Genomic DNA, 55,460 nt, shown 5'->3' on the forward strand with positions numbered 1-55,460 from the left:
CACGGTGAAGCTGGGCGACCTGTTCAAGCGCGTCACCGGCTCGGACGACGGCAAGAAGCCCGAGAAGCAGGAAGCGGGCAACGAGGGCCACTGAGGCCCTCGCTGGGGCTTCGGCAGGCCCCGCGGCTCATGCCGGTGCGCGCGCGGGCTGCTGCGGCACCGGTGGGCAGGCTCAGGGGTTGATCAGTTCTTCGGCGCTGGAGCGCAGCGGTGCCGAGCGCGGCATCAGCATGGTCATGCGCGAGCCCTGGCCGGGCGTCGATTGCACCTCGATCTGCCCGCCCAGCACATTGGTGACGATGTTGTGCACGATGTGCATGCCCAGGCCCGATCCGCCCTTGCCCAGCTTGGTGGTGAAGAAGGGATCGAAGATCTTGCGCACGACGGAGGCATCCATGCCGCGACCGTCGTCCTCGACGACCAGCTCGACCTGATCACTGCCATGCGGTCGGCAGGACACGCGCACCAGGCCTTCGTCCCGTCCTTCGAAGCCGTGCACCAGGGCGTTCATCAGCAGGTTGGTGAGCACCTGGCCCAGCGCGCCGGGGTAGCTGCTCATCTCCAGCTCCCGGGTGAGGTCGGTCACGATCTTGAAGGGCGTGTGCTTGAAGCTGGGCTCGACCATCACCAGCACGTCCTCGACCACCTGTGAGAGGTCGAAGTCGCGGCGGGAGTCGGTGGTCTGGTCGATGGCGACCTGCTTGAAGTCCCGGACCAGATCGGCCGCCTTCTGCACATTGCGCTGCAGGATGTCCTGGCCGCGACGGGTGTCCTTGACCAGCTCTTCCAGCTGGCTGCGGCGCATGGGGGTGTTGTCGGCCAGCATCTGGTCCAGCTTGGCCCAGCGGTCGCCCAGCGCCGAGACCACGGTCATGGCATTGCCCAGCGGCGTGTTGAGCTCATGCGCCACGCCGGCCACCAGGCGGCCCAGGGAGGCCAGCTTCTCGGACTCCACCAGCTCGCGCTGCGCGGTCTTGAGGTTGGCCAGGGCCATGGTGAGCTCGTTGTTGGCGGAGGTCAGCTCGGCGGTGCGCTGGGCCACCTGGTCTTCCAGCGTCGATGCATGGCCGCGCAGGTCCTCGAAGGCGCGCAGCAGGGCCTGGCGCATGCGCTCCATGGCGATGCCCACGCGGGCGATCTCGTCCTCGCCCAGCAGCTCCAGGGGCTGGTCCAGGCGGCCGGCGGCCAGCTCCTCGGCGGCGCGGCTGAGCTTGTCCATGGGATGCAGCACGCGGCGCTGCATCACGCCCAGGATCAGCACCAGGGACAGCGTCAGGATACCGACCGAGCGGGCCAGGGCGCGCCAGGCCTCGTTCTGCTTGGCCTCCAGCAGGGGCGCGGCGCTCATGGCCACCGTCAGCTGGGCGATCTCGCGGCCATCACGGGTGACAGGGCGGGTGAGGGTGAGGGTCAGGTCCGGATCGGGGTCCGGGCGCTGCATCTGGATGAAGGGCTGGGCGTTGTTGGGCTCGATCACCAGCACGCGCACGAAGCGGGGGTCACTGGTCTGGGCGTCGATCATGGGCTGAGCCAGCTCGGCCGACACCTGCCAGATCGGCTCGGACAGCGACAGCGCCAGCACCTCGACCGTGCGGCCCAGGTCACGCCGCAGGTCCTCCATCGCGGTGTGCCGCGAGGCCTGCCAGTCATACATCAGCACAAGGCTGGTGGGCACGAGCAGACCAACCCCCAGTGCGAGGATGACTGCATTGCGCAAGGAGCTCTGGAACAGTCTCAAGGACAGGCTCTCCCCCTGTGTCCAACGACTCCGCCCACGTCGGGGCGGCCTGCAGGACGGGGTACGTCGCCCTCGCCGTGCTGGGCGGATTATGTCGCTGATTGACCGGGCCTGTCTCGAGGATTGCGGCGTGGGCGTGACAGGCTGCCCAAGGCGCCGGGGGCCAGGTCTTGCGTGCTTGCGAGGCGCCTGCTGCCGGCCTGGCGCCGGGCCAGCCCACGCTGTACTTGCTGCTGTACTTGCTGCGGGGAAACCCGCAGCTGCCTGCGCTCGAGGCGGGCGGGAAAGCGGGGGAAACATGATACGTATCAAGGTGGGGCAGGGGGGCAGGCCCTACGCTGCGCCAGCCCGTGTCCCTGCGCGTCCGGCCGGACGGCGCAGGGTCGCCCAAGTCCAAAGCGAGACATCATGAGTTCTGCCCACATCGACGCCCAACTGATCCCGGCCCTGCAATCCAGCGGTCTCAAGCCCCTCACGCTTGGCGGCCGCGAGCTGCTGCCCATCGTGCAGGGCGGCATGGGCGTGGGCGTGAGCGCCCAGAAGCTGGCCGGCACCGTGGCCGCCCTCGGTGGCGTGGGCACGCTCAGCTCGGTGGACTTGCGCCGCCACCACCCGGATCTGATGGCCCGCACTGAAGGGCTGAATGCCGGTGAGGAAGCCAAGCGGCAGATCAACGAAGCCAACCTCGAGGCGCTGGACCGCGAGATCGCCGGCGCCCGTGAGCGCGCGCAGGGCCGCGGCCTGGTGGCCCTCAATGTGATGCGTGCCGTGAGCGAATACGCCACCTCGGTCAAGCGCGCCCTGGAGGCCGGCATCGACGCCGTGGTGGTGGGCGCCGGCCTGCCCCTGGACCTGCCGGACCTGGCCCAGGACCATCCCAGGGCCCTGCTGATCCCCATCCTCAGCGACTCGCGCGGCGTGCAGCTGATCGTCAAGAAATGGGAGCGCAAGAAGCGCCTGCCCGATGCCATCGTGATCGAGCACCCGCGCCTGGCCGGCGGCCACCTGGGCGCCGCCCGCATCAGCGACCTGGACGACAAGCGCTTCGACTTCGACCGCGTGATCCCCGAATGCCTGGAGTTCTTCCGCAAGGCCGGCATCGAGCGCGAGATCCCGCTGATTGCCGCTGGTGGCATCCGCACCCATGAAGACATCCAGCGCCTGCAGGGCCTGGGCGCGGCCGCGGTGCAGCTGGGTACGCCCTTCGCGGTGACCCAGGAAGGCGACGCCTCCGACGAATTCAAGCGCGTCCTGGCCGAGGCCCGCGACGAGGACATGGTCGAGTTCACCAGCGTCGCCGGCCTGCCGGCCCGTGCGGTGGGCACGCCCTGGCTCAAGGCCTATCTCAAGATCGAGCACAAGCTGCAGGCGGTGGCGCATGTGAAGAGCCGCTGCACCAAGGCCTTCGACTGCCTGGCCCAATGCGGCCTGCGCGACGGTCTGAAGGACTGGGGCCAGTTCTGCATCGACAACCAGCTGGCCGCCGCCCTGCGCGGTGACATCAAGAAGGGCCTGTTCTTCCGCGGTGCGGGCTCGCTGCCCTTCGGCGACCAGATCAAGAGCGTGCGCGAGCTGATGGAGCGCCTGCTGACCAGCGGTCCCGCCACGCAGCCGGCCGCCTGAGGCGGGGGCTGTCGGGCGCTTCGCCGCAGCGGGGCCCTGGCTCGGCCACTCGCGAAGCCCCCTCGGGCACGCGCTCGCCAGGCCTTTCCTAGAATGGCCTGATGCAGTCTTCAACGCCGCATCCGGCGCCCCCACGACGCGCCTGGATCGGCCTGCTGATGGCCAGCCTTGGCGCCCTGGGCTTCTCGGGCAAGGCCATCATCGTCAAGCTCGGCTACCGCCACGGTGCCGATGCCATTACCCTGCTGGGCCTGCGCATGCTGTTCGCGCTGCCCCTGTTCCTGGGCCTGGCCTGGTGGGCCGGGCGGGGCCGGGCGGCACTGACCCGCCGGGACAGGTGGGCCGTCCTCGGCCTGGGCTTCAGCGGCTACTACCTCGCCAGCTTCCTCGACTTCGCCGGCCTGGCCTACATCAGCGCCAGCTTCGAGCGCCTCATCCTCTACCTCAACCCCACCCTGGTCCTGCTGCTGGGCTGGCTGCTGCTGGGCCGCCGCGTGGGCGCCCGCCAGGTGGCAGCGCTGGGCATCAGCTATGCGGGCGTGCTGTGGGTCTTCGCCCAGGAGCTGCAGTGGCAGGGCGAGCATGTCTGGCTGGGCGCGCTGCTGGTGCTGGGCTCGGCGATCAGCTATGCCCTGTACCTGCTCTACAGCGGCGAGGAGGTGCACCGCCTGGGCGCCATGCGCCTGACCGGCCTGGCGACCTCGGTGGCCTGCCTGCTGTGCGTGGGCCAGTACCTGCTGCTGCGCGGGCCCGAGGCCATCGCCCAGGTGCCGGTGGCGGTGCTGCAGCTGTCGGTGCTCAATGCGGTGCTGAGCACCTTCGCGCCGGTGCTGCTGGTGATGCTGGCCATCGAGCGCCTGGGCGCGGCGGTGGCTGCGCAGACGGGCATGCTGGGCCCCATGGCGACCATCGCCCTGGGCGCCTGGTTGCTGGATGAGCCCTTGACGACGGGCGTGCTGGGCGGGACCGTGCTGGTGCTGGGCGGCATCCTGCTGCTGAATCGATGGAGGTGACGGTATGGATCTGGGACTGACGGGCCGCTGGGCCCTGGTGTGTGCCTCGAGCAAGGGCCTGGGGCGCGGCTGCGCCGAGGCCCTGGCGGCCGAGGGTGTGAACCTGGTGCTCAACGCACGCGGCGCCGAGGCGCTGGAAGCCACCGCAGCGGCGCTGCGGCAGGCGCATCCGGGGCTGGAGGTCCGCTGCGTGGCGGGCGACATCAGCCAGCCCGGCGTGCAGGCCGCGGCGCTGGCGGCGGCTCCGCAGATCGACATCCTGGTCAACAACGCCGGCGGCCCGCCGCCCGGCGATTTTCGCGACTGGGAGCGGGAGCACTGGCTGGCCGCGCTGGAGGCCAACATGCTGACGCCCATCGCCCTGATCAAGGCGGTGGTGGACGGCATGGCGGCCCGCGGCTTCGGCCGGGTGGTCAACATCACCTCGGGGGCGGTCAAGGCGCCCATCGACGTGCTGGGCCTGTCCAACGGCGCGCGCTCGGGCCTGACCGGCTTCGTGGCGGGGCTGGCCCGCCAGCCCCGCCTGGCAGGCGCCAACGTGACGATCAACAACCTGCTCCCGGGCGCCTTCGACACCGAGCGCCTGGGCAAGACCATGGCCGCGAGCGCGGAGCGCAGCGGGCAGGCGCTGGAGCAGGCGCTGGAGCAGGTGCGCCAGCAGCGCGCCCAGGGCATCCCCGCCCGGCGCTTCGGCACGGCGGCGGAGTTCGGCGCGGTCTGCGCCATGCTCTGCAGCGCGCAGGCGGGCTACCTCACCGGACAGAACATCCTGCTGGATGGCGGTGCCTACCCGGGCACGTTCTGAGACCAGGCCTGCCTGGGCCCGCGGCGGGCAGTACGTTCTGATACCAACTCGTCCCTTTGTCCCCACGGATTGGGGAGATCGTTACTGCCCGTAACGCCTTCACAATGGCCGCTTCGCGCAAGCCCGGGTGGCTTGGCGACAATGCGCCGCCCCTGATCCGTCTGCGACACGGGCACCACTTGTGGAGGTACGGGATTCCCATGAAATCGAAGATCGCCCTGGCCCTGTCGGGCCTCCTGGCAGGCCTGCATCTGGCGCCTGCCTTTGCCGAAGAAACCAGCTCGCAGGTCGAGAAGTGCAACCAGAAGCTGGGCGTGATGGCCGTGGTGGAGCCGCAGGCCGGCTGGAGCCACCTGTCGCAGTACGGCCTGGGCTCGCCCTCGGCGCTGCTGCGCATGATGGTCCAGCAGTCGGGCTGCTTCGACGTCGTCGAGCGCGGCGTGGCCATGCAGAACCTGCAGCAGGAACGTGCGCTGGCCCAGGGCGGTGACCTGCGCCAGGAGTCCAATGTGGGCAAGGGCCAGATGCAGGCGGCCGACTTCGTGATGACGCCCAATGTGCAGGTCGGCGCCTCCACCACGGGCGGCATCGGTGGCGCGCTGCTGGGCCGGGTGGGTGGCGTGTTCGGCGCCATCGCCGGCAACCTCAAGTTCCGCGAGGCTTCGACCAGCCTGCTGATCGCCGACGTGCGCTCCAGCATCCAGGTGGCCGCCGCCGAGGGCAAGGCCACCAAGACGGACTTCGGCATCGGCGGCTGGGGCTATGGCGGCGCCCTGGTGGGCCTGGGCGGCTACACCAGCACGCCCGAGGGCAAGATGGTGGCGGCCAGCTTCCTGGACAACTACAACACCATCGTCAGGACCATCCGCGACCAGCCCAACCTGATCCGCACCAGCAGCGCCGCCGGCGACGCCAATGCCGCCGCCTCCACCAAGGCCGAGGCGCCGCAGCCGGCCGGCCAGACCCTGTGCCCCAAGATCGGCAACGTGAAGGCCTATGCCAACGCGGCCAAGGACGCCAAGGTCGTGGCCTCCATTCCCAAGGGTGAGGAGCTGATCGCCTCGGGCGAGGTCAAGAACGGCTTCGTCTACGTGGACGCCGCCAACTTCAGCGGCTGGGTGCAGCGCACGCTGGTCGGTGCCTGCGGCGGCCATGCCTCGGCCGCTCCCCTGCCGGTCAACAACACGCCGCCCGCGGCGGCGGGCATCTTCGGCAGCTTTGCCGGCTCCTTCGCGGGCCCCGAGCAGGGCACCTTCAATGTGGTGGTCACGCCCGGTGCCGGTGGCATGGGCGTGGTCAGTGGCGGCGGCGTCTCCAACCAGACCGGGGCCTTCAGCGTGAGCGGCACCGTGGCCGCCAGCGGCCGCATGAACATGACAGCCTCCGGCTCCGCCGGCTCGGCCGTCTACCAGGGCTTCCTGGACGGCAACACCGGCGCCCTCAGCGGCACCTGGCACTACGCCCACCGCTCGACGCCCTCTGGCAGCTTCGGCGGCCAGCGCCAGTAAGCGGCAATCCCCACTCGACCCTTGCCCGGCGCCCGGCTCAGCGGCGCCAGATCCACACCGTGCCACACCGTGCCACAGCGCGCGGGCGCCGGAAGTCCCTTCAGCGGCGCGCGGACACCACGATGCCCGCAGCAATCAGCACAAAGGCCGCCCCGTGGAACCACTGGGGCCATTCGCCCAGCAGGGCCGCCGACATCAGCGCCGCGAACACCGGTGTGAGGTTGCCGAAGAAGGCGGCCACGGCGGGGCCGGCCTGTGTCACCCCCAATCCCCAGCAGCGGTACGCCAGCAGCGAGGGGCCCAGGGCCACGTAGACCAGGGCCAGGGCAAGACCTGACCCCCAGGCCACCGGCTGCGTCGAAAGCAGCTGCTCGGCGCCTGCCGACACGCCGGCAAACCCCAGCCCGAAGACCAGCTGCGCCATCAGCAGCATCGCCCAGTCCCAGGGCGGCCGTTGCGCGCCCTGCATGTGGGCGGGCGGCCGCGCCAGCAGCCAGCTGTAGACGGCCCAGCTGAAGACGGCCAGCAGCATCAGCAGGTCCCCCTCGACGAAGTGCACGGCGCGCAGGGTCTGCAGCTGGCCGCGGCTCAGCACGAGGGCCACGCCCAGCAGCGACAGCAGGGCGCCCAGCAGCTGGCGCCGGTCCGGCCGCACGCCGTGCAGAAGCATGCCCACGCCCAGCATCCACAGCGGCAGGCTGGCCGCGATCAGGGTCACGTTGAGCGGCGTGGAGCTGTGCAGGGCCTGGTACTGCAGGGCGTTGTAGCAGCCCATGCCCAGGAAGCCGGTCAGGGCGAAGTAGTGCCAGCGCTGACGCAGGGCGGCCCGCTGTGCCCACAGCGGGCGGGCCAGGGGCAGCAGCACCAGGAAGGCCAGCAGCCAGCGCAGGAAGTTCAGGGTCAGCGGCGGGATGGCCGCGGCGGCCCAGCGGCCCACCACCGCATTGCCGGCCCACAGCAAGGGCGGCAGGGTCAGCAGCAGGGCGAGTTTCGGACTGAGCTTCATGGGCGGGCCATCGCCGACAGGCGGCACAACGGTACAAAGGCTGGCACGATAGCGGATGCAACTTGTCGTCGCGCTGACAGGCCCGAATGAGCCGGCGCGGCACCCCATTCACAGCCTGCAGGAGAAGTCGATGTCCCAGGAACAGGTCGTTCGCATTGCCCAGCCGGGCGCAGCCGAAGTGATGCAGCTGGAGCTCGTGGAGGTGGGGGCGCCCGGCCCCGGCGAGGTCCGGGTCCGCCACGCCTTCTGCGGCCTCAACTACATCGACATCTACCACCGCAGCGGCGTCTACCCGCTGCCCATGCCCTCGGGCCTGGGCATGGAGGCTTCGGGCATTGTGGAAGCGGTGGGCGAGGGCGTCAGCCACCTGGCCGAGGGCGACCGCGTGGCCTATGCCAGCCAGCCGGTGGGCGCCTATGCCACGGCCCGCGTGATGCCGGCGCGCTGCGTGGTCCGGCTGCCGGACGGCATCGGCCTGGACACCGGCGCGGCCATGATGCTCAAGGGCCTTACCGTGCAGTACCTGCTGCGCAAGACCGTGCCCCAGGGCGGGCTGCAGGCCGGCGACACCGTGCTCTTCCATGCCGCGGCCGGCGGCGTGGGCCTGATTGCCTGCCAGTGGGCCCGCCACCTGGGCCTGAAGCTCATCGGCACGGCCGGCAGCGACGAGAAGTGCGAGCTCGCCCGCCAGCACGGTGCGGCCCACGTCATCAACTACCGCCGCGAGGACTTCGCGGCCCGCGTCAAGGAGCACACCGAGGGTCGCGGCGTCAAGGTGGTCTACGACTCCGTGGGCGCCGACACCTGGGCCGGCTCCCTGGCCTGTCTCAGCACCTTCGGCCTGATGGTCAGCTTCGGCAATGCCTCGGGCGTGGTGCCGCCGGTGAGCCTGGCCAGCCTGTCGGCCAATTCCCTGTACCTGACGCGTCCGGTGCTCTTCGCCCACCTGGCCACGCGCGAGAGCACGCAGGCCATGGCCGATGAGCTCTTCGACGTGGTGAGCCAGGGGGTGGTGCGCATCCCCATCGGCCAGCGCTATGCCCTGGCGGAGGTGCAGCAGGCGCACCGCGAGCTGGAGGCCCGCACGACCACCGGCTCCGGTCTGCTGGTGATCTGAGGGAGGCTGCCCTGGAGCAGGCCGCCCGGCGCCTCAGGCGCTGGCCGCTTCGGTCCGGGGCTCGGTCCCGGCGCCGCTGGCGGCCGGCAGGCGGATCTCGAAGCTGAAGCAGGAGCCCGTGCCCGGCTGGCTCTCCACCTGCACCTGCCCGCCCATCAGGCCCACCAGGCGCTGCACGATGGTCAGGCCCAGCCCTGTGCCACCGTAGCGCCGGGTGATGCTGCTGTCCGCCTGGCTGAAGGGCGCGAAGATGTGGCGGATCTGGTCCGCCGTCATGCCGATGCCGGTGTCATGCACCGAGAAGCGCAGGCGCACGCCCTGCACGGCCGGGTCCAGGGGGTGCCCGTCCTCCTCCTCGGGCAGCTGGATCACTTCCAGCCGCACCTCGCCGCGCTCGGTGAACTTCAGCGCATTGCCCACGAGGTTGACCAGCACCTGGCGCAGCCGCAGGGCATCGCCCACCAGGTTGGCCGGCACGCCGGGCTGCACCAGGGCATGCAGGCGGATGCCCTTCTCGTGGGCCTGCAGCAGCAAGGGGTGCAGGGATTCCTTGAGGCAGTCGTGCAGGGCGAAGGGCCGGTGCTCGATCTGCACGCGGCCGGCCTCGATCTTGGCCACGTCCAGCAGGTCGTTGATGATGACCAGCAGGCCCTTGGCCGAGCTGTGGGCCAGTTCGATGAAGCGCCGCTGGCGCTCGTCCAGCGGGGTCTGCAGCACGAGTTCGGTCAGGCCCAGCACGCCGTTCATGGGCGTGCGGATCTCGTGGCTCATATTGGCCAGGAAGGCGCTCTTGGCCTGGCTGGCGGCCTCGGCAGCCTGGCGGGCGGCCTCCAGCGCGGCCTGCGTGGCCTTGAGGTCGCCGATGTCGCGCGCGTTGAGCTGCATGACCAGGTCGCCCGTCACCGGGTCGCGCATGGGCCGGGCGTCCAGGCTGTGCCAGCGGCGGCCGCCGGCGGTGTGGAGCTCCAGGTCCGCCGCGAAGGTCTGGCCGCGCTGGACCTGGGCCAGGATGCGGCGGCCCACCTCGGCGTCGGGGAAGAGGCTGCTGAAGTCGCTCTGGCCCCGGTCCTTGGGCAGGCCGGTGAAGCAGGCGGCGGCGGCCGGGTTGCGCATCAGGAAGTTGCCGTCGCGCAGGGACACCATCGCGATGCGAACCGAGGTGTGCTGCAGCGCCTCCACGCCGCGCAGCACGGATTTGTCGGACGCGCTGGAGAGGGAGTCGACGGCGAAGAGCATCACCTGGCGCCCGTCCGGCGTGCGGATGCCGCGAGAAACCAGCAGCACCGTCACGGGCTGGCCCTTGGGATAGAGCGTCCACTGCTCCCGCACGATCTTGCCCAGGGCATGGTCCGTGGCGGTGATGGCCAGGCGCGTGCGCACGGCTTCGGAGCTGTCGGCGTGATTGCGGGCCAGGAACTCCTCGATGCTCTCGGCCTGCCAGAAGCTCAGGGCAGCGGCATTGGCCCAGAGGTTGCGCTGGCCCTGCTGGTCGAAGACCCACATGGGCACGTCGAGCCAGTCAAAGTGGGTCAGGCAGTCGAAGTCGAGCATGTCGGGTGCGGGTGGAAGCTGCGGCGCATTGTGACCTGCTTCATGGCGCACACAGCCTGCAATTCAAGGCGTTGCGGGAGGCTCAGGACTCTGCTACCGCAGCCCGGTAGGCATGCCAGCTGGCATGCCCCAGCACCGGCCCCACCACCAGCAAGCCGAGGAAGCCCGGCAGCAGCGCCAGCACCACCAGCCCCACCACCAGCGCGCCCCACCACAGCATCACGCCGGTCTGGGTCAGCACCAGGCGCAGGCTGGTCAGGCCGGCGGTGACGGCGTCCACCTGCTGGTCCAGCATCATGGGGATCGAGATGACGCTGACGGCGTAGATCAGGCCTGCGAAGAGGGCGCCCACGGTGAGGTAGGTGGCGATGAAGCCCAGGTTTTCGGGGTCCAGCAGCTTGGTGAGCGAGCCCGCGAAATCGGGCATGCCGTCGAAGCTCACCGCGAAGATCACCAGCGAGGCCCGCCCCCACAGCATCTCCAGGATCAGCAGCACGCCGCCGAAGATGGCCATCTGGCCCATGTGGCTGTCCCAGGCGGTGAGGGAGTCGCCCAGGTCGGGCTGCTCGCCGCGTTCCAGGCGCATGGAGACCTGGTACAGGCCCATGCACAGGAAGGGCCCCATCAGCAGGAAGCCCGCGGACAGGGCCAGCGTGTAGGCGGGAGCGTTCTGGTAGACCTTGAGCAGGCCCCAACCCATCAGCACGAAGCACAGGCCGTAGAAGAGGCCGATGCCAGGGTGGCGGCAGAAGTCCTTCCAGCCCAGGCGCAGCCAGTGCAGGGGCTGGCTCCACCGCAGCGTGTTGAGCTGCAGGTGGAAGGGCGAGACGGTCGGGCCTTCCGGGGTGGGTGCGGCTTGATCCGGATCAGGCGTGCGGGCCGGCGGGCGCGAATCGGGCGCCGGCTCCTGCGCCAGGGGGTGGCTCATGGGGTGTCTCCTTCTGCCGCCAAGGCTAGAGGGAGGCGCGGGGCGCGTCAGCGGGCCTTACCCTAGGAAGGGCGCCTGACTTGGATCAAGCATCCGTACGGCTTGGTTCAGCCGCGCCGCACCCGGCGCAGCTCGTCCAGGATCAGCAGCGCCGCGCCGATGGAGATGGCGCTGTCGGCCACGTTGAAGGCCGGGAAGGTCCACTGGTTCTGGTAGTGGATGGAGATGAAGTCCACCACGTAGCCGTGCAGCAGGCGGTCGATGACGTTGCCGATGGCCCCGCCCAGGATCAGCGACAGCGCCGTGGCGAAGAGGGTCTGGTGCCCGTGCTTGCGCAGCAGCCACAGGATGAAGCCGGTGGCCACGGCGCCCAGGCCCACGAAGAACCAGCGCTGCCAGCCGCCCGCCCAGGCCAGGAAGCTGAAGGCCGCGCCGGTGTTGTGCCAGCGGACGATGTTGAAGAAGGAGGTCACGGGGCGGCTGTCGCCGAGCTGGAAGCTCCCCAGGATCAGCACCTTGGTGAACTGGTCGGCCAGGATCACCAGCAGGGCGATCGCCAGCCATTGGATCAGGCGCGGGGAAGCGGAGGAGGAGGCCATGGCATGTGCAGTTCAGAAGCAGGGCGCTACTGTAGCCGCTCCGCAAGGCGGCCTGCGCCGGGCACGCGAACTGCCTGCTTGAGGTTTGTCAAGCCCGAGGGGCCGGACTAGATTGGTCTTGGAAGCCTGCCACCGGCCCGCGGGGCCGGGGTGTCACGACAAGGAGCTCGCCATGCGCAAGAGGATCTACTGGATGCTGCCCGACCTGGACAGCGCCCGCCGCTGCATGAATGACCTGCTGCTGGCCCGCATCGCGGCGCCGCAGATCCACTTCATGGCCCGGGAAGGGGCCGAGATGGGCGGCTTGCAGGCCGCCAGCCTGCTGCAGACCTCGGACCTGGTCGAGTCCGCGGAGACCGGCCTGCTGGTGGGGGCCGGGCTCGGCGCTGCCGCCGGGGTGCTGGCGGCCTACAGCCTGGAATCGGCGGTGCCGGCCGGGCTGGTCGTGGCTCTGGCGGCCCTGGGTGCCGTGCTGGGGACCTGGTTCTGCAGCATGATCGGCAGCTCCACGCCCAGCCGGCGGCTGCGGCGTTTCGAGGCCGGCATGGAGGCCGGCCAGTACCTGCTGATGGTGGACGTGCCGCGCGGCCGCGTGGCCGAGATCGAGGCCCTGCTCGCGGCCACGCATCCGGAGGCGAGCTTCCAGGGGCACGAGCCCAATGTGCCGGTCTTCCCCTGAGTCGGGGCTCTGTACCGGCTGAGGGCCGCCGGCCGCGCTACAGTGGCCGGCCATGAAGCTGCGCGGCAAGATTCTTCTGCTGGCCATCGCGCCCCTGCTGGCCTCGCTCGCCCTCATCGCGGTGGGCGTGCGGCAGCAGGAGGGCGAGCTGGTCGCCCGCGAGCACGCCACCGTGCAGCGGGCCTACATGGAGGCGCGGCGCGATGAGCTCCGCCATTACGTCGACCTCGCCCTGAGCACGGTGCAGCCGCTCTACGCGCAGGCCCAGGGCCAGGACGCGCTGACCCGCCGCCACGCCAGCGAGCAGGCCCTGCAGCGCCTCGCCACGCTGGACTACGGGGCCGACGGCTACTTCTTTGTCTACGACCTCCAGGGCCGGGTGCTGATGCACTCGCGCCAGCCCGAGCTGCTGGGCCAGAACCTGTGGGAGCTGCGCGACGCCCGCGGCCAGCCCACCATTCAGCGTCTGATTGCCCAGGCCCGGGCGGGCGGCGGCTATGTGGAGTACCTCTGGCGCAAGCCCTCCAGCCAGCAGATGGCACCCAAGCTGGGCTATGTGGTGGCCCTGCCCGAGTGGAACTGGATGATGGGCACCGGCCTGTACCTGGACGGTATCCAGGCCACGCTGGACCAGCTGGACCGCGAGGCCCAGGGCAATATTGCCCGCACGCTGTGGTGGATCGTGGGCATCGCGCTGGCGGGCATCGTGCTGATCAGCGCCAGCGCACTGGCCCTGAACCTCTCCGAGCACCGCCTGGCGGAGCAGAAGCTGCGCCTGCTGGCACACGAGGTGGTGCGCTCGCAGGAGGAGGAGCGGGCCCACCTGGCGCGTGAGCTGCACGACGGCATTAGCCAGACCCTGGTGTCCACCAAGCTGCTGGTGGAGGCCAATCTGCGCGAGCCGCGGCCGGCCCTGCTGCAGCAGGCGGTGGAGCGGCTCAGCAGCAGCCTCCACGAGGTGCGGCGCATCTCGCACCGACTGCGCCCGGCCCTGCTGGACACCCTGGGCCTGGACGCCGCCCTCGAGCACCTAGCCCGGGAATGCGAGACCGCCGGCGGCCCGCGCATCGACTGCAGCTGCGAGCCCCGACCCCTGCCGACCCTGCCCGAGGTGGCTGTCACCGTGCTCTTCCGCGTGGCCCAGGAGGCGCTGACCAACGCCCTGAAGCACGCGCAGGCCGGCCAGGTGCTGCTGCAGCTGCAGGCGCCGGCCGGCGGCGATCTGAGCCTCGTGGTGCAGGACGACGGCCAGGGATTCGACCTGCGCGCGCAGAACCTGCATCCGCAGCAGGGCATCGGCCTGCGCAATATGCGCGAGCGCCTGGCGGCCATCGGCGGGCAGCTGGACATCCAGACACGGCCCGGCCACGGCACCTGGATCGAGGCCCGCCTGCCCGCAGAGGCCCTGGCCCGGCTGGCCAGCGACAATGCGGTCTCATGAGCGCTCCTTCCTCGCTGCCCCTGCGCATCCTGCTGGTGGACGACCACCCCCTGGTCCGCGAGGGCCTGCGCTCGCGCCTGCAGACCGAGCCGGGCTACGAGGTCGTGGCCGAGGCCGGCAGTGCCGACGAGGCCCTGATCGCGCTGAGGCAGGCCGCGCCGGACCTGGCCCTGCTGGACGTGGGCCTGCGCCAGGGCAGCGGCATCGAGCTGGCCCGCGCCCTGCTGGCCCAGACGCCTGCACTGCGGGTGCTGATGTTCAGCATGTACGACAACCCCGAGTACGTGCAGCGTGCCCTGGAGGCAGGCGCCAGCGGCTACGTGCTCAAGGACGCCTCGGTGGAGGCCCTGCTGGCCGCCATCGAGGCCGTGCGTGCTGGTGGCACCTACCTCAGCCCCGGCCTGACGCGGCGCATGTTCCGCGCCCAGGCGCCCAAGCCGGTGCTGTCCCCGCGCGAGAGCGAGATCCTCAGCGCACTGGCCCGCGGCGAGACCAGCAAGGACATCGCCCGCCGCCTGGACCTCTCCGTGCGCACCGTCGAGACCCACCGCCAGAACATCAAGCGCAAGCTGGCCCTGGACACGCCGGCCGAGCTGCTGCGCTATGCCCTGGAACACGCCCGGGGCCTCGACCCGGAGACTGGCCGCTGACACCTGGGTGACAGCCGCCTAGGGTTGGTCCCTAGTCATCCCTACGGAGTGCGCCTCGCGGGCCGAACGGATGTGCCGCGGGCGCGCGGTCTTCACACTGCAGTCTCCCAAGAACCGGATGCCGTCACGCTGCCGCCAGAAGCAGGGCCGGGGTCCATTGCAGGAGACAAAACCATGTCCAGTCTTCGTCGCCACCTCGCCTGGGCGGGCGTGGCCGTGCTCGGTGCCGCGGCGCTCGCCGTGGTCGCCCTGTCCCGCGGCGAGGCCATCAGCGCCCTGTGGGTGGTGGTGGCCGCGATCTGCGTCTACCTGATCGGCTACCGCTACTACAGCCTCTTCATCGCCAACACGGTGCTGGGCCTGGACGGCCAGCGCCAGACCCCCGCCTGGAAGTACAACGACGGGCTGGACTATGTGCCCACGCACAAGAACGTGCTCTACGGCCACCATTTCGCCGCCATCGCGGGCGCCGGCCCTCTGGTCGGGCCGGTGCTGGCCGCGCAGATGGGTTACCTGCCGGGCCTGCTGTGGATCCTGGCCGGTGTGGTCTTCGCCGGGGCGGTGCAGGACTTCATCGTGCTCTTCATCTCCACCCGCCGCGACGGCCGCTCCCTGGGCGAGCTGGTCAAGCAGGAGATGGGCACGGTGCCGGGCCTGATCGCGCTCTTCGGCGCCTTCATGATCATGATCATCATCCTGGCCGTGCTGGCCCTGATCGTGGTGAAGGCCCTGGCCGAATCGCCCTGGGGCACCTTCACCGTGGCGGCCACCATCCCGGTGGCCCTGTTCATGGGCGTCTACCTGCGCTATCTGCGCCCGGGGCGCATCGGCGAGGTCTCGCTGATCGGCTTCGTGCTGCTGATGGCCTCCATCATCGGCGGGCAGTGGGTGCATGAGAGCCCCACGCTGGCCCCGCTGTTCACGCATGACGGCAAGACCCTGACCTGGCTGCTGATCGGCTACGGTTTCGTGGCCGCGTCCATCCCGGTGTGGCTGCTGCTGGCGCCGCGGGACTATCTGTCGACCTTCCTGAAGATCGGCACCATCGTCGCGCTGGCCGTGGGCATCGTCTTCGTGGCGCCCACGCTGCAGATGCCGGCCATGACCCAGTTCGCCACGGGCAACGGCCCGGTGTGGGCGGGCGATCTCTTTCCCTTCCTCTTCATCACCATCGCCTGCGGTGCCGTCTCGGGCTTCCATGCGCTGATCTCCTCGGGCACCACGCCCAAGATGCTGGAGAACGAGACCCACGCCCGCTTCATCGGCTACGGCGGCATGCTGGCCGAGAGCTTCGTGGCGGTGATGGCCCTCGTGGCGGCCTCGTGCATCGAGCCGGGCGTCTACTTCGCGATGAACAGCCCGGCGGCGCTGGTCGGCAAGACGCCCGAGGCCGTGGCGGCCACCATTTCCACGTGGGGCTTCGTGGTCACGCCCGAGATGCTGGTGCAGACGGCCAAGGACGTGGGCGAGAACACCATCCTCGCCCGCGCCGGCGGCGCGCCCACGCTGGCCGTGGGCATGGCTCACATCCTGCACCAGGTGGTGGGCGGCAAGGCCATGATGGCCTTCTGGTACCACTTCGCCATCCTCTTCGAGGCGCTGTTCATCCTGACCGCCGTGGACGCCGGCACCCGCGCCGGCCGCTTCATGCTGCAGGACCTGCTGGGCAGCTTCGTGCCCTCGCTCAAGCGCACCGACTCCCTGGTGGCCAATCTGCTGGCCACGGGGCTGTGCGTGGCGGCCTGGGGCTACTTCCTCTACCAGGGCGTGGTGGATCCGCTGGGCGGCATCAACACCCTGTGGCCGCTGTTCGGCATCGCCAACCAGATGCTGGCCGCCGTGGCGCTGATGTTGGGCACCGTGGTCCTGTTCAAGATGAAGAAGGACCGCTACGCCTGGGTCACCATCGTCCCCTCGTTCTGGCTGCTGGCCTGCACGCTGACGGCGGGCTGGCTGAAGATCTTCTCGGACGACGTGCGCGTGGGCTTCCTGGCCCATGCCCGCAAGTACGCCGACGCCGTGGCCGCCGGCCAGGTGCTGGCCCCGGCCAAGAGCCTGGAGGCCATGCAGCGGGTGATCTTCAACGACCGCCTGGACGCCGCCCTGTGCGCGCTTTTCATGGGCGTGGTGCTGAGCGTGCTCGTCTACAGCATCAAGTCCGTGCTGGCTGCGCGTGCCAGCCGCCAGCCCAGCACCCAGGAGGCGCCGCGCGTGCCCCTGAATCCGGCCGCCGTGGCGTCCAGCCATGCTTGAGCAGGGTCTGCGCGAACTGGGCCAGGCCGGCCGCACGCTGGCGCAGAGCCTGCGCCTGATGGTGGGCCTGCCGGACTACGGCAGCTACGTGGCTCATCTGCAGCGCGTGCATCCGGAGCGCGAGCCCATGAGCTACGAGGACTTCTTCCGCGAGCGGCAGGCCGCGCGCTATGGCGGCAAGCTGGGGCGCTGCTGCTGAGCGCACCGGCACTCGTCGCCCCATGAAAAACGCCCCGTCTCGACGGGGCGTTTGCTCAGGTGGCGAGCGCTGATCAGGCGATGTGTCGCAGCTCGCCGCTGCCATGCAGATTGCTGTGGCAACGGCCGCACAGGCCCGGGTGCTCGGCGACGCTGCCCACGTCCGCGCGGTAGTGCCAGCAGCGCTCGCACTTGGTGTGGGCCGTGGGCGTGACAGTGACGCTCAGCTCGGCCGCGGCCTCGACGCGGGCCGCCGAGGTGATCAGTACGAACTTGAGGTCTTCGCCCAGGGACTGCAGCAGGGTCAGGTCTTGCTCGGCCGCGCCGATCACGACCTCGGCCTGCAGCGAGGCGCCCACCAGGCCCTGGCCGCGCACGTCCTCGATGGCCTTGTTGGCCAGCTCGCGGATCTCGCGCACGCGGCTCCACTTGGCCAGCAGGGCTTGTTGCGCGACATTCCATTCAACGTGTGACCGAATCGTGTCATTGGCTCCTGAAGTGAACTTCCAGAAGGTCTCGGTGAAGATGGTCTCGCCACCGTTGAACACCTGCCAGGCTTCCTCTGCCGTGAAGCTGAGGAAGGGCGCCATCCAGCGCAGCATGGCGTTCGTGATGTGCCACAGCGCGGTCTGGGCGGAGCGGCGGGCCAGGCTCTTCGGGGCCGTCGTGTAGAGGCGGTCCTTCAGCACGTCGAGGTAGAAGCCGCCCAGGTCTTCCGAGCAGTAGACCTGCAGCTTGGCCACGACCGGGTGGAACTCATAGCGCTCGAAGTGGGCCAGCACCTCGGCCTGGAACTCGGCGGCGCGGGCCAGGGCGTAGCGGTCCACCTCCAGCAGCTGGTCCAGGGGCAGGGCTTCGGTCGCGGCGTCGAAGTCCGAGACATTGGCCAGCAGGAAGCGCAGGGTGTTGCGGATGCGGCGGTAGCTGTCGACCACGCGGGCGAGGATCTTCTCGTCCAGGCCCAGGTCGCCGGAGTAGTCGGTCGCGGCGGTCCACAGGCGCAGGATCTCGGCGCCCATCTTGTCGGACACGGCCTGCGGCGCGACCACATTGCCCACTGACTTGCTCATCTTGCGGCCCTGGCCGTCCACCACGAAGCCGTGGGTCAGCAGGCCCTTGTAAGGCGCACGGCCGTACAGCGCCGAGGCGATCAGCAGGGAGCTGTGGAACCAGCCGCGGTGCTGGTCATGGCCTTCCAGATACAGGTCGGCCTCGGGGCCTTCGGCATGCGCGGCGCCGGCGTGGCTGCCCTTGAGCACGTGCTGGAAGGTGGAGCCGGAGTCGAACCAGACGTCCAGGATGTCCTGGCCCTTGGTGTAGACCTCGGCCTCGGCGCCCAGCCACTCGGCCGGGTCCAGCTTGGCCCAGGCCTCGATGCCGCCCTGCTCGACCAGCTGCGCGGCACGCTCGATGAACTCCAGCGTGCGCGGATGCGCCTCGCCCGTGTCCTTGTGCAGGAAGATGGGCAGGGGCACGCCCCAGCTGCGCTGGCGCGAGATGCACCAGTCGGGCCGGTTGGCGATCATGTCGCGCAGGCGGGCCCGGCCGTTCTCGGGGTAGAAGCTCGTGGCGTCGATGGCGGCGAGCGCGGTCTGGCGCAGGGTCTGGGCCGGGGCTTCGCTGGCGAAAAGGCCGCTGCCCTCGTCCATGCGCACGAACCACTGGGCGGCCGCACGGTAGATCACCGGCGTCTTGTGGCGCCAGCAGTGCGGGTAGCTGTGGGTGATCTTGGACTGGGCCATCAGGCGGCCGGCATGGGCCAGGGCCTCGGTGATGACGGGGTTGGCCTTCCAGATGTGCTGGCCGCCGAACAGGGGCAGGGCGGCTTCATAGGCGCCGTTGCCCTGCACCGGGTTCTTGATGTCGGTGAAGGCCATGCCGTGGGAGACACAGCTCTGGAAGTCGTCCAGGCCGTAGGCGGGCGCCGAGTGCACGACGCCGGTGCCGTCTTCCGCCGTGGCGTAGTCAGCCAGATAGACGGGGCTCTCGCGGTCGAAGCCGGGGTCCACATGGGCCAGCGGGTGCTTGAACTTCAGCAGCTCGAGCGCGCGGCCCTGGGTGACGGCGACCTGCTCGCCCTCCAGCTGCCAGCGCGCCAGGCACTTCTCGACCAGGGCCTCGGCCACCACGAAGTAGCCGCGCGCGGTCTTGACCAGGGCGTAGGGCAGCTCGGGATTGAGGTTCAGGGCCTGGTTGGCGGGGATGGTCCAGGGCGTGGTGGTCCAGATCACCGTGAAGGCGTCCTGGTCCAGGGCGGGCAGGCCGAAGGCGGCGGCCAGCTTCTCAGGCTCGGCGCACAGGAAGGCGACGTCGACGGCGGGGGACTGCTTGTCGGCGTACTCGATCTCGAACTCGGCCAGCGAGGAACCGCAGTCGAAGCACCAGTAGACGGGCTTGAGGCCGCGGTAGACGAAGCCGCGCTCGAACAGGCGCTTGAGCACGCGGATCTCGCCGGCCTCGTTGGCGTAGTCCATGGTGCGGTAGGGCTTGTCCCATTCGCCGAGGATGCCCAGGCGTTTGAAGTCGGCGCGCTGGCCGTCGATCTGCTCGGTGGCGTAGGCGCGGCTCTTGGCCTGGACCTCGTCACGTGGCAGGCCGCGGCCGAAGGTCTTCTCGATCTGGTTCTCGATGGGCAGGCCGTGGCAGTCCCAGCCAGGGATGTAGGCCGCGTCGAAGCCGGCCAGCTGGCGGGCCTTGACGATCATGTCCTTGAGGATCTTGTTGGCGGCGTGGCCGATGTGGATCTGGCCATTCGCATAGGGCGGGCCATCATGCAGCACGAACTTGGGTGCGCCGCAGCGGGCGTCGCGCAGCTTCTTGTAGATGCCTTGCTCTTCCCAGCTCTTGACCCAGCCCGGTTCGCGCTTGGGCAGGTCACCGCGCATGGGGAAGGGGGTGTCGGGCAGGTTCAGCGTGGCACGGTAGTCGGGTGCGGCGGGCTTGGTGGCGTCAGTCATGGCAGCAATCAGGCAGGGCCGCTGGCGGCAGGCCAGTCGGCGGGCAGGGGGAGCACCGGGGCGGCGCAGGGGCGTCAGGGCAGCAAGCCCCGAGGGCGGGCCCGCATCAAATTCGATCGCGGGTGGTCTGGCGGCGCATCGAGGCGTGGGTGGCCAGGAAGGCGCGTGCCTGCTCGACATCGCGGGCGATGGCCTGGGTCAGGGCGTCCAGCCCGTCGAAACGGGCTTCGTCACGCAGTTTGTGCAGCAGTTCCACGCGGACGAGTTTACCGTAGGCCCCGTTGCGGCCCAGCGTCGCGGGCCAGTCCAGGCAGTGGACCTCCAGCAGCACGCGCCCGGCGTCCTCCACCGTGGGGCGCACACCCAGGCTGGCCACGCCGTCCAGGGGTGCTTGCGCCAGGCCATGGGTGCGCACGGCGTAGATGCCCATGGCAGCCGGCTTGGCATGCGAGAAGCGCAGGTTCAAGGTGCGGAAGCCGTCGGCCGCACCGGCCGACGATTCGCCCAGCTGCCGGCCCAGCTTCTGGCCGTGGATCACATGGCCGGAGATGGCATAGGGCCGGCCCAGCAGGCGCTCGGCGTCCTCCATGCGGCCCTCGGCCAGGGCCTCGCGCACGGCCGAGCTGCTGACGCGCAGTCCGTGCACCTCGTAGCTCATCATGCGAGCCACGTCGAAGCCCAGGCGCTGGCCGGCGGCATCCAGCGTGGCGTAGTCCCCCTGGCGCTTGGCGCCGAAGCGGAAGTCGTCGCCCACCAGCACGTAGCGGGCGCCCAGGCCCTGCACCAGCACCTGCTGGATGAAGTCCTGCGCGGGCAGCGAGGCCAGGCGCTCGTCGAAGCGCAGCACCACGACCTGGTCGATGCCGCAGCGTTCCAGCTCCTGGAGCTTGTCGCGCAGGGTGGCGACGCGGGTGGGGGCCAGCTCCGGCTTGCCCAGCTTGCGGGCGAAGAAGTCCCTCGGATGGGGCTCGAAGTTCAGCACGCAGGACGGCAGGCCGCGGTGCTGGGCCTCCGAGCGCAGGAGGGCCAGCATGGCCTGGTGGCCGCGATGGACGCCGTCGAAGTTGCCGATGGTGAGGGCACAGGCCGGGGCGATGCCCGGGTGATGGAAGCCGCGGAATACCTGCATGGAGGGCATTATCCGTGCCCGGCTGCCCGTTCAGACGGGCGAGGGCGGCCGAGCGTGCACTCAGGCCGGCACTTCGTCCTCCAGCCGCATCGCGCTCGTCGGTCCGGCCTGGCCCACATGGCGCACCACCAGCTCCAGCAGGTGCTGCATGTCGAAGGGCTTCTGCAGATGGTCGTCCATGCCGGCAGCCTCGCACTGCGCCCGGTCCTGCGGGGAGGTGCTGGCGGTCAGGGCGACGATGGGTGTGCGCGGACGGCCCATGCGCCGTTCCTCGGCGCGCCAGGCGGCCGTGGCCTCGAAGCCGTCGAGCTCGGGCATCAGGCAGTCCATCAGCACCAGCTCGAAGGGCCCCTGCCGGAGCAGCTCCAGGGCCTGGCGGCCGTTCTCGGCCTGCACGACTTCCACGCCGCAGTGATCCAGCATGGAGGCCGCCACCAGCAGGTTCACCGGGTTGTCGTCGACCAGCAGCACCCGGCCCTGCAGGGCCGGCAGCAGGGGATCGCGGGCCGCCCGCTGCGCTGCGGCGGGGGTGTCGCAGGGCTGGAGAGGCAGGGTCAGCTCGAACATCGAACCCAGGCCGCGCCGCGAGCTGGCGCGCAGATCGCCGCCCATGGCGTGGGCGAGCTCGCGGGAGATGGTCAGGCCCAGGCCCGTGCTGTCGCGGCGCTGGCGCAGCTTGCCACCGAGCTGCTCGAAAGGGGCGAAGATGCGCTCCAGCTGGTCGGCCTCGATGCCTTCGCCGGTGTCCCGCACGGCAAAGCGCAGCAGGGTGCCGCTGCGCATGTCCTGCACCATGGCCACGCCCACGTCCACCGAACCCTGCTCGGTGAACTTGATGGCATTGCCGACCAGGTTGTGCAGCACCTGCTTGATGCGCGAGGCATCGGCCAGCACATGGCTGGGCAGGCCTTCGGCGAGGCGGACGTTGAGCTGCAGGCCCTTTTCGCGGGCAGGGGTGGCGAGCAGGCGGCAGACTTCGTGGACCGCCTCGGCCAGGTCCATGGCAGCGGGCTCGATGACCAGCTTGCCGGACTCGATGCGGGCCAGGTCCAGGATGTCATTGACCAGGTTGAGCAGGTGGCGGCCGGAGCTGTGCACCACGCCGAGCTGCTCGCGCTGGCGCTCGTCCAGGTTCGAGCGCTCCAGCAGCTGCGTCATGCCCAGGATGCCATTGAGCGGCGTGCGGATCTCGTGGCTCATCACCGCCACGAAACGGCTCTTGCTGGTACTGGACTGCTGAGCGGACTGCAGCGCCTGCTGGCGTTCCTCGGCGAGCTTGGCGTGCTCGAAGCGCAGGCGCAGCAGCTCCAGGCGACGGGCCTGGACGCGCAGCGACTCCGTCCAGGCGACGGACAGAAAGATCAGCAGGCCGACGGCCGACAGCCAGCCTTCGCGCGTGTCCAGCAGGCCGTTGTAGAGCAGCGCAGGCGTGAAGACGATGCCGGAGAACAGGGCATTGGCGCGGAACTCGGCGCCCATGGCGAACAGGGAGACCGCGGCCAGGCCGATCATGGAGGCCAGCACCAGGCCGTCAAGACCTGGCACCTCGGGCGTGTGGAAGCACCAGCCCATGGCGCTCCAGCTGAGCGCATCCAGCGCCAGCAGGGTGAAGTAGCGCTGGCGCCAGGCGCGCAGGCTGCCGAGCTCCCGCTGCGCCTGGCGGAAGCTGCGGGCGTCCAGCGTGCGCAGCAGCGTCACGCACAGGCGCGCGCACAACCAGCCCAGCAGCAGGGCGGCGGGCAGGTGGCCCCACAGCAGGAGGACCGGGCAGAAGCTGAAGGCGGCCCCGATGAGATTGGGCCGCAGGCTCAGCTCGTAGAGCGAGCTGAGTCGTTCGCGCTCGATTTGCGCTGCAATGTCCTGATCCAAGGACGGCATCCCTCGTCTGGCCCCGGCCCGTGCCCCGGGGTGCTCTTGTAGGTGTTCATGGTCCGAGCGCAGCGTGCGTCGTGTCCGCAGCCGACCTCCTTCGACGTCAGCGCAGTGCACGCGTCATTGCGGGCAGCGATTTGTAGCCTCAACAGGCCTGAGGGCGGCTAGTGCGAACCCTCGATCTGCGGGGGGCGCGGCGCAGGCCGCGGCGGGATCAGTGACGGATCTCACGCCCCGCCGGGCGCACCGAGGATGGCCTCGGGTCCCGCAACCCAACACCACTGCCCTTGCGGCAGATCGGCCGGCAGCACGAGGTCACCGAACTGCGGCCGGTGCAGGCGCTCCACGCGGTTGCTGACCGCCGCCATCATGCGCTTGACCTGGTGGTACTTGCCCTCGGCCAGCGTCAGGCGTACGCCATGCGTGCCCATGGCCTCGGCGGCCAGGGCCTTCACCAGCTCGGGCTCGCGGTGGACCTTCAGCTCGTGTTCGTGCAGTTCCACGCCGGCCAACAGGCGCTCGAGCTGCTCGGCGTCGACCGGGTGCTTGCAATGCGCCTCGTAGACCTTGGGCACGTGGTGCTTGGGGCTGGTGAGCTTGTGGATGAGGGTGCCATCGTCGGTCAGCAGCAGCAGGCCGGTGGTGTCCTCGTCCAGGCGGCCGACGGGCTGCACACCGCGCTCGCGCAGGGGCGCGGGCAGCAGGCTCATCACGCTGGGATGGTGGCGGGGCTTCTGCGAGCACTCGTAGCCGGCCGGCTTGTGCAGCATGACCAGGGCCTTCTCGTGATAGGGCCAGGTCTTGCCACTGACCTCGAACTGCAGGCCCTGGGGGTCGAAATCGGCATCGGGGTCGTCCACGACGTCGCCGTGGATCTTGACCTCGCCGTGGTGGATCAGGCCGGCGCAGAGGCGGCGGCTGCCGAAGCCTTGGGAAAAGAGAATCTGGGACAAGCGCATCGCTGCATTATCCAAGCTCGCCGGCCGAGGGCAGGCCGGGCAGGCCGCTCGCGGATCGCACAGCGTCCACCACGGCGGCCGCCAGCGCCTCGGCGGCCATCACGCCCAGCAGTCCGAGGTCGGCAGGGCCCGAGGCGCCGGTGGCGAGGCTGAAGACGATGTCGCCATCACTGGGCTGGTGGACGGGGTTGATGCTGCGTGCCAGCCCGTCATGGGCCATCTGGGCGAGCTTGGTAGCCTGGGCCTTGTCGAGCCGGGCATCGGTGGCGACCACGGCGAGGGTCGTGGCCGCACCGGCGATGGGTCGGATGGGCGCGACGCCCTGAAGCAGGGCCTGGACGGTGCCCCGGGGCCGGCCGTCTTCGCCGCGGGCGCCGGCGAGGATCCGTCCACTGGCGGGGTCGACGACGTCGCCCACGGCATTCACCACGGCCAGGGCGCTCAGCGTGGTCGCCCCCACCCGCAGCGAGGCCATGCCCAGCCCGCCTTTCATGGCCCATTGCGGCCCCAGCAGCTTGCCGACGGTCGCCCCGGCTCCTGCGCCCACGCTGCCGCGCGCCGCGCTGAGGCCAGCCGCTTCGCAGGCGGCGTAGCCGGCGTCGGCATCGGGGGTCAGGACCGGATCGCCCAGCCAGAGATCGAAAATCACCGCCGCCGGCACGATGGGCACGCGCGCCGGACCTACGGCCAGGCCGTGGCCGCGCTCGCGCAACCAGCGCATCACGCCGCTGGCGGCATCCAGGCCGAAGGCGCTGCCGCCACTGAGCAGCAGCGCATGGACCTGCTGGACGGTGTTCTCGGGGCGCAGCAGGTCCGTCTCGCGGCTGCCAGGGGCGGCTCCGCGCACGTCCACGCCAGCGGTCACGCCCTGGGGGCACAGGACGACGCTGCAGCCAGTGGGGCGCCGGCTGTCGGTCCAGTGGCCCAGGCGAAGTCCGGCCACATCGCAGAGCTGCCCTTGCAGCGTTCCAGCCATGGGTTCAGGGGCGCGGCTTGTGCGGCTGGATGCTGCCGCAGTCGGCGCCCAGCCAGCGACCCTCGCCTGAGATGGTCATGCTGCGGCCCTGGCGCTGGATGCTCAGCTTGCTGCTGTAGTGCTCCGCGCTGTCGAAGGTGAATTCGCCGTCGCCTTCGGAGGCCGGGTCGGTGCAGGTGAAGTGGCTGCGCACGGTATTGCCGCTGCGCGTGACCTGCTGCTTGCAGCGGCCCTTGTCATCCACCGGCGGCTCATGCCGTTCGGCCTGCTCCTTGCTGATGCAGGTCTTGATGGTGACGGTCCCGCCGGCGCCCATGTTCACCTGCACGCCGTGCTGGGCCATCATCTGCTCCATCATCTGGCGCTTCTCCGGCGGCATATTGGCCATGGCCTGCCGGGCCTGGTCCATCTTGGCCTGCTGGGCGGGGTCCAGCTGCGGCTTCTGGGTCATCTCCCAGAGGCCGGGCTTCATGGTGGACTGCGCGCTGGCGCACAAGGGCAGGGCCAGCAGGGCGGCAAGCGCGGCGCGGGGGGCACGGGGGCGGCGGATCGGCTTCATCGCAACTCCTCGGTGGGGGTGCGGGGCAGTGTAGTCCGCCGTTTCCCTCAGGCGAAGACCCCGGCCTGCTCCGTCATGCGGGCGCTGACCTCGGCCAGGTGGTGCAGACCGTCGCCCCACTGCATCTCCATCACCGTGAGCCGCTTGAAGAAGTGGCTGGAGATGTATTCGTCCGTCACGCCGATGCCGCCGTGCAGCTGCGTGCACTGCTGGCCGACGAAGCGCATGGACTGGCTCAGCTGCAGCTTCACCTGCGACAGCGCGCGGCGGCGCTGCGCGGGCGGTTCGCCCAGCTTCAGCGTGGCGTAGTAGCTCATGGAGCGAGCCAGCTCCAGCTGCATCTTGATGTCGGCCATGCGATGGCGCAGGGCCTGGAAGCTGGCGATGGCCACGCCGAACTGCTTGCGGGTGCTGAGGTAGTCGGCGGTGAGGCGCACCAGGGCGTCCATGGCGCCCACGGCCTCGGCGGCCTGCGCCGCGAGGGCGGTGTCCGCTGCCAGCTCCAGCAAGGCCTGGGCCGCCTCGCCCTGCGCGATGCGCTGGCCGGGCGTGGCCTGCAGGGTCAGCTCCGCAGCGGCCGAGCCGTCGTGCAGCACATAGCCGCGGGTGACGAGGCCCTCGGCGCCGGCCTCGACCAGGTACAGCGCCGGCCCCTGCTCGTCCGTGGCGGGAACGACGAAGGCCTGGGCCTGCGCGCCCGCGCTGACCAGGCTCTTGACGCCGCTGAGCCGGCCCGCGGTGGCCCGGGTCTGGCCCATGTCCAGCCGGTAGCGCAGGCCGCGTTCCTGGTGCGCGAGCACCACCAGCGCCTCGCCTGCGACGATGCGGGGCAGCCAGTCGGCCTGCAGGGCCTGCGGCGCCTGGGACAGCAGCAGCGGCGCCAGCAGGGCGCCCTGGGCATAGGGCTCCAGCACCAGGCCGTGGCCCAGTTCCTCCATCACCACCATGGCGTCCACCGGCCCCAGGGCCAGGCCGCCATGGGCTTCGGGCACCTGCAGACCCATCAGGCCCAGGCCGGCCAGGCCGTCCCAGGCCGCGCGCGAGAAGCCGCCCTCGCGGACGATGGCGCGGCGCTGCTCGAAACCGTAATCCTTCTCGACGAAACGCTGCACGGCATCGCGTAGGGCCTGCTGGTCTTCGCTGAAATCAAAATCCATGGCTGTCTCCTGCGCGTCTCAGCCCAGCAGGGTCTGGGCGACGATATTGCGTTGCACCTCGTTGGACCCGCCGTAGATGGTGGTCTTGCGGTAGTTGAGGTAGTGGCTGGTCAGGGAGGCGCAGTGCGCGGCGCCGCCGGGCCAGAGCCCGCCCAGGGCCTGGTCGCCCTGCCAGCCGGCCTCCATGGCCTCGTGAATGAAGGGCGTGGCGAAAGGGCCGCCGGCCAGCATCATCAGCTCGGTGTAGCGCTGCTGGATCTCGCTGCCACGGATCTTGAGCAGGCCCGCCACGTCAAGGGACTGCTTGCCCGAGCGCTCGGCCGAGAGCACGCGCAGCACCATCATCTCCAGGGCGACGATGTCCACCTCCAGCAGGGCGATCTGGTCGCGGAAGCGGCCGTCCTCGTAGAGCCCTTCCTGCTTTGCGATGCGCTTGAGACGCTCCAGCTCGCGCTTGGCCCGGTTCACGTCGGCGATGTTGGTGCGCTCATGGGCCAGCAGGTACTTGGCGTAGGTCCAGCCCTTGTTCTCCTCGCCGATGAGGTTCTCGGCCGGCACGCGGACGTTGTCGAAGAAGACCTCGTTCACCTCGTGTTCGCCGTCCAGCATGATGATGGGCCGCACGGTGACGCCGGGCGACTTCATGTCGATCAGCAGGAAGGAGATGCCGGCCTGCGGCTTGACCTGGGTGTCGGTGCGCACGAGGCAGAAGATCCAGTCGCCGTACTGGCCCAGGGTGGTCCAGGTCTTCTGACCGTTGACCAGGTAGTGGTCGCCCTGGCGCTCGGCCCGGGTCTTGACGGAGGCCAGGTCCGAGCCGGAGCCCGGCTCGCTGTAGCCCTGGCTCCACCAGACGTCCCCGCTCATGATGCCGGGCAGGAAGCGCTGCTGCTGCTCCGCGCTGCCGAAGGCCATGATCACCGGCGCCACCATCACCGGGCCGAAGGGCACCACCCGGGGCGCGCCGGCCAGCGCGCATTCCTCCTCGAAGAGATGACGCTGGATGGCGTCCCAGCCCGGTCCGCCGAAGCGCTGCGGCCAGGCCCAGCCATGCCAGCCTTTCTTGCCCAAAATGCGGGCCCAGCGCTGCAGGTCCTCCTTGTGCAGGCGCTGGGCGCGGTGCACCTTGTCGCTGATGTCCTGGGGCAGGTTCGCGGCCACCCAGGCACGGATCTCCGCGCGGAAGGCTTCCTGCTCGGCGGTGAAGGCCAGTTGCATCGATGTCTCCTTGCGCCGTCCGGCCGGAGGCGCGTCATCCAGTTTGCGTCGTGCTGATTTTTAGCACGGACGTTCTTTTTTCTCCTGTCGAATGGGGGACATCGGCCGTCTAGGGAATGCCCGGACGCCATCGGTGCGAAGCGACGCGGCAGTGCCGGGGCGATCACAATGCGCGGCATGAACACGCCCATTCCCCTGCTGGCCATCCATGGAGGTGCCGGCACCATTCTTCGCCAGGCCACCTCGCATGAATCCGAGCAGGCCTATCTGCAGGCCCTGCTGGACATCATTCGGGCCGGCGAGGCCCTGCTGGCCGAGGGCGCGCCGGCGCTGGACGTGGTCGAGGCCTGCGTCCGGCTGCTGGAGGAGAACGAGCGCTTCAACGCCGGCCGCGGCGCTGTCTACACCGAGGCAGCCACCCACGAGCTGGACGCCAGCATCATGGAGGGCCACACCCGGCGCGCGGGCGCGGTGGCGGGCCTTCGCACGACGCGCAATCCGGTGCAGGCGGCCCGTGCGGTGATGGAGTCCAGCGGGCACGTGATGCTGATCGGGCCGGCAGCCGATACCTTTGCCGCGGCGCGGGGCCTGGAGCAGGTGCCGCCCGACTGGTTCGGCACGCCCGAGCGGCTGGCGCAGCTGCGCCGGGTGCAGGGCGAGGGCGGGGCCGCCAGGCTGGATCACGATGGCGCGCAGCGCCAGGCGCCGCTGGACGAACGCAGCAAGTTCGGCACCGTCGGCGCCGTGGCCCTGGACGCCCGGGGCCGGCTTGCGGCGGCCACCTCCACGGGCGGCATGACCAACAAGAAGGTGGGGCGGGTGGGCGATTCGCCCATCCTGGGCGCGGGCTGCTACGCGGACGACACCGTGGCCGTCTCCTGCACCGGCACCGGCGAGGCCTTCATGCGCAGCGTGGCCGCGCACGAGCTTTCCGCCCAGATGCGCTACCTGGGTCGCAGCCTGGAAGCCGCCTGCGAGGACGTGGTGGGCACGTGCCTGCCGGCAGTTGGCGGGCAGGGGGGGCTGATCGCGGTCTCGCACCGGGGCGAGCTGTGCCTGCCTTTCAACACCGAAGGCATGTACCGCGGCTGGGTCCGCCTCGGCGAGGCGCCGCAGGCACGGATCTTCCGCTGACAGGTGCGGGCCGTGGCAGGCCGGCGCATTGGCCCGGCCATGAAAAAAGCAGCCCGCGGGCTGCTTTTGCTGAGGCCATCAAGCGCTCACTGCTTGCGGCGGCGGGTGTAGGCCACGGCGCCGAAGGCTGCGAAGGCCAGGGCGATGGAGCCGGGCTCGGGCACGCTGCTCTTCTTGTCGGAGACCGCCAGGAAGGTCTGCGACGAGGGGCTGGCCGTGCTCTTGTACACCGTGTAGTTGTAGGCCGACTTGGTCAGGCCCAGCGAGCTGGTCCAGAAGGACTCGTTGGCGTTGTTCAGGGCGTCCAGGTACTTCTCGGCCTGGGTGCGCACCGATTCGTAGCTGGTGTTGCTGAAGTAGGCGCCACCGCTCTTGGTGGGGTCGGCCACGCCGCTGTTGGCGTCGCCCAGCAGCTCCCACAGCACGTACTGGAAGGCAGCCGACTTGGTGTTGCTCGTCATGCTGTCCTTGTAGGCATAGCTGTAGAGCTCGACCAGGTTGTTGTACAGGCTGACGGTGCCGGACTTGTACTCGTAGCTGTCGACCGTGGAGTAGGGGGCGCTGGTGAACAGCGTCTTGTAGGCCGAAGCCGCACCGTTGCCGCTGACGGCAGCGCCGCTGCTGTTGAGCCCGACGCCCATGAAGGAGTCCAGCGAGGAGGTGCTGTAGGTGCTCGTCAGCTTGCTGGTGGTCAGCGGGTCGATGCAGTAGACCCAGAACTGCTGGCTGGCGCTGGAGTCGTTGACCAGCGAGGCACCCATGGACTGGCCGGTCTTGGTGTAGGCGCCGATCTGGATGTCGGCCTGGCCGTAGCGGTTCGTGCCGGTGCCAGAGAGGCTGGTGTTGTAAGCCTGGGCCGAGCCCATGCACAGCACCGCAAGCCCGAGGCTGGCGCCCAAAGTGGCAAAGGTCTTGGTCATTGCTGCAGTGCTCATGGTCTTGTCGCTTGGTTGCTTGCCGGCAGGGTCCCCCCGGCGATGGTCGGAAGGCTACCAGCGAATCTGGAGTTGTTCATCCCGTGAACGAGGGGCCGATGCACAGGGCAAGGGAACTGTCACGTCTGACAGGGTGGGCTAGCAAAATCAGGGCCACCATCGCTAAGTCATTGATTTGAAATACGCAGGCAAGTGTTTCAAGCTGTTTTCAAACGTAAATGTAAGGCCAGCCGACAGAAGGGGCATGGGCCCGGAGCCGCCCGGCTCAGAGGCCCAGCTCAGCCTTGAGGGTCTTGAACTCGGCGGTGTCCCGGAATCGGCCGGGCATGGCCATGGCTGCGCGCAGCTCCTCCCGGGCGTCCGGCTTGCGGCCGGACTTGGCCAGGGCGTAGGCCAGGTGGAAACGCAGCTGGCCCTGGTTGGGGTCGCGCAGGCGGGCGTCACGCAGCAGGCGCAGGCCGGCCTCGATCTCGCCGCGCAGCACGTGGATCCAGCCCTGGGCGTCCAGCGTCTCCGGGCTTTCCGGGGCCAGCTTGCGGGCGCGCTCGGCCATGGCCAGGGCACCGGCATCGCCCAGGCGCTGCAGCAGCAGGGCGTAGGTGGCCATGGCGGAGACGTCCTGCGGATCGCGGGTGATCAAGGTGGAGAAGCTGCGCTTGGCCGCCTCGTTCTTGCCCAGCTCGGCCTGGGCCTCGGCCAGGACGCGCAGCAGGCCCAGGTCCTGAGGCGCCTTCTGGGACCAGCCCTCCAAGGTGGCCAGGCCCTTCTGCGGGTCGCCGCCGCTGGTCTGGGCACGGGCCAGCAGCAGGGCGTTGGCCGCGCTGGGCTCCTGGTCCAGCACCTGCTGGTAGCGCTTGCCGGCCTCGGCGAACTGCCCGCGTGCATAGGCCAGGTGGCCGGCTGTCAGCAGGGCCGGCAGGGCCGTGGGATACCTGGCCAGCAGGGTCTTGAGCAGGGCGTCGGCGCGAGCGTTGTCCTTCTTGCGGTTGGCCACCTCGATGCCCAGCACCAGCACATTGAGGGCCTCGGCGCCATTCTGCTGGGCCTTCTGCAGGTTGTAGCTGGCGCCGTCCAGATTGCCGATGGACAGCTGCTGGCGGCCCACCACCACCTGCGCCTCGGCGTCATAGCCGGCGATACGTGTGGCCTCCTGGAAGAGGACCTTGGCATTGCCGAGATCGCCCTGCATGGCATAGGTGCGGCCCAGGGTCAGCGCCACCTCGAGGTTGCCCTGGTACTTGCCGTTGAGCGCCTTGCCGACCTGGATGGCCTGGTCCAGCTTGCGCTGGCTGGTGTGGAGCTCCATCAGCGTCAGCCCGGGGCGCGGGTCATTGCGCGAGAGGTTGGCGGCCTTCTCCAGGGCCTCGGTGGCCTCGTTGAAGCGGCGGGCACGGAACTCCAGGATGCCCAGCTGGTAGAGCAGCTGCGGGTCCTCGGCGTCCTTTTTGAGCAGCCCGTCCAGACGCTGGCGGGCGGGGTCGAACTGCTTTTCCTCGATGTCCAGCCAGCTGAGGTTGATCAGCGCCGGCTTGAAGCCCGGGCTCTTGGCCAGGGCCTGCTGGAAGGCGGCCCGGGCGCCGCCCTTGTCTCCCAGCCGCCCCTTGATATTGCCCAGGTAGTTGATGAGCATGGGGTTGTTCGGGTCGCTCTTGAGCAGGTTCTCGGCCAGCTGCAGTGCGCGCGGGCCCTTGCCCATGCTGGCATAGGCGGTGATCAGCTGGATGGCGGCGCGGGCGTCGCCGGGGTTGCTCGCCAGCACCTTCTCCAGGTTGCTGATGCCGGCCTCGCCCTGGCCCATGGAGAGCTGGCTCAGCGCCAGCTCCCGGATGGTGTCGGGCGTGGGCTGCTGGGCGGCCGCCTTGTCGAAGGCCTCGGCAGCCTGGTCATAGCGCTTGCGGGCCAGATGGATGCTGCCCTGCAGGTACAGCACCTGCGGGTCCGTGGGGCGCAGGCGCTGCAGGTTGCTGACGATCTGCTGCGCCTGGGTGAGGTCGCGCTGCTCCAGCGCGATGCTGGCGGCCATGAGCTGGCCGGCGTAGTGGTTGGCGTTGAGGGCCAGCAGATTCTTGAGGTGCTCGCGGGCCTTCTCGTTGTCGCCCAGGGCCTTGTAGGCCATCGCGGCGGCGAAGTTCAGGCTTTCGTCGCTGTTGATCACGCCGGCAGGCTGCAGGCCCAGCAGCTCGGTGGTCTGGACATAGGCGTCGCGGGCCTTGGCGGCATTGCCCTTGCGGGACTCGATGACGCCACGCAGGTAGGACGCCCGCGGGTCGGCCAGGCTGGCCGCGTCCAGGGCGGCGAGGTCCTGCTCGGCCTCCTTGAGCTGGCCGGTCGTGACCAGCAGGCCGGCGCGCGCCACACGGGCATCGACATTGAGCGCGTTGTGCTGCAGGGCCTTGCCGAAGGAGACCTGGGCGGCACTGCTCTCCTTGAGCTTCTGCTGCACGGTGCCCAGCGCGTACCAGGCGGCGCTGTTGGCGGGATCGAACTCCAGCGCCTTGCTGATCTGGCCACGCGCCTTCTCCAGCTCGCCCTGGCGCGCCAGCATGGTGGCCTCGGCCAGCAGGGGCAGGGGCGAGCGGGGCGCCAGCGCGCGGGCTTCGGCAAAGGACTTCGTGGCGGCGTCCTTCTGCCCGAGGGTGGCGAAGGCGGTGCCGCGCTGGGTGAGGATCTCGGCATGGCTGCCCGCCGGCACACCGTTGGTGTTGATGCGGTCCAGCAGCTTCTTGTACTCGCCCAGGGCGATGTAGAGCTGGCCCAGGTCCACCATCACCTCGCTGCGCGCCACGCCCTGCTTCAGCGCCTCCTCGAAGGCGGCCTCGGCCGAGGGCAGGTCGCCCTTTTTCAGCAGGGTACGGGCCAGCAGCAGATGGGCGGAGAGCATGTGCGGATCCGCCTGCAGGGAGTTGCGCAGCTGGATCAGCGCGCCGTCGATGTCCTTCTTCTCGAGGCGCTGCTGGGCGTCGTCGTAGAACTTGCTGGCCGCATCACCCGCCCCCTGGGCCTGGAGACAGGCACCGAGCAGGAGGGAGAGGAGCAGGCGGGAGGGCAGGCGGTTCATGGGCGGTCCAGTGCGGGGGGAGGCCGGCGCGCGGCCGGCGAAGCAAAGGGACCGCCGCGGCGGTCCCGGCAGGCGGGGAGCTGGGCTCAGTCCCGGAAGTTGTCGTAGCTCAGGGGCAGGTCCGCCATGTCCTTCTTCAGCTGGGCGATGGCCAGCTGGAGGTCGTCACGGTTCTTGCCGGTGATGCGCACGACGTCGCCCTGGATGGAGCTCTGGACCTTGAGCTTGCTGGCCTTGATGGCGTTGCTGATCTTCTTGGCGTTCTCGGCGTCGATGCCGGAGCGGATCTTGTAGACCTGGCGGACCTTGTCGCCGCCCAGCTTCTCGATCTTGTCGTTCTTGTCCAGGAAGCTGATCACCACGCCCTGCTTGGTCAGCTTGCTGTAGAGCACGGCCTCGATCTGCTCCAGCTGGAAATCGCTGTCGCCGACGGCGTGGATTTCCTTTTCCTTGCTCTTGAGCTCGACGGAGGCACTGGTGCCCTTGAAGTCGAAGCGGGTGTCAATTTCCTTCTTGCTGTTGTCCACGCCATGGCCGATCTTGACCATGTCGGGCTCCAGCTTGGTGTCGAAGCTTGGCATCTCTTGAATCCTTGAGGGAAGGGCCCTCGCCGGAAGCGGCAAGGGAATCTGGGAAAATTCTGCCATGCAACAAGAGATGCCGAACACCCGGGACGAGGGTCAGCGCCCCATTCAGACGAACCCGAGCCTCGTGGTCGAGGAGGGCGTGAACCTGCGGCCCTACAACAGCTTCGGCCTGCCCGCCACCGCCCAGCGCCTGGTGCGCATCCGGCACGAGTCCGACCTGCGCCGCGTGATCGACCACCCCGAGCTGGGCCGCGCGCCCAAGTTCGTGCTGGGCGGGGGCAGCAATATCGTGCTCACGCGCGACGTCGAGGCCCTGGTGCTGAAGATGGAGATCCTCGGCAAGCGCGTGGTCGAGGAGCGCGAGGACGCCTGGATCCTGGAGGTCGGTGCCGGGGAGACCTGGCACGAGGTGGTGCGCTGGAGCCTGGAGCAGGGCTGTCCGGGCCTGGAGAACCTCGCCCTGATCCCGGGCACGGCCGGCGCAGCGCCGGTGCAGAACATCGGGGCCTATGGCGTCGAGATCAAGGACCGCATCGAGGCGGTGGAGGTCATCGACCTGATCACCGGCCGGCCCGTGCGCCTGCCGGCGAGCGTGCTGGCCTTCGGCTACCGGGACAGCGTCTTCAAGCAGAGCGGCTTCGGCGGCCTGGCCGGCAAGAGCGTCATCACCCGCGTGCTGCTGCGCTGCCCCAAGCCCTGGATCCCGCAGCTGGGCTACCTGGACCTTGAGCGCAAGATGGCCGAGACCGGCATCACTGCGCCCAGCGCGAAGCAGATCTTCGACTGGGTCTGCCAGATCCGCCAGGCCAAGCTCCCCGACCCGCGCCAGATCGGCAATGCCGGCAGCTTCTTCAAGAACCCGGTGGTCAGCGAGGAGCAGTGCCGGGACATCATCGGCCGCGACCCCGGCATCGTGCACTACCCCATGCCCGACGGCACGGTGAAGCTGGCCGCGGGCTGGCTGATCGATGCCTGCGGCTGGAAGGGCAAGAGCGTGGGCGGCGCGGCGGTGTATGAACGCCAGGCCCTCGTGCTGGTCAACCGCGGCGAGGCCCGCGGGGCCGAGGTGGTGACCCTGGCGCGGGCCATTCAGGAGAGTGTCTACGGCCGCTTCGGCATCCGGCTGGAGCCCGAGCCGGTGATCGTCTGATTCGTCGTCTGATCAGGACTTGAACAGCGGCTGCGAGCACAGCTCGCGGCAGCGCGCGATGGCCTGGCGGATGCGCCGGGCGATGGCCTGCAGTACGTCCACGTGCCGTTCTGCACCGGCCGCGGCTTCCAGTTCGGCCGCTGGCTGGCTCAACAGGCGCAGGCCCAGATTGGCCGCCGCGCCCTTGAGCTCGTGGGCCAGCTCGCGCAGCTGGGTGTGATGCGGGCCGGCCAGGCCTTCGTCCAGGCGCTGCTCGATCTCCGGCAGGCCGGCGATGAAGCGCTCGTAGAGTTGCGCCACGGCCTTGCCGCTGAGGTGATGGCCCAGCTCGGCGATGACTTGTGCGTCCAGCTCGTCCTCCCCCACACCCAGCGCGGCGCACGGGCCTGGACGGGGCGTGGCGAGCGGGCCGGCGGCAGGCGCATCCACCTGCTCCCAGGGCTGGCGGTTCAGGGCCACCGTGAGCTCCTGGATGCCCAGCGGCTTGGCCAGGAACTCGTCCATGCCGGCCTCGCGGGCCTGGTGGCGTGTGCTGTCGAAGGCATCGGCCGACAGCGCGATGATGCGGATCTGCCCCTTGGGCGCCGCCATGGCGCGGATCTGCCGGCTGGCCTCCAGGCCGTCCATCACCGGGGTGTGCAGGTCCATCAGGACCATGTCGAACTCTTCCATGCGCAGGCGCTCGACGGCCTGCAGACCGTTCTCGCAGAAGACGGCCTTGTGGCCCAGGCGTTCCAGCACCGCCTCTAGGAACTGGCGGTTCGTGGCGTTGTCCTCGGAGACCAGGATGCGCAGCTGGCGCAGGGCCGCCAGGGGCACGGCGTCGGGCCTGGAGGGCGGCACGGCGGCATGGTTGGGCTCGCATTCATTGAGCTTGAGCTCCACCGTGAAGACCGAGCCCTGGCCCAGCGCGGACTGCACCTGGATGTCACCCCCCATGGCCCGGGCCAGGGTGCGGGAGATCTCCAGGCCCAGGCCGGTGCCACCGAAGCGCCGCGAGCTGCTGGCATCGCCCCGGCTGAAGCGCTGGAAGAGCAGGGCCTGCGTGGCCAAGTCCATGCCGATGCCGGTGTCGCGCACCTCGAAGCGCAGCAGGTTGTTGCCCAGTGCGTCGAGCTGGCGGCTCACCAGCAAGCTGACCCGGCCGTGCTCGGTGAACTTGATGGCATTGCCCAGCAGATTCAACAGGATCTGACGCAGCCGCGTCGGGTCTGCCATCGCCCAGCGGGGGACGTCGGGCAGCAGCTGCAGGTCCAGGGCCAAGTCCTTGGCATGGGCCTGGGGCCAGCAGACGTCCTCGAGCTCGCGCAGCATGGCGGGCAGCTCGGTGGGCTCGGGGCGGATGTCCACGCCGCCGGCCTCCATGCGTGAGACGTCGAGGATGTCGTTGAGCACGGCCAGCAGGTGGCGCGCGGAATCGCCCGCGGCCTGCAGTTGCTGGCGCTGGCGGGCGTCCAGCTTGCTGTCCTGGAGCAGTGCCAGCATGCCCAGCAGGCCATGCATGGGCGTGCGCAGCTCGTGGCTCATATTGGCCAGGAAGACGCTCTTGGCCCGGCTGCCTGCCTCGGCCTGCTCCTGTGCCTGGGCCAGGTGGCGGGCCTGCGCGCCCTGGGCACGCGCATAGGCGCGCAGCCGGCCGAACTGGCGCAGCACCAGCGCGGACAGCAGCAGCACCAGGCCCACCTGGAAGGCATTGAGCAGCAGGCCGGTGCGGTTGTGGTCCCGCACCACGGCATTGCGTTCCGACACCTGGGCGGCAACGAAGTGAGAGGCGGTCAGCGAGAGCTCGCGGATCGGGTCTGCCAGCGACTCCAGGCGGTCCAGGACCTCGCGCAGGCGTTCGGGCTGCCCGGTCACCAGGCGGGCATTGAGCGGCAGGCCGTCGGCCCAGCGGATGAAGGCGCGGGTGCGCTCCAGGGTGAGCTTGTAGTCCGGATGCTTGCGCAGAATCAGCGTGGCGTGCTCGCTCTCGATCAGGCTCAGGCGGCTGACGAAGATCTCGTAGCGCTGCACGACCTGGTCGGCATCGACCGTGGGACTGGAGCCCAGCATCTGCTCGATGACCAGGCGCAGGCGCAGGGCCTCGGCCTCGAACTGGAAGAGGCTCCAGACGAGGTAGTCGTCCTGGTAGCGCTCGGTGGCGTCCAGCAGCTGGTACTGCCGGATCTGCAGCCAGCCCATGCCGCCCAGGGCCATCAGCAGCACCAGCACCATGGCCATGGGCAGGTTCAGCCAGCGGCGGTACGTGCGTTGTGCAGGCTCCATGCGCTCAGCGGATTTCCAGGGCCTTGAGCTGCCAGGCACAGCGGCTGTAGTAGATGCTGGTGCGCAGGCGCCGGTCGTCGTCGAAGGGGTAGATGATGAACAGCGGGCCCTTGTCCCGCACGGACATGGGCTGGTCGTCCATCAGCCGGGCGAGGATCACCGGGTGCTGCAGCACGTCCTCCATGGGGATGCTGACCCGGTAGTCGTTCAACGCGTAAGCCTCGATGCTGCTGCCGCGGGCCCCGGCCAGTGCCAGCACGTCGCGCAGCAGCGGGCCGGTGAACTTGCGGGCGTCCGGATACCAGGGCGTGTTGACCGTGATGCTGCGCTGGGGCAGGGCGGCCAGCATGTCCATGTCCAGGGCCACCCGGCCGTCCTGGTTGGCCTTGAGGCCCGAACCGCTGATGGTCAGGATCACCCGGCCCTTGGGACTGTCCAGTGCCAGCGCCGGCCCGCCCAGGCCCAGCCCGGCGAGCAGCAGGCTGGCGGCCGCGCAGGCCGCCAGGCCTCTGCGGAGACCGGGCTGCACAGACAGGCGGCGCGGCCCCGGCATGATCAGTCCTCGTTCTTCAGCTGCGGCAGGGCGACGCCCGAGCCCGGGGTCAGCAGCCCGACCTGGCTGTAGGTCATGAGCTTGTCGCGGGTGTCGATGATGTCCAGGTTGCGCATGGTCAGCTGGCCGATGCGGTCGGCCGGCGAGAAGGGCGCGTCCTCGACCTTCTCCATCGACAGGCGCTCGGGCTTGTAGGTCAGGTTGGCGCTCTTGGTGTCCAGCAGCGAGTAGTCGTTGCCGCGGCGCAGTTCCAGTGCCACCTCGCCGGTCACGGCGCGGGCCACCCAGCGCTGGGCCGACTCGCGCAGCATGATGGCCTGCGGGTCGAACCAGCGGCCCTGGTAGAGCAGGCGGCCCAGCTTCATGCCGTTGATGCGGTACTGCTCGATGGTGTCTTCGTTGTGGATGCCGGTCACCAGGCGCTCGTAGGCGATGTGCAGCAGGGCCATGCCCGGGGCCTCGTAGATGCCGCGGCTCTTGGCCTCGATGATGCGGTTCTCGATCTGGTCGCTCATGCCCAGGCCATGGCGGCCGCCGATGCGGTTGGCTTCCAGCATCAGGGCGACGGGGTCGCTGAACTCCTGGCCGTTGAGGGCCACGGGCATGCCTTCCTCGAAGCGCACGGTGACGGTCTCGGGCTTGATCTGGACGTCTTCACGCCAGAAGGCCACGCCCATGATGGGGTTGACGATCTTGATGCCGGAGTCGAGGTGCTCCAGGTCCTTGGCCTCGTGGGTGGCGCCCAGCAGGTTGGAGTCGGTGGAGTAGGCCTTCTCGGCCGACATCTTGTAGGCGAAGCCGGCCTTCTGCATGAAGGCGGACATCTCGGCGCGGCCGCCCAGCTCGTCGATGAAGGTCTGGTCCAGCCAGGGCTTGTAGATCTTCAGCGAGGGGTTGGTCAGCAGCCCGTAGCGGTAGAAGCGCTCGATGTCATTGCCCTTGAAGGTGGAGCCGTCACCCCAGATGTTGACGTCGTCTTCCTTCATGGCGGCCACCAGCATGGTGCCGGTCACGGCGCGGCCGATGGGGGTGGTGTTGAAGTAGATCAGGCCGCCGGTGTGGATGTGGAAGGCGCCGCTCTGCAGGGCAGCGATGCCTTCGTGGACCAGCTGCGCGCGGCAGTCGATCAGGCGGGCGAGCTCGGCGCCGTAGGCCATGGCCTTGCGCGGGATCTCGTCGTAGTCGGGCTCGTCGGGCTGGCCGAGGTTGGCGGTGTAGGCGTAGGGAATCGCACCCTTCTGACGCATCCAGTGCAGGGCGGCGCTGGTGTCGAGGCCGCCGGAGAACGCGATGCCGACCTTTTGGCCGGCGGGGATCTGCTGAAGAATCGTGGACATGGGTGCTTCTGGATGGGAGGTGCGCGGATGCTGCGCTCCCGGCGCACGGTCGGGAGCCTGTGGACTTGTCTGGACCGTTTATTCTCTGCGAAATCGAGGGTGAAATCAGTCACCCCGCCGGCCAATTGCTTGACGCTTGGCAGATCCAGCATTCGTGCACGGGCCAGGCTTTGTCGCCGCGGCGACAAGCCTGCCGCCCGCAGTTCGGCAAGATGCAGCAGGCGGGCCGGTGCCCGGGAGAGTCGGCATGAGCGTGGCGGATCAGGTCTCGATGCACAAGGCAAAACGCTACTGGCCCCCGCGCCTGCCCCGGCAGCTGGTGCTGCCGGAAACCTCGCTGTGGTTCAACCTGGAGGTCGCCGCCCGGCGCTTTGCGTCCAAGCCGGTCACGCTGTATGGCGGCGCGTCCATGAGCTACGCACAGCTGCAGGCGCAGGCCGAGGCGCTGGCGGGCTGGTGGCAGTCCCGGGGGCTGCAGCGGGGGGACCGCATCGGGCTGTACATGCAGAACTGCCCGCAGTTCCTGGTCGCCTTCTACGCTGCCATGCGGGCCGATGCCGTGGTCGTGCCCATCAACCCGATGAACAAGGCCGAGGAGCTGGCTCATCTGCTGAGCGACTCCGGCGCGCGCGGCCTGGCGTTCGCGGCGGATCTGTCGCCCGTCGTGCAGCAGGCGCTGGCCGGCCTGGCGCAGGCTCCGGTGCTGCTGGGCCTCCATTACGCCGATGCTCTGCCGCCAGACGGCCCTCCGCAGGACGAAGGCTTCAGCCCGGCCCTTCGCGAGTGGCTCACCGCCCGGCCGCCGCTGCCGCCGGGTGCGACGCACTGGACGGAGGCCCTGCAGGCCGCACCGCCCGCGCAGCCCGCCGTGAGTGGCCCCGACGACCTCGCCCTGCTGCCCTACACCTCGGGCACCACGGGCCTGCCCAAGGGTTGCATGCACACGCATCGCAGCCTGATGGCCAACTGCTGCGGCGGCGGCCTGTGGGGATCGGCCTCGCCCGAGGCCGTCAGCCTGGCCGTGGTGCCCATGTTCCACATCACCGGCCTTCTCTACGGTGTGCTCTCGCCGGTCTACTACGGCTCGACCCTGGTGCTGCTGCCGCGCTGGGACCGCGAGCTCGCCGGCCGGGCGATCTCGCGCCATGGCGTCACGCACTGGACCTGCGTGCCCACCATGATCATCGACCTCTTCGCCAGCCCCAACTACCGCAGCTTCGAGCTCGGCAGCCTGCGCTACCTCAGCGGCGGCGGCACGGCCATGCCGCAGGCGGTGGCGCAGCGCCTGCTCGACGAGTTCGGCCTGCAGTTCGCGGAGGGCTATGGCCTCACCGAGACCGCCGCCCCCACGCATGCCAACCCGCCCGAGCGAGCCAAGCTGCAGTGCCTGGGCATTCCCATCTTCGGGGTGGACTCGCGCGTGGTGGACCCGGACACCCTGCAGGAGCTGCCTCCCGGCGAGGTGGGCGAGATCATCAGCGCCGGCCCCATGCTGTTCCAGGGCTACTGGCAGCAGCCCGAGGCCACGGCGGCGGCCTTTGTCGAGATCGGGGGGCGCCGCTTCTTCCGCACCGGTGATCTCGGCCGCATGGACGAAGAGGGCTACTTCTTCCTCACCGACCGCCTGAAACGCATGATCAATGCCAGCGGCTTCAAGGTCTGGCCCTCGGAAGTGGAGCTGCTGCTGTTCCAGCATCCCGGCGTGCAGGAGGCCTGCGTGATCGCCACCCGCGACGCCTACCGCGGCGAGTCCGTCAAGGCCATCGTGGTGCCCCGCGCCGAGGCCCGGGGGACGCTGACGGAGGAGGCCCTCATCGCCTGGGCGCGCGAGCACATGGCGGCCTACAAGGTGCCGCGCAGCGTGGAGTTCGTGGAGGCCCTGCCCAAGTCCGGGGCGGGCAAGGTGATGTGGCGGGTGCTGCAGGCGCGCGAGAACGAAGCCCGCTGACGCTGTTCAGGTCCCGCTCGGGTCCTGCTCAGACCCTGTTCAGACCTGACCCCGCCGGCGGTGCGCCGGCTCAGCCCCTGCGGCCCTGCCGGCGCAGATAGCTCGCCACATAGCTGCAGGCGGGAATCACCCGCAGCTGCTGCTCGCCGGCCCATTGCAGGCCGGCCGCGACAAGCTGGGCCGCGAGGCCCCGACCCTGCAGGGCCGGGGGCACTCCGGTGTGGGTGAAGACCACGGCGTCGCCCTGGCGCTGGTAGTCCAGCACGCAGCGCTGACCGGGCTCGGGTTCGAGCCAGAACTGCTGCGCTGCGGTGTCGTGCCGGACGTCCATGGTCTTGCGTGGGCTTCAGCGGCCCAGTTGCTGCCAGAGGTAGCTGTACTCCAGGGCCTGCAGCGTGGCGCGCTGCTCGTTGTCAGCGGCACCGCCGTGACCGCCCTCGGTGTTCTCGTAGTAGTAGACCTCGTGACCCAGCTCGGTCATGCGGGCGACCATCTTGCGGGCATGGCCGGGGTGGACCCGGTCGTCGCGCGTCGAGGTGGTGAAGAAGACCTTGGGGTAGGTCTTGTCCTTGCTGACGTTGTGGTACGGGCTGTACTGGCGGATCACTTCCCAGTCCTTGGCATCGTCCGGGTTGCCGTACTCGGCCATCCAGGAGGCGCCGGCCAGCAGCTTGTGGAAGCGGCGCATGTCCAGCAGGGGGACCTGGCAGACCACGGCATTGAAGAGGTCCGGGCGCTGCGTGAAGGTGGCGCCCATCAGCAGGCCGCCGTTGCTGCCGCCCATGATGCCCAGATGGCGGGGCGAGGTGATCTTCGCCTTCACCAGGTCCTCGGCCACGGCGATGAAGTCCTCGTAGCTGCGTTGCTTGTTGGCCTTGATGGCGGCCTGGTGCCAGGCCGGGCCGAACTCGCCGCCGCCGCGGATGTTGGCCAGCACGTAGACGCCGCCCCGGCTCAGCCAGGCGCGGCCGCGACCACCGGAGTAGCCCGGCTGCAGCGAGACCTCGAAGCCGCCGTAGCCGTACAGCAGCGTGGGGTTGCTGCCGTCCGCCGTGGCGCCCTTGGGCCAGATCACGAAGTAGGGCACGCGGGTGCCGTCCTTGCTGATGGCGAAGCGCTGCTCGGCGCGCAGCCCGGCCGCGTCAAACTGGGCCTGGCGGGACTTCAGCACCTGGCGCTCGTCGCTGCCGGTGCGGGCCAGGAAGAGGGTGTCGGGCGTGAGGAAGTCGGTGTAGTAGAGGAAGTAGCGCTCGGCCAGCTCGTCCTTGGGCAGCTCGCTGTCGTACAGCGCGCCGGTGTGCAGGGCGCCGGGGAAGGGCGCCTTGACCTCGCGGTGCTGCGGAGCCTGGGCCTTGCTGAAGTCCCACTCCTCGAGCTTGCTGGCGACCTGGTCGATGACCGACAGCAGCACGCGGCTGCGGGTCAGGCTGTAGCCCGACAGCGAGCGCGTGGCCGTGGGCTGGAAGAGCACCTTGAACTTGCGCTCACCGCGCTGGTAGGCCTTGAGGTCGGTGATCAGCAGGGAGCCGCTCTTGAATGTGCCGCCGGCGACGGTCCAGTCATTGCGCGGCTTGAGCAGCATCCAGGGGCCCCAGAAGCCGGACTCGACATCGTCCGGAATCTCCAGCTTCACCAGCTTGCCACCCTGCAGCAGGAAGCTGCTGCTGGTGTAGAAGTCCAGGGCGCGCTGGAAGAGCACGCGCTGGTGGCCCGGCGTGCGGTCCACCAGCACGCTGGCGGCCACGTCCTTGGCCTCGCCCTCGAAGACGGTCCGCGCGTCGCTCAGGGGCGTGCCGCGCTTCCATTGCTTGATGACGCGGGGATAGCCGGAGTCCGTCAGGCTGCCGGGGCCGAAGTCGGTGCCCACGAAGAGGGTGTTCTCGTCCAGCCAGGTCAGCTGGCTCTTGGCCTCGGGCAGCGCGAAGCCACCCTTGATGAACTGCTTGGTGACGGTGTCGAACTCGCGGCTGACCTGGGCGTCCGAACCGCCGCGCGAGAGGTTGACCATGCAGCGGCGGTAGCTGGGGCCCAGGCACTGCGCGCCGTGGAAGACCCAGCTCTCACCTTCGGCGGCGCCCAGGGCGTCGAGGTCCAGCACCGTTTCCCAGGCGGGATCGGCCTTCTGGTACTCGGCCAGCGTGGTGCGGCGCCACAGGCCGCGCTTGTGCTGCTCGTCCTGCCAGAGGTTGTAGAGGAAGCCGCCCATGCGGCTCACGCCCGGAATGCGGTCGCGCGCATTGAGCACGCCCAGCAGGTCCTGGCGGATGGGGTTGAACTCGGGCCGTGCCTTGAGCACCTTGAAGCTGGCCTCGTTGCGTTCCTTGACCCAGGCGAGCGGCTTCTCGCCCAGCACCTCTTCCAGCCACTGGTGGGGGTCGGCGGGTTCAGGGGCGCTGGCCGCCTCGGCGGCATGCAGCGCACCCGGCAGCAGGGCGGCGGCAAGGCTCACGGCGGCTCCCAGGGTGGTCAGTTGGCGGCGCTTCAGGCGCAGCAGGTCCAAGGTCTTCATCGCTTCTCCGGCATTGTTGTTCGGGCCGCCCTCCTGGCAGCCGGGCCGGAGTCTAGCCCTCAGGCCGTAGGGTGCTTAAGGGCATGGGGGTGAATCTCCAATTGACGCGAAGGCGTGGAGACGTATACCTGCCCGTCCTGGATGCTGATCTGTAGCTGCATGCTGCGTTCGGCGAAGGCGGCCAGGGCCTGCGTCTCCTCGGCGCTGATCTGCCAGACCGCCAGCTTCGGTGCCCGCGTGAGCTTGCTCTCGATGCCGGCCCACCAGATCGGCGTGCTGGCCGCATAGCAATAGAGGGTGACGCGTTCGGCGCGACCATGGGCCTTCATGAGGCGGCGCTCGTCGGGTTGGCCGAGGTCGATCCAGTGCACCACTTCGCCGGTCAGGTCCAGCTGCCACAGGTCGGGGTCGTCGACCTCGGACAGGCCCTTGGTGAACTCCAGCCGGCCGCGCATCTCGTCCGCCGGCACGTTCAGGGCATAGGCCAGCACGCGCAGCATCATGCGCTCGTCGGTCTCGCTGGGATGCTTGGCGATGGTGAGGTGGTGCTCGCCGTAGACATGGCGGTCCATGTCGGCGATGTTGAGCAGGGCCTTGTAGATGGTTGCCTTGAGTGCCATGGGGAAATCTCGAGAGGGGCAGCGCCGCGGGGCCTGCCTCGGGGTTTGGGGTTTCGCGGGCGATCGCGGGCGAAAGGGGCGGATTATCCCCGGCCAGGCGTGGCGGCGGCTCGTGGCATGATTCCGGCTTTGCGCCAGCCGGCGCGTCCTTTGCTGTACTTCAGCATCAGCCCGTACTGCCATGAAACGAATCCTCCTCTCCGTCTGCCTGGCCGCCCTCCTGCCGGTCCTGGCCTCCGCCCAGACCGTCAATCCCAATGCCAAGGTCGACCCCAAGAACAACAAGGTCAGCCGCCCGGTGGTGGACAAGCCCAAGCAGAAGCTGATGACGCGCGACGAGCTGCGTGCCTGCCTCAACAAGCAGGCCAGCAACGACGCCGAGGCCAAGGCCGTGCTGGCCGCTGAGGCCGACTACAAGAAGGAGCGCGAGCGCCTGATGAGCGAGAAGGAGCAGCTCACCAAGGAAGGCGAGGCCATCGACGCCAACGCCAGCGCCATCAAGGCCGAGCAGGCCGAGCTGATCAAGTCCAACGAGGAACTGAAGGTCAAGCTGCCCGAGATGAGCCGCGGCGAACAGAAGGCTGCCATTGACGGCTACAACGCCCGTGCCAAGGCCAATGACGCCAAGATCGAGGCCCACAACAAGAACAAGGACGAGTACATGGCCAAGGCCAAGGCCTTCGACGCCGCCATCGAGAAGTTCAACAAGACCGGCAAGGATCTCGAGACCCGCAGCCTGGACCACCTCGACGCCGTCGACGGCTGGAAGAAGGCCTGTGGCAACAAGGCCTATGACGAGGCCGACGAGATCGCGATCAAGAAGGAACAGGCCGCCGCTGCGGCTGCCGGCAAGTAAGCCAGCCCGCCAGGAACAAGGCGCCGACCCTCGCGGGTGCGGCGCCTTTTTTCATGAGGCCGTGGCGCTCAGCGCGCGCCGTAGAAGCGGTCCAGCCCGGCCAGGAAGATCTTGAAGTCGATGGGCTTGGTCCAGTAGTCGGCAAAGCCTGCCTCGGTGGCCCGGCGCACATCCTCGGGCATGGCATTGGCCGACAGCGCCACGCACGGAATGGTCGCCGTCGAGGCGCCGGCGCGCAGGGCCTGCAGCAGCTGGTGGCCGTCGCCATCGGGCAGCTGCATGTCCACCAGAATGAGGCGAGGCTGGAGTTTTGCGGCCTGCTGTAGCCCCTCGGCCACGGTCTCGGCGCCGAACAGGGTGATGCCGCCGCGCTTGTTGACCAGCTCCTCGACGATCAGCATGTTGATGGGGTTGTCCTCGACATAGAGCAGGCGAGGCAACTCGCTGGCAGCAGCATCGGGAGCGGAGTCGGGCATCATCGAGGCGGTCATGGTGTTACGTTTCCGCATTGTGGGCCCGGCATGGCACTATCTTGACCCAGGGCAAGACCTGGCCCCCGGGAATCGGGGACACCATGCAGGACCGGTCCCGGGGGCCGGCCGTGGCAGCATCACAGCAGCGAGGTCTCAGCAATGCATATCGGGATTCTGACAGGTGGCGGGGACTGCCCCGGACTCAACGCGGTGATCCGCGCGGTCACGCTGGCTCTCATCGAACGCTGCGGTGCCACGGTCACCGGCATCGAGCGCGGCTTCCTGGGCCTGCTGGATGGCCGCTGCCGCTCACTGGACGCGCCCACCGTGCGCGGCCTGATCGCCGAGGGCGGCACCATCCTGGGCACCCACAACCGGGCCGACCCCTTTCACTACTTCGGCGCCGGCGGCGCCGACTGCTCCGGCCATGCGCTGGACTTCCTGGGGCGCCAGAACATCGACGCGCTCGTGGTCATCGGTGGCGACGGCACCATGACCATCGCGGAGCGCTTCGCCCGCCTGGGCGTGCCGGTCGTGGGCGTGCCCAAGACCATCGACAACGACCTGATGCTCAACGAGCGCAGCTTCGGCTTCGACTCCGCCGTCACGGTGGTCAGCGAGGCCCTGGGCCGGCTTCAGACCACGGCGCGCAGCCATGGCCGGCTGATGATCGTCGAGACCATGGGCCGCTACGCCGGCTGGATCGCGCTGGAGGGCGGCCTGGCGGGCGGCGCGGACGCCATCCTGATCCCGGAGCAGAGCTACCAGCTCGACCACCTCGCCGCCTTTGCGCGCCAGCGCGCCCACGAGCAGGGCTTTGCCTTGCTGTGCGTGGCCGAAGGCGCCAAGGCTCTGGGCGGCGAATGGGTGATCCAGCGCCAGCTCGACGACAGCCCGGACCCGCTGCGTCTGGGCGGCATCGGCCAGCGGCTGATGGGGGACCTGGAAGCCCAGCTGGGCAGCGAGGTGGAGATCCGCTGCACCCTGCTGGGCCACCTGCAGCGCGGCGGTTCGCCCACGGCTTTTGACCGGGTGCTCGCCACCCGCTTCGGCGTGGCGGCGGCCGGCCTGGTGATGCGCGGGCAGTTCGGCCGCATGGTGGCCCTGCAGGGCGACCGCTGCGTGGATGTGGGCCTGGGCGAGGTGGCGGGCCAGAACCGCTGCGTGCCCCTGGACCACGAGCGCCTGCAGGTGGCTCGGGAGCTGGGCGTCTTCCTAGGGTAAACCCGTTCATCGGCCGTCGCTGCAGTTCATCGCGGCTGATCGGCAACCCGTCCCGCGCGGCTTGGAAGGCCGGGGCCGGCTGGGCACAGTGCGTCCATCGCAGACCAGAAAGCACTTGCCCGCTTGCCCCAGGAGGTTCCCATGAAGCCCGTGACCATCCCCTGCTATGACCGCTATGCCCCGATCCGCCGCCTGGCCCTGGGCAGCGGCCTGTTGCTGGGACTCACGATCGGCGCCCTGATGGCGCTGCCCAGCCAGGCCGCCCTGCCGGCCAAGGCGGTGGTGCAGGTGCTGCCGCGGGTCGAGGTGAGCGGCAAGCGCATGCAGGTCGAGCAGCTGCCCACGGTGGTGATCAGCGGCCGCCGTGCCGATGCCGCCGATGTCCAGCTGGCCCATGCCGAGCCCGAAGGCACCGCGCTGACGCAATGAGCGTGGGCTGACTATGATGCCGCGTCGGTCGAGTGGACCGGCCGCTTCCAGCCTCCCATGAACATGCCTCAGTCCGACCTTTCTGCATCCGGTCCCCGGATTGCCCTTGTCACCGGCGCCGGCAGCGGCATCGGCCGCGCCGCCGCCCTCGGGCTGGCACAGGCCGGCTGGCAGCTGGTGCTGGTGGGCCGCCGTGAAGACGCCCTGCGCGAGACGCAGGCCGCCGCCGCCGAGCCCGCGTGCTGCCTGGTGAGCCCCTGCAATGTGGCCGACGCCGCTGCGGTGAAGGCGCTCTTTGCCGATGTGGAGCGGCGCTTCGGTCGCCTGGACCTGCTTTTCAACAACGCCGGGCTCAGCGCCCCGCCGCTGCCGGTGGACGAACTCTCCTTCGAGCAGTGGCAGTCCGTGGTGGACGTCAATCTCACCGGCAGTTTCCTCTGCGCCCAGGCCGCCTTCGGGCTGATGAAGCGGCAGGAGCCGCGCGGCGGCCGCATCATCAACAACGGCTCGATCGCGGCCCACACGCCGCGCCCGAACTCGGCGCCCTACACCGCCACCAAGCACGCCATCACCGGCCTGACCAAGGCCCTGAGCCTGGACGGCCGGGAGTTCGACATCGCGGTGGGCCAGATCGACATCGGCAACGCCGCCACCGAGATGGCCCGGCCCATGCAGCAGGGCGTGCGCCAGGCCAATGGCAGCATCGCGGTGGAGGCCACGATGGACGTGCAGCAGGTGGCCGACACCCTGGTGCACCTGGCCCAGCTGCCCCTGTCCGTCAACGTGCCCTTCATGACCCTCATGGCCAACCGCATGCCTTACATTGGGCGCGGTTGAGCGGAAGCTTGTCCTCGAAAGGAACTGGTGTGTTCTCTGCCCTGATTTCCCTGCTGCTGCGCCTGGTGCTGGCCGTGGCGACGGCCATCCTGGTGCTGGGTCTGATGGCGCTGGCGCTGGCGACCCTGCTGGGCGTGGGCCTGTGGAGCCTGATCCGCGGTCGCAAGCCGGCGGTGGACCTGTCCGGCTTCGCGCGGGCGCGGGCCTTCCGCGCCGGCCAGGGCTTTGGCCCGGGGCCGGCCCGCCGCACACCGCCGGCGGACGTGGTGGACATCGAGGCCCGCGTGGTGGGCGAGGGCGCCGAAGCCGGCGGCCGCCCGGCACTGCCGCCTCAGTCGCCCTGAGCTCGCTGGGCTCACCAGCGCTTGCTGCTGAGCTCCTCGAAAATCTCGCCGTAGATGCGGTAGCGCGAGGCACTGATCTCGCCGGCTTCCAGCGCGGCCCGCACGCCGCAGCCCGGCTCGTGCAGATGGGTGCAGTTGTAGAAGCGGCAGCCGCCGGCGTGCCGGCGCAGGTCCGGCATGAGCAGCGGCAGCTGGGCCGGCTCGATCTGGCGCAGGCCGAATTCCTGGAAGCCCGGTGAATCGATCAGGGCGGTTTCGCGGGCCGCGTCCATCCAGTACCACTGGGTCGTGGTGGTGGTGTGCCGGCCTGAGTTGAGGGCCTGGGAGATGTCGCCCACCTGGGCCTGGGCATCGGGGATCAGCAGATTGATCAGCGTGCTCTTGCCGGTGCCGCTGGGGCCCAGCACGAAGGTGCGCTTGCCCTGCAGCCAGGGGCGCAGCGCCTCGGCCGAGGCTTCGGGCGATTCGCGCAGGGCCAGCTCCATCACGGTGAGGCCCATGTCCCGGTAAGGCTGCAGGCGCTCGCGCTGGGCGGCCACGCCGGGCAGGTCGGTCTTGTTGAGGGCCACACGCGCGCTGATGCCCGCGCTCTCGGCGGCAATGAGCGCCCGCGCCAGCTGCGATTCCGAGAACACGGGCTCCACCGCCACCAGCACCAGCAGCTGGTCCAGGTTGGCCGCGAAGCTCTTGGTCTTCCATTCATCCTGGCGAAAGAGCAGGTTGCGGCGCGGCTCCACGGCCTCGATCACGCCTTCGTCGGCACTGACCTCGGCCCAGCGGACCTGGTCCCCCACCACGCAGTCGCTTTTCTTGCCGCGCGGATGGCAGACGCGGCGGCGGCCCTCGCTGTCTTCGACGATGTAGTGCCGGCCATGACCGCGCACCACCAGGCCCAGGTCCAGCCCGGCCCCGCGCTTGTCGGGCGCGGCGCCGCCCTTGAATCGGCCACCACTCACGGTTGGGCCTCGGGCAGGGCGCTGACCTGGGCGGCGCAGATGAAGTCGTTCACGCTGAGCCCCTGCACCGAGTGCGTGCTGAAGCTGACCGTGGCCACGTTGTAGCTGAGCACCATGTCCGGGTGGTGGTCCTGGGCATGGGCGATCTCGGCCACCGCGTTGGCGAAGGCCATGACCTGGTAGTAGTTGTCGAAGACGTAGCGGCGGGCGATGGCCTTGTGGGTCGCGTCAGGCAGCCAGCCGGGGGCCTGGGCCAGCCAGTCGCCGAGTTCGGCCTCGGGCAGGGCGGTGGACTGGGGGGCGCATTGGGCGAGCAGCAGGTTCATGCGGTGCGGGGGCTGAGGCGTTCGATGGCGGCCAGGCGTTCGCTGGCCGGGGGGTGGGAATAGTAGAAGCCGGCGTAGACCGGATCCGGGGTCAGGGTGCCGGCATTGTCCTCGTGCAGCTTGAGCAGGGCGTTGCTGAGATCCCGGCCGCTGGACTGGGCGCAGGCGTAGGCGTCGGCCTGGAACTCGTCGCGCCGCGAGCGCTGGGCAGCGAGGGGTGTGAAGAAGAAGCTGAAGACCGGCAGCACCAGCAGGAAGAGCAGCAGGGCCAGGGCGTCGTTCGGCGCGGCCATGTTGGGCTGCACGCCCAGGCCCAGGTAGAAGCCCACCTGGGTGCTCAGCCAGCCCAGCAGGGCGAAGCCCAGCAGGCTCAGGGCGAAGGCGCCGACCATGCGCTTGAGCACATGGCGATGCTTGAAGTGGCCCAGCTCGTGCGCCAGCACGGCCTCCACCTCGCCGGGGTGCAGGCGCTGCAGCAGGGTGTCGAAGAAGACCACCCGCTTGGCCGCGCCGATGCCGGTGAAGTAGGCGTTGCCATGCGCCGAGCGCCGGCTGCCGTCCATCACGAAGAGGCCCTTGGCCGCGAAGCCGCAGCGCGCCATCAGGGCCTCGACGCGGCCCTTGAGCAGCTCGTCCTGCAGGGGCTCGAACTTGTTGAACATCGGGGCGATGACCGTGGGGTACAGCACCATGATCAGCAGGTTGAAGCCCACCCAGGCGCCCCAGGCCCACAGCCACCACATCGGGCCGGCCGTGCCCATCAACCACAGGATCAGCGCGGCGATGGGCAGGCCGATCAGCGCGCCCACCCCCACGCCCTTGACCAGGTCGGCGAGGTACAGCGCCAGCGTGGTGCGGTTGAAGCCGAAGCGCTGCTCCAGGCGGAAGGTGTGATAGAGCGACAGCGGCAGGTCCAGCAGCCCGCCGATCAGCGTGAAGGCCGTCAGCAGGGCCAGCTGGTAGGCCAGGGGGCCGAAACGCTGCAGGGTGTGGTCCTGCACCCATTCATTGAGGGCGTTGAGCCCGCCCAGCAGCGTCCAGCCGATCAGCAGGGCGCTGGAGATGGCGAGGCTCAGCATGCCGAAGGCCGTGTTGGCCGCGGTGTAGTCGGCAGCCTTCTGATGGGCCGCCAGCGGCACGCTGGCGGCAAAGGCGGGCGGCACGGTGCCGCGGTGCTGGCGCACATGGCGCACCTGGCGGCTGGCCAGCCAGAGCTTGAGCAGCAGGCTCAGGGCCAGGGCGGCGGCGAGCAGGGTGCTCATCAGCGGCGCCGGCAGGGGCGGCAGCCAGGCTTGCAGCGGGGAGGACAGGGCGGCAGTTTGCATGGCGCCAAGTGTAGGCCTGCGACAATGGCGGCTTGCCCTTTTCGGCCCCAGCTTCATTCCCGTACACACCATGAGCGACACCACCGGCACCCTCGACGCACCTCTGCTGCCCATCAGCGACCAGAACCTGATCTGGATCGACCTGGAGATGACCGGCCTCTACCCCGACCGCGACCGCATCATCGAGGTGGCCGTGGTGGTCACGGACCCGCACCTGACCGTGCGCGTCGAGGGCCCGGTCTTCGCCATCCACCAGACCGACGAGACGCTGGACAAGATGGACGCCTGGAACAAGGGCACCCACGGCAAGAGCGGCCTGATCGACCGCGTCAAGGCCTCCACCATCTCGGAGGACGAGGCCGCCGCGCAGACCATCGCCTTCCTGAGGCAGTACGTGCCGGCCGGCAAGTCGCCCATGTGTGGCAACAGCATCTGCCAGGACCGCCGCTTCCTCGCCAACTACATGCCCACGCTGGAAGACTTCTTCCACTACCGCAACCTGGACGTGTCCACGCTCAAGGAGCTGGCCCGCCGCTGGAAGCCCGGCATCATCGAGGGCTTCAAGAAGGCCCAGGCCCACACCGCGCTGGCCGACATCCATGAGTCCATCGACGAGCTGGCCTACTACCGCACGCACCTGCTGAACGTCTGAGTCCCTGGGCGACCCCGCCGTGTTCACGATGACGGCCCCCCTGCGCCCGGAGCAGATCCTGGCCGCCTTCGACTTCCCCCGCCACCCGCTGGCCCGGGAAGACGGCGAGCGTCTGCGCGGGGTCTGGACCACGCCCCCCGCGCGCTGGCTGCGGGCCCGCTCACCGGATGAGCTACCCGCCGTGATCGCCGCCGCCGAGCAGGCGGCCCGGGAGGGCGCCTGGGTGCTGGGCGGCCTGCGCTACGAGGCCGTGTCGGCCCTGGACGCAAAGCTGGCACACCATGCCAGCGCGGCGCCGCTGGCCGAGTTCGCCGTCTACGAGCAGGCCCCCGAGCCCTGGCCCGCGCTGCGCTGCTACACGGGCGCGATGGACTGGGCGGACAGCCAGCCCGCGGCGGACGAGGCCGCGCAGGTCGAGCGCATCCGCGAATGGATACGCGCCGGCGACTGCTACCAGGTCAACCTCACCACACGCCTGCGCCCGAAGGGCACGGCCCCGGACCTGGCGACGCTCTTCCTGGCCCTGCACGCCGCCCAGCCGGGCGGCTTCGCGCTGTTCCTGCGCGAGGCGGGCGCGGCCAGCGTCTCCCCCGAGCTCTTCTTCGACTGGCGCCCCGTGCCCGAGGCGCCAGACGGCACGCGCAGCTGGCTGCTCTCGGCCCAGCCCATGAAGGGCACGGCGCCGCGCGGCGCCGACGTGGTCGAGGACGAGGCCGCGCAGGCCCACCTGCGCACCAGCCCCAAGGAGCGCGCCGAGAACCTGATGATCGTGGACCTGCTGCGCAATGACATCAGCCGCGTGGCCCAGGTCGGCAGCGTGCGCGTGCCGCGGCTCTTCGAGCTGATCGCCTTGCCCACGGTCTGGCAGATGGTGTCCAGCGTCAGCGCCGTCACCCGGGCCAGCGTGCGCCTGCTGGACGTCTTCCGGGCGCTGTTCCCCTGCGGTTCGGTCACCGGGGCGCCCAAGATCCGCGCCATGCAGGTCATCCGGGACCTCGAGCCCGAGGCGCGGGGCTGGTACTGCGGTGCCCTGGGCCTGATCCAGCCGGGCGGCGTGGCCACCTTCAATGTGCCGATCCGCACCGTGGAAGAGGGCAGGGCGGGCCTGCAGTGCGGCATCGGCAGCGGCATCACCCTGGACTCCGAGCCCGCTGCCGAGCTGGCCGAGTGGCGGGCCAAGACCCGCTTCCTGCTGCGGGCCGAGGCGCCCATCGAGGCCCTGGAGACCCTGCGCCTGGAGGCCGGCACGTTCACCCACCTGGAGCTGCACCTGGCGCGCCTGCAGCGCACGGCGCATCACTTCGGCCTGCGCTGCAGGCTGGCCGAGGTGCGCCAGGCCCTGGTCGAGCTGGCCGCGCGGCAGCCCCAGGGCCGCTGGCGTGTGCGGCTGACGCTGCCCCGTGACGGGCAGTTGCAACTGGGCCTCCAGCCCTTGGGCGATACTCCAACCCCGGTGCCGCTGGAACTGGCCCGCCGACCCCTGCCCACGCGAGGGCCGCTGGCCGAGTACCTGCAGCACAAGACCACACGACGGGCCCACTACGAGGCCTTCGCACAGGACAAGACAGCAGCAGCCTTCGATGTGCTGCTGTGGAACGAAGACGAGGAACTGACGGAGTGCAGCTTCGGCAATATCGCACTCCAGATCGAGGGCCGCTGGCTGACGCCGCGCCTGGCCGCCGGGCTGCTGCCTGGCGTGCTGCGCGAAGCCATGCTGGCCCGCGGGCAGCTGCAGGAAGCACGGCTGCTCAAGTCAGACCTGGCGCGTGCCCAGGGCCTGGCCTTTTTCAACAGCCTGCGGGGTTGGTGCCCTGCGGTGCTGATTTCCGAACCCTGAATTCATCGGGGCGGCCCTCGAGGCCTGTCCCGTCCCCATCCCATGGCAACTAGCAAGACCCCGCGGCGCAAGGCCGCCCCAGAAGCCGCCGCCGAACCGGCGGCAGCCAAGAAGAAGCCGGCGGCAAAGACCGCCAAGGCGGTGACGGCCGAGAAGCCAGCCAAGGCAGCGAAGTCTGTCAAGGCCGCGGCTGCCAAGCCTGTGGCCACAAAGCGCCCCGCCACCAAGGCGGCAGCCACCGAAGCGCCGGCGGTGAAGAAGGTCGCGGCCAAGAAGGCGGTGAGCAAGCCCGCCGTCGTGAAGAAGACCGCGGCCAAGGCTGCCGAGGCATCCGCGGTGAAGGCGCCGAGCAAGGTGGCGGCCAAGACGACCACCAAGGCCTCCACCAAGACTGCCGCCAAGGCCGCTGAAAAGGCGCCTGCCAAGGCGGTCAAGAAGGCCGTGAAGGCGGCCGAGCCCGCCGTTGAAACGAAGGCGGTCGCACCGGCGGCCAAGACCAGCCGCAAGAAGGCGGCGGCGCCTGAGGCGGCGCTTGATACCAAGAGCAGCCGGCCGGCACGCAGCCGCAAGAGCGTCGAGCCTGAAGTGCCTGGCGTGACTGAGGCGCCGGCAGCCGAGGCCGTCCAGCCCGTCCGCAAGACCCGCAAGGGCAGCGCACCGGCTGTCGCAGCGCCGGTGGCTGCGCTGGTCGCCGAGGTTGCGGCTGCGCTGGAAGAGCCCGCCGCGCCCGCTGCCCGCAAGCGCGGCAAGGCCGCCGCGGTGGCGGCTGCCGAGACGCCAGAGGTGGTCGAGGCCGTCAAACCGGCCCGCAAGCCCCGACCCTCTAAGAAGGCGCCGGTGATCGAGGCCGTCGAGGCAGACATCGCCGAGCCTGGCATCGAAGACACCGTGGCGCCCCAGGGCCCGGGCTGGCAGTGGCACAAGCCGCAGCCGGGCCTGTTCGGCAGCTATGCCGTCCAGGATGCCGACGGCACCCCGCTGGCTGCGCTGGACCTGCAGGGCGGCGTCGGCCACTACCGCTGCGACTGCGCGGAGTTCCAGGACAGCGAGGAGGGCGCCTGCGCCCATGGCCAGTGGCTGATCGAGCAGCTGTCCGCCGCCCGTGAGGGGCAGGCCAGCAGGCTGGCCGCGGGCCCCGAGACGCCGTGGAGCGAGCTGAGTCTCAGCGCCGGCTGGGAGCGCCGCCTGGTCTGGCGCCTGGGCCAGGGTGCCAGCCAGGCTCTGCGCCAGCTGGCCGAGGATTGGGCGGACGAGCACGGCCGCTTCATCGCGCCGCTGGAGGGTCAGGTCTTGCCTGCGCTGCTGCAGGCCGCTGCGGCCGAAGGGCATGAACTGCGCGTGGGCGCCGAGGTCTGGCAGCAGCTGGCCCTGGCGGCCGATGCGGGCGATCGGGTCGAACGCCTGGCCCAGGCCTTCGAGCAGGGCCTGGCCTCGCCGGCCCTGCACGCGCTGGTCCGCACGCCGCTGCCCGAGATGCAGTGGGAGGCGGCGCTGTTCGCCGTCTGCGCGGGGCGTGCCATCCTGGCGGATGAGTCTCCGCTGCCCCAGCGCCCGTCCGCCATCGTTGCGGCGCAGCTGTGGCAGTCTCACTTCGGCGTCGGCACCGTGGCCATCGTGGCCCCGGCCGGCCTGCATGAAGCCTGGCGTGCGGACGTCGGGCGCCTGCTGGGCGCCTGGCCGGCCGGCTGGACGCTGAGCGCGCCGACGGACCTGGCGCCGGCGACCGGCTGCGAGCTGCTGATCGTCGATGCCATCGACGCCTTGGGTGACGCGCTGCCGGCCCTGCGCCAACTGGGCGCCACGCATCTGATCCTGCTGGCGCACCGGGAGTTGCTGGGCAGCGCACTGCTGACCCCGCTGGTGGCCTGGATCGACGAGGCCCGCCGCGGCCCCTATGCCAGCCTTCGCCGCCTGGGCGCCGACGCCGGCAAGCGCCAGCAGCGCGAGCTGCTGGAGGCGGTGATGCTGGCCCGTCGCCGCCGTGACCTGGCGGCCGGCCTGCCGGCCCAGCTGCTGACGCACTGGGTGCGCGTGCCGGCCCAGGACTGCGCCGGCCTGACGCTGGAGGCGACCGATGTGCAGACCCTGCAGGCCCTGCACCAACGCTGGTCCCGCCTGGGCAGCCTCTCGGCCGGCGAGCAGCTGCAGCTGCAGCAAGCCCTGCTGCGC

Annotated in this window: 48 protein-coding genes (2 of these 48 cut by a window edge); 22 read left to right on the forward strand and 26 right to left on the reverse strand. The window is 69.8% G+C overall.

All coding sequences use genetic code 11. From position 1 onward, the window contains the following. Positions 1–94 carry the 3' end of a thioredoxin domain-containing protein gene (locus tag ABDJ40_RS16325; RefSeq protein ID WP_347611436.1) on the forward strand. The gene continues 938 nt to the left of window position 1, outside the view, so the window shows 94 of its 1,032 coding nt (coding positions 939–1,032); its start codon lies beyond the left edge, outside the window; the stop codon is at positions 92–94. 78 nt (positions 95–172) lie between these two features. Here the strand turns inward: ABDJ40_RS16325 and ABDJ40_RS16330 are convergent, their stop codons facing one another. Next, positions 173–1,738: a sensor histidine kinase gene (locus tag ABDJ40_RS16330; protein ID WP_347611437.1), complete on the reverse strand. Its 1,566-nt coding sequence runs from the start codon at positions 1,736–1,738 to the stop codon at positions 173–175. A gap of 408 nt (positions 1,739–2,146) precedes the next feature. On the opposite strand from ABDJ40_RS16330, the gene ABDJ40_RS16335 reads away from it, so the two are divergent. The 4 genes from ABDJ40_RS16335 to ABDJ40_RS16350 all read left to right on the forward strand — a co-directional run bounded on the left by ABDJ40_RS16335 (position 2,147) and on the right by ABDJ40_RS16350 (position 6,687). Beyond that, positions 2,147–3,361: an NAD(P)H-dependent flavin oxidoreductase gene (locus ABDJ40_RS16335; protein ID WP_347611438.1), complete on the forward strand. Its 1,215-nt coding sequence runs from the start codon at positions 2,147–2,149 to the stop codon at positions 3,359–3,361. Between the two features lie 101 nt (positions 3,362–3,462). Further along, positions 3,463–4,374: a DMT family transporter gene (locus ABDJ40_RS16340; protein WP_347611439.1), complete on the forward strand. Its 912-nt coding sequence runs from the start codon at positions 3,463–3,465 to the stop codon at positions 4,372–4,374. Between the two features lie 4 nt (positions 4,375–4,378). Beyond that, positions 4,379–5,179, forward strand: a complete 801-nt coding sequence (locus ABDJ40_RS16345) for an SDR family oxidoreductase (RefSeq protein WP_347611440.1) — start codon at positions 4,379–4,381, stop codon at positions 5,177–5,179. 200 nt (positions 5,180–5,379) lie between these two features. After that, the gene (locus ABDJ40_RS16350) at positions 5,380–6,687 is read left to right on the forward strand and encodes a CsgG/HfaB family protein (protein WP_347611441.1); all 1,308 of its coding nucleotides are present in this window, start codon (positions 5,380–5,382) and stop codon (positions 6,685–6,687) included. Between the two features lie 100 nt (positions 6,688–6,787). Here ABDJ40_RS16350 and ABDJ40_RS16355 read toward each other — a convergent pair whose 3' ends face one another. Continuing rightward, the gene (locus tag ABDJ40_RS16355; RefSeq protein ID WP_347611442.1) at positions 6,788–7,693 is read right to left on the reverse strand and encodes a DMT family transporter; all 906 of its coding nucleotides are present in this window, start codon (positions 7,691–7,693) and stop codon (positions 6,788–6,790) included. Positions 7,694–7,823: 130 nt separating this feature from the next. Between ABDJ40_RS16355 and ABDJ40_RS16360 the strand changes: the two genes are divergently transcribed. Continuing rightward, a complete protein-coding gene (locus ABDJ40_RS16360; protein ID WP_347611443.1) occupies positions 7,824–8,810 on the forward strand; it encodes a quinone oxidoreductase family protein in 987 nt (328 codons plus the stop codon). 33 nt (positions 8,811–8,843) lie between these two features. Here ABDJ40_RS16360 and ABDJ40_RS16365 read toward each other — a convergent pair whose 3' ends face one another. The 3 genes from ABDJ40_RS16365 to lspA all read right to left on the reverse strand — a co-directional run bounded on the left by ABDJ40_RS16365 (position 8,844) and on the right by lspA (position 11,888). Continuing rightward, positions 8,844–10,361: a hybrid sensor histidine kinase/response regulator gene (locus ABDJ40_RS16365; RefSeq protein WP_347611444.1), complete on the reverse strand. Its 1,518-nt coding sequence runs from the start codon at positions 10,359–10,361 to the stop codon at positions 8,844–8,846. 82 nt (positions 10,362–10,443) lie between these two features. Continuing rightward, the gene (locus tag ABDJ40_RS16370; protein ID WP_347611445.1) at positions 10,444–11,289 is read right to left on the reverse strand and encodes a DUF2189 domain-containing protein; all 846 of its coding nucleotides are present in this window, start codon (positions 11,287–11,289) and stop codon (positions 10,444–10,446) included. Between the two features lie 107 nt (positions 11,290–11,396). Next, complete coding sequence (lspA, locus tag ABDJ40_RS16375; RefSeq protein WP_347611446.1) at positions 11,397–11,888, reverse strand: signal peptidase II; 492 nt, start codon at positions 11,886–11,888, stop codon at positions 11,397–11,399. Positions 11,889–12,060: 172 nt separating this feature from the next. Between lspA and ABDJ40_RS16380 the strand changes: the two genes are divergently transcribed. The 5 genes from ABDJ40_RS16380 to ABDJ40_RS16400 all read left to right on the forward strand — a co-directional run bounded on the left by ABDJ40_RS16380 (position 12,061) and on the right by ABDJ40_RS16400 (position 17,110). Beyond that, a complete protein-coding gene (locus tag ABDJ40_RS16380; RefSeq protein WP_347611447.1) occupies positions 12,061–12,567 on the forward strand; it encodes a DUF1269 domain-containing protein in 507 nt (168 codons plus the stop codon). Positions 12,568–12,619: 52 nt separating this feature from the next. Next, entirely contained in the window at positions 12,620–14,008 is a 1,389-nt protein-coding gene (locus ABDJ40_RS16385) for a cache domain-containing protein (protein WP_347611448.1), read from the forward strand. Continuing rightward, the gene (locus tag ABDJ40_RS16390) at positions 14,005–14,658 is read left to right on the forward strand and encodes a response regulator (RefSeq protein WP_347611449.1); all 654 of its coding nucleotides are present in this window, start codon (positions 14,005–14,007) and stop codon (positions 14,656–14,658) included. The genes ABDJ40_RS16385 and ABDJ40_RS16390 overlap by 4 nt, the downstream gene beginning before the upstream one ends. 174 nt (positions 14,659–14,832) lie before the next feature. Next, a complete protein-coding gene (locus tag ABDJ40_RS16395; RefSeq protein WP_347611450.1) occupies positions 14,833–16,911 on the forward strand; it encodes a carbon starvation CstA family protein in 2,079 nt (692 codons plus the stop codon). Further along, positions 16,904–17,110, forward strand: a complete 207-nt coding sequence (locus ABDJ40_RS16400) for a YbdD/YjiX family protein (protein ID WP_347611451.1) — start codon at positions 16,904–16,906, stop codon at positions 17,108–17,110. The genes ABDJ40_RS16395 and ABDJ40_RS16400 overlap by 8 nt, the downstream gene beginning before the upstream one ends. Before the next feature lie 73 nt (positions 17,111–17,183). Here ABDJ40_RS16400 and ileS read toward each other — a convergent pair whose 3' ends face one another. From ileS to ABDJ40_RS16440, 8 genes are all read right to left on the reverse strand, one after another. After that, positions 17,184–20,066: an isoleucine--tRNA ligase gene (gene ileS / locus ABDJ40_RS16405; protein WP_347611452.1), complete on the reverse strand. Its 2,883-nt coding sequence runs from the start codon at positions 20,064–20,066 to the stop codon at positions 17,184–17,186. A gap of 106 nt (positions 20,067–20,172) precedes the next feature. Then, positions 20,173–21,195 (reverse strand): bifunctional riboflavin kinase/FAD synthetase, encoded by a 1,023-nt coding sequence (locus ABDJ40_RS16410; RefSeq protein ID WP_347611453.1) that lies wholly within the window; start codon positions 21,193–21,195, stop codon positions 20,173–20,175. 60 nt (positions 21,196–21,255) lie between these two features. Further along, positions 21,256–23,064: a response regulator gene (locus tag ABDJ40_RS16415; RefSeq protein ID WP_347611454.1), complete on the reverse strand. Its 1,809-nt coding sequence runs from the start codon at positions 23,062–23,064 to the stop codon at positions 21,256–21,258. Between the two features lie 230 nt (positions 23,065–23,294). After that, the gene (locus ABDJ40_RS16420; protein ID WP_347611455.1) at positions 23,295–24,026 is read right to left on the reverse strand and encodes a pseudouridine synthase; all 732 of its coding nucleotides are present in this window, start codon (positions 24,024–24,026) and stop codon (positions 23,295–23,297) included. A 7-nt stretch (positions 24,027–24,033) separates the two neighbouring features. Then, entirely contained in the window at positions 24,034–25,002 is a 969-nt protein-coding gene (locus ABDJ40_RS16425; protein WP_347611456.1) for a P1 family peptidase, read from the reverse strand. A gap of 4 nt (positions 25,003–25,006) precedes the next feature. Further along, on the reverse strand, positions 25,007–25,561 hold the full coding sequence (locus tag ABDJ40_RS16430; RefSeq protein ID WP_347611457.1) for a DUF3617 domain-containing protein: 555 nt from the start codon (positions 25,559–25,561) through the stop codon (positions 25,007–25,009). A 47-nt stretch (positions 25,562–25,608) separates the two neighbouring features. Beyond that, complete coding sequence (locus ABDJ40_RS16435; RefSeq protein WP_347611458.1) at positions 25,609–26,718, reverse strand: acyl-CoA dehydrogenase family protein; 1,110 nt, start codon at positions 26,716–26,718, stop codon at positions 25,609–25,611. Positions 26,719–26,736: 18 nt separating this feature from the next. Next, positions 26,737–27,936: an acyl-CoA dehydrogenase family protein gene (locus tag ABDJ40_RS16440; RefSeq protein WP_347611459.1), complete on the reverse strand. Its 1,200-nt coding sequence runs from the start codon at positions 27,934–27,936 to the stop codon at positions 26,737–26,739. 177 nt (positions 27,937–28,113) lie between these two features. On the opposite strand from ABDJ40_RS16440, the gene ABDJ40_RS16445 reads away from it, so the two are divergent. Beyond that, positions 28,114–29,070, forward strand: a complete 957-nt coding sequence (locus ABDJ40_RS16445) for an isoaspartyl peptidase/L-asparaginase family protein (RefSeq protein ID WP_347611460.1) — start codon at positions 28,114–28,116, stop codon at positions 29,068–29,070. A gap of 86 nt (positions 29,071–29,156) precedes the next feature. On the opposite strand, the gene ABDJ40_RS16450 is transcribed toward ABDJ40_RS16445, so the two are convergent. The 3 genes from ABDJ40_RS16450 to ABDJ40_RS16460 form a co-directional block, all read right to left on the reverse strand. Continuing rightward, on the reverse strand, positions 29,157–30,005 hold the full coding sequence (locus ABDJ40_RS16450; RefSeq protein WP_347611461.1) for a PEP-CTERM sorting domain-containing protein: 849 nt from the start codon (positions 30,003–30,005) through the stop codon (positions 29,157–29,159). A gap of 265 nt (positions 30,006–30,270) precedes the next feature. Then, the gene (gene prsT, locus ABDJ40_RS16455) at positions 30,271–33,063 is read right to left on the reverse strand and encodes an XrtA/PEP-CTERM system TPR-repeat protein PrsT (protein WP_347611462.1); all 2,793 of its coding nucleotides are present in this window, start codon (positions 33,061–33,063) and stop codon (positions 30,271–30,273) included. 86 nt (positions 33,064–33,149) lie between these two features. Next, a complete protein-coding gene (locus tag ABDJ40_RS16460) occupies positions 33,150–33,644 on the reverse strand; it encodes a YajQ family cyclic di-GMP-binding protein (protein ID WP_269633550.1) in 495 nt (164 codons plus the stop codon). A gap of 76 nt (positions 33,645–33,720) precedes the next feature. Between ABDJ40_RS16460 and murB the strand changes: the two genes are divergently transcribed. Next, a complete protein-coding gene (murB, locus tag ABDJ40_RS16465) occupies positions 33,721–34,800 on the forward strand; it encodes a UDP-N-acetylmuramate dehydrogenase (RefSeq protein WP_347611508.1) in 1,080 nt (359 codons plus the stop codon). A gap of 12 nt (positions 34,801–34,812) precedes the next feature. Here murB and ABDJ40_RS16470 read toward each other — a convergent pair whose 3' ends face one another. From ABDJ40_RS16470 to argG, 3 genes are read right to left on the reverse strand one after another with little or no spacing between them, the layout of a single operon-like run. After that, positions 34,813–37,065, reverse strand: a complete 2,253-nt coding sequence (locus ABDJ40_RS16470) for an ATP-binding protein (protein ID WP_347611463.1) — start codon at positions 37,063–37,065, stop codon at positions 34,813–34,815. A 4-nt stretch (positions 37,066–37,069) separates the two neighbouring features. Beyond that, the gene (locus ABDJ40_RS16475) at positions 37,070–37,618 is read right to left on the reverse strand and encodes a putative pterin-binding protein (RefSeq protein ID WP_347611464.1); all 549 of its coding nucleotides are present in this window, start codon (positions 37,616–37,618) and stop codon (positions 37,070–37,072) included. Between the two features lie 2 nt (positions 37,619–37,620). Then, on the reverse strand, positions 37,621–38,955 hold the full coding sequence (gene argG / locus ABDJ40_RS16480; RefSeq protein WP_347611465.1) for an argininosuccinate synthase: 1,335 nt from the start codon (positions 38,953–38,955) through the stop codon (positions 37,621–37,623). A gap of 247 nt (positions 38,956–39,202) precedes the next feature. On the opposite strand from argG, the gene ABDJ40_RS16485 reads away from it, so the two are divergent. Beyond that, positions 39,203–40,903: a long-chain fatty acid--CoA ligase gene (locus tag ABDJ40_RS16485; RefSeq protein WP_347611466.1), complete on the forward strand. Its 1,701-nt coding sequence runs from the start codon at positions 39,203–39,205 to the stop codon at positions 40,901–40,903. Positions 40,904–40,973: 70 nt separating this feature from the next. On the opposite strand, the gene ABDJ40_RS16490 is transcribed toward ABDJ40_RS16485, so the two are convergent. Genes ABDJ40_RS16490 through ABDJ40_RS16500 form a run of 3 tightly spaced genes read right to left on the reverse strand, consistent with a single transcriptional unit; the run spans position 40,974 to position 44,032 of the window. Next, positions 40,974–41,234: a GNAT family N-acetyltransferase gene (locus tag ABDJ40_RS16490; protein ID WP_347611467.1), complete on the reverse strand. Its 261-nt coding sequence runs from the start codon at positions 41,232–41,234 to the stop codon at positions 40,974–40,976. A gap of 15 nt (positions 41,235–41,249) precedes the next feature. After that, positions 41,250–43,412: a prolyl oligopeptidase family serine peptidase gene (locus ABDJ40_RS16495; RefSeq protein ID WP_347611468.1), complete on the reverse strand. Its 2,163-nt coding sequence runs from the start codon at positions 43,410–43,412 to the stop codon at positions 41,250–41,252. A gap of 59 nt (positions 43,413–43,471) precedes the next feature. Then, positions 43,472–44,032 carry a YaeQ family protein gene (locus tag ABDJ40_RS16500; RefSeq protein WP_269633557.1) on the reverse strand — a complete coding sequence of 187 codons (561 nt, stop codon included), beginning with the start codon at positions 44,030–44,032 and terminating at the stop codon, positions 43,472–43,474. 181 nt (positions 44,033–44,213) lie between these two features. Here ABDJ40_RS16500 and ABDJ40_RS16505 point away from each other — a divergent pair, with 181 nt between their 5' ends. Then, on the forward strand, positions 44,214–44,888 hold the full coding sequence (locus ABDJ40_RS16505; protein ID WP_347611469.1) for a hypothetical protein: 675 nt from the start codon (positions 44,214–44,216) through the stop codon (positions 44,886–44,888). Between the two features lie 68 nt (positions 44,889–44,956). Here the strand turns inward: ABDJ40_RS16505 and ABDJ40_RS16510 are convergent, their stop codons facing one another. Then, positions 44,957–45,379 (reverse strand): response regulator, encoded by a 423-nt coding sequence (locus ABDJ40_RS16510; RefSeq protein ID WP_347611470.1) that lies wholly within the window; start codon positions 45,377–45,379, stop codon positions 44,957–44,959. A gap of 141 nt (positions 45,380–45,520) precedes the next feature. Between ABDJ40_RS16510 and ABDJ40_RS16515 the strand changes: the two genes are divergently transcribed. The 4 genes from ABDJ40_RS16515 (at position 45,521) to ABDJ40_RS16530 (ending at position 48,195) form a co-directional block, all read left to right on the forward strand. Then, positions 45,521–46,585 (forward strand): 6-phosphofructokinase, encoded by a 1,065-nt coding sequence (locus ABDJ40_RS16515; protein WP_347611471.1) that lies wholly within the window; start codon positions 45,521–45,523, stop codon positions 46,583–46,585. Positions 46,586–46,726: 141 nt separating this feature from the next. Continuing rightward, positions 46,727–47,014 (forward strand): hypothetical protein, encoded by a 288-nt coding sequence (locus ABDJ40_RS16520; RefSeq protein ID WP_269633561.1) that lies wholly within the window; start codon positions 46,727–46,729, stop codon positions 47,012–47,014. 57 nt (positions 47,015–47,071) lie between these two features. Continuing rightward, a complete protein-coding gene (locus ABDJ40_RS16525; protein ID WP_430765651.1) occupies positions 47,072–47,851 on the forward strand; it encodes an SDR family oxidoreductase in 780 nt (259 codons plus the stop codon). A 29-nt stretch (positions 47,852–47,880) separates the two neighbouring features. Further along, entirely contained in the window at positions 47,881–48,195 is a 315-nt protein-coding gene (locus ABDJ40_RS16530; RefSeq protein WP_347611472.1) for a hypothetical protein, read from the forward strand. 11 nt (positions 48,196–48,206) lie between these two features. Here the strand turns inward: ABDJ40_RS16530 and rsgA are convergent, their stop codons facing one another. From rsgA to ABDJ40_RS16545, 3 genes are read right to left on the reverse strand one after another with little or no spacing between them, the layout of a single operon-like run. Then, positions 48,207–49,190, reverse strand: a complete 984-nt coding sequence (gene rsgA / locus ABDJ40_RS16535; protein WP_430765654.1) for a ribosome small subunit-dependent GTPase A — start codon at positions 49,188–49,190, stop codon at positions 48,207–48,209. Next, positions 49,148–49,477 (reverse strand): 4a-hydroxytetrahydrobiopterin dehydratase, encoded by a 330-nt coding sequence (locus ABDJ40_RS16540; protein ID WP_347611473.1) that lies wholly within the window; start codon positions 49,475–49,477, stop codon positions 49,148–49,150. Before ABDJ40_RS16540 ends, rsgA begins: the two co-directional genes overlap by 43 nt. Continuing rightward, entirely contained in the window at positions 49,474–50,802 is a 1,329-nt protein-coding gene (locus ABDJ40_RS16545) for a M48 family metallopeptidase (RefSeq protein ID WP_430765652.1), read from the reverse strand. Before ABDJ40_RS16545 ends, ABDJ40_RS16540 begins: the two co-directional genes overlap by 4 nt. Positions 50,803–50,872: 70 nt before the next feature. Between ABDJ40_RS16545 and orn the strand changes: the two genes are divergently transcribed. The 3 genes in view from orn to ABDJ40_RS16560 are tightly spaced (at most 42 nt apart) and all read left to right on the forward strand, a layout consistent with a single transcriptional unit that may run on beyond the window. Further along, positions 50,873–51,454 (forward strand): oligoribonuclease, encoded by a 582-nt coding sequence (gene orn, locus ABDJ40_RS16550; protein ID WP_347611474.1) that lies wholly within the window; start codon positions 50,873–50,875, stop codon positions 51,452–51,454. Positions 51,455–51,482: 28 nt separating this feature from the next. Continuing rightward, a complete protein-coding gene (locus tag ABDJ40_RS16555; RefSeq protein WP_347611475.1) occupies positions 51,483–53,291 on the forward strand; it encodes a chorismate-binding protein in 1,809 nt (602 codons plus the stop codon). Between the two features lie 42 nt (positions 53,292–53,333). Next, positions 53,334–55,460: the 5' portion of a helicase-related protein gene (locus ABDJ40_RS16560; protein WP_347611476.1), read on the forward strand. The gene runs 573 nt beyond the window's last position; 2,127 of the gene's 2,700 nt are visible here — the first part of the coding sequence; the start codon lies at positions 53,334–53,336; its stop codon lies beyond the right edge, outside the window.

It is taken from the genome of Roseateles flavus (genome assembly GCF_039872765.1).
GTDB classification, from domain to species: domain Bacteria; phylum Pseudomonadota; class Gammaproteobacteria; order Burkholderiales; family Burkholderiaceae_C; genus Roseateles_B; species Roseateles_B flavus.

What these genes read in the sequence shown, in the direction of transcription:
- ABDJ40_RS16335 (WP_347611438.1), top strand. Translation starts at nt 2,147, where the DNA reads ATGAGTTCTGCCCACATCGACGCCCAACTGATCCCGGCCCTGCAATCC.
- ABDJ40_RS16340 (WP_347611439.1), top strand. Translation starts at nt 3,463, where the DNA reads ATGCAGTCTTCAACGCCGCATCCGGCGCCCCCACGACGCGCCTGGATC.
- ABDJ40_RS16345 (WP_347611440.1), top strand. Translation starts at nt 4,379, where the DNA reads ATGGATCTGGGACTGACGGGCCGCTGGGCCCTGGTGTGTGCCTCGAGC.
- ABDJ40_RS16350 (WP_347611441.1), top strand. Translation starts at nt 5,380, where the DNA reads ATGAAATCGAAGATCGCCCTGGCCCTGTCGGGCCTCCTGGCAGGCCTG.
- ABDJ40_RS16355 (WP_347611442.1), bottom strand. Translation starts at nt 7,693, where the DNA reads ATGAAGCTCAGTCCGAAACTCGCCCTGCTGCTGACCCTGCCGCCCTTG.
- ABDJ40_RS16360 (WP_347611443.1), top strand. Translation starts at nt 7,824, where the DNA reads ATGTCCCAGGAACAGGTCGTTCGCATTGCCCAGCCGGGCGCAGCCGAA.
- ABDJ40_RS16365 (WP_347611444.1), bottom strand. Translation starts at nt 10,361, where the DNA reads ATGCTCGACTTCGACTGCCTGACCCACTTTGACTGGCTCGACGTGCCC.
- ABDJ40_RS16370 (WP_347611445.1), bottom strand. Translation starts at nt 11,289, where the DNA reads ATGAGCCACCCCCTGGCGCAGGAGCCGGCGCCCGATTCGCGCCCGCCG.
- lspA (WP_347611446.1), bottom strand. Translation starts at nt 11,888, where the DNA reads ATGGCCTCCTCCTCCGCTTCCCCGCGCCTGATCCAATGGCTGGCGATC.
- ABDJ40_RS16380 (WP_347611447.1), top strand. Translation starts at nt 12,061, where the DNA reads ATGCGCAAGAGGATCTACTGGATGCTGCCCGACCTGGACAGCGCCCGC.
- ABDJ40_RS16385 (WP_347611448.1), top strand. Translation starts at nt 12,620, where the DNA reads ATGAAGCTGCGCGGCAAGATTCTTCTGCTGGCCATCGCGCCCCTGCTG.
- ABDJ40_RS16390 (WP_347611449.1), top strand. Translation starts at nt 14,005, where the DNA reads ATGAGCGCTCCTTCCTCGCTGCCCCTGCGCATCCTGCTGGTGGACGAC.
- ABDJ40_RS16395 (WP_347611450.1), top strand. Translation starts at nt 14,833, where the DNA reads ATGTCCAGTCTTCGTCGCCACCTCGCCTGGGCGGGCGTGGCCGTGCTC.
- ABDJ40_RS16400 (WP_347611451.1), top strand. Translation starts at nt 16,904, where the DNA reads ATGCTTGAGCAGGGTCTGCGCGAACTGGGCCAGGCCGGCCGCACGCTG.
- ileS (WP_347611452.1), bottom strand. Translation starts at nt 20,066, where the DNA reads ATGACTGACGCCACCAAGCCCGCCGCACCCGACTACCGTGCCACGCTG.
- ABDJ40_RS16410 (WP_347611453.1), bottom strand. Translation starts at nt 21,195, where the DNA reads ATGCAGGTATTCCGCGGCTTCCATCACCCGGGCATCGCCCCGGCCTGT.
- ABDJ40_RS16420 (WP_347611455.1), bottom strand. Translation starts at nt 24,026, where the DNA reads ATGCGCTTGTCCCAGATTCTCTTTTCCCAAGGCTTCGGCAGCCGCCGC.
- ABDJ40_RS16425 (WP_347611456.1), bottom strand. Translation starts at nt 25,002, where the DNA reads ATGGCTGGAACGCTGCAAGGGCAGCTCTGCGATGTGGCCGGACTTCGC.
- ABDJ40_RS16430 (WP_347611457.1), bottom strand. Translation starts at nt 25,561, where the DNA reads ATGAAGCCGATCCGCCGCCCCCGTGCCCCCCGCGCCGCGCTTGCCGCC.
- ABDJ40_RS16435 (WP_347611458.1), bottom strand. Translation starts at nt 26,718, where the DNA reads ATGGATTTTGATTTCAGCGAAGACCAGCAGGCCCTACGCGATGCCGTG.
- ABDJ40_RS16440 (WP_347611459.1), bottom strand. Translation starts at nt 27,936, where the DNA reads ATGCAACTGGCCTTCACCGCCGAGCAGGAAGCCTTCCGCGCGGAGATC.
- ABDJ40_RS16445 (WP_347611460.1), top strand. Translation starts at nt 28,114, where the DNA reads ATGAACACGCCCATTCCCCTGCTGGCCATCCATGGAGGTGCCGGCACC.
- ABDJ40_RS16450 (WP_347611461.1), bottom strand. Translation starts at nt 30,005, where the DNA reads ATGAGCACTGCAGCAATGACCAAGACCTTTGCCACTTTGGGCGCCAGC.
- prsT (WP_347611462.1), bottom strand. Translation starts at nt 33,063, where the DNA reads ATGAACCGCCTGCCCTCCCGCCTGCTCCTCTCCCTCCTGCTCGGTGCC.
- ABDJ40_RS16460 (WP_269633550.1), bottom strand. Translation starts at nt 33,644, where the DNA reads ATGCCAAGCTTCGACACCAAGCTGGAGCCCGACATGGTCAAGATCGGC.
- murB (WP_347611508.1), top strand. Translation starts at nt 33,721, where the DNA reads ATGCCGAACACCCGGGACGAGGGTCAGCGCCCCATTCAGACGAACCCG.
- ABDJ40_RS16470 (WP_347611463.1), bottom strand. Translation starts at nt 37,065, where the DNA reads ATGGAGCCTGCACAACGCACGTACCGCCGCTGGCTGAACCTGCCCATG.
- ABDJ40_RS16475 (WP_347611464.1), bottom strand. Translation starts at nt 37,618, where the DNA reads ATGCCGGGGCCGCGCCGCCTGTCTGTGCAGCCCGGTCTCCGCAGAGGC.
- argG (WP_347611465.1), bottom strand. Translation starts at nt 38,955, where the DNA reads ATGTCCACGATTCTTCAGCAGATCCCCGCCGGCCAAAAGGTCGGCATC.
- ABDJ40_RS16485 (WP_347611466.1), top strand. Translation starts at nt 39,203, where the DNA reads ATGAGCGTGGCGGATCAGGTCTCGATGCACAAGGCAAAACGCTACTGG.
- ABDJ40_RS16490 (WP_347611467.1), bottom strand. Translation starts at nt 41,234, where the DNA reads ATGGACGTCCGGCACGACACCGCAGCGCAGCAGTTCTGGCTCGAACCC.
- ABDJ40_RS16495 (WP_347611468.1), bottom strand. Translation starts at nt 43,412, where the DNA reads ATGAAGACCTTGGACCTGCTGCGCCTGAAGCGCCGCCAACTGACCACC.
- ABDJ40_RS16500 (WP_269633557.1), bottom strand. Translation starts at nt 44,032, where the DNA reads ATGGCACTCAAGGCAACCATCTACAAGGCCCTGCTCAACATCGCCGAC.
- ABDJ40_RS16505 (WP_347611469.1), top strand. Translation starts at nt 44,214, where the DNA reads ATGAAACGAATCCTCCTCTCCGTCTGCCTGGCCGCCCTCCTGCCGGTC.
- ABDJ40_RS16510 (WP_347611470.1), bottom strand. Translation starts at nt 45,379, where the DNA reads ATGACCGCCTCGATGATGCCCGACTCCGCTCCCGATGCTGCTGCCAGC.
- ABDJ40_RS16515 (WP_347611471.1), top strand. Translation starts at nt 45,521, where the DNA reads ATGCATATCGGGATTCTGACAGGTGGCGGGGACTGCCCCGGACTCAAC.
- ABDJ40_RS16520 (WP_269633561.1), top strand. Translation starts at nt 46,727, where the DNA reads ATGAAGCCCGTGACCATCCCCTGCTATGACCGCTATGCCCCGATCCGC.
- ABDJ40_RS16525 (WP_430765651.1), top strand. Translation starts at nt 47,072, where the DNA reads ATGAACATGCCTCAGTCCGACCTTTCTGCATCCGGTCCCCGGATTGCC.
- ABDJ40_RS16540 (WP_347611473.1), bottom strand. Translation starts at nt 49,477, where the DNA reads ATGAACCTGCTGCTCGCCCAATGCGCCCCCCAGTCCACCGCCCTGCCC.
- ABDJ40_RS16545 (WP_430765652.1), bottom strand. Translation starts at nt 50,802, where the DNA reads ATGCAAACTGCCGCCCTGTCCTCCCCGCTGCAAGCCTGGCTGCCGCCC.
- orn (WP_347611474.1), top strand. Translation starts at nt 50,873, where the DNA reads ATGAGCGACACCACCGGCACCCTCGACGCACCTCTGCTGCCCATCAGC.
- ABDJ40_RS16555 (WP_347611475.1), top strand. Translation starts at nt 51,483, where the DNA reads ATGACGGCCCCCCTGCGCCCGGAGCAGATCCTGGCCGCCTTCGACTTC.